General features: G+C 38.8%; 58 protein-coding genes and 2 pseudogenes (1 of these 60 running past the window's edge). 34 read left to right on the top strand and 26 right to left on the bottom strand.

Annotated features, from left to right (window positions below; all coding sequences use genetic code 11):
* From era to HJG58_RS15390, 8 genes are all read right to left on the bottom strand, one after another.
* Positions 1-220, bottom strand: partial view of a GTPase Era gene (era, locus tag HJG58_RS15425; protein WP_079381034.1) — the 5' portion only. Its footprint begins 803 nt before the window's first position; 220 of the gene's 1,023 nt are visible here — the first part of the coding sequence; the start codon lies at positions 218-220; its stop codon lies beyond the left edge, outside the window.
* A gap of 11 nt (positions 221-231) precedes the next feature.
* Positions 232-924 carry a ribonuclease III gene (gene rnc, locus HJG58_RS15420; protein ID WP_005067830.1) on the bottom strand — a complete coding sequence of 231 codons (693 nt, stop codon included), beginning with the start codon at positions 922-924 and terminating at the stop codon, positions 232-234.
* A complete protein-coding gene (locus tag HJG58_RS15415) occupies positions 896-1,270 on the bottom strand; it encodes a DUF4845 domain-containing protein (RefSeq protein ID WP_005067828.1) in 375 nt (124 codons plus the stop codon). Before HJG58_RS15415 ends, rnc begins: the two co-directional genes overlap by 29 nt.
* A 24-nt stretch (positions 1,271-1,294) precedes the next feature.
* The gene (lepB, locus tag HJG58_RS15410; RefSeq protein ID WP_130173523.1) at positions 1,295-2,122 is read right to left on the bottom strand and encodes a signal peptidase I; all 828 of its coding nucleotides are present in this window, start codon (positions 2,120-2,122) and stop codon (positions 1,295-1,297) included.
* A 75-nt stretch (positions 2,123-2,197) separates the two neighbouring features.
* A complete protein-coding gene (gene lepA / locus HJG58_RS15405; protein ID WP_002118606.1) occupies positions 2,198-4,015 on the bottom strand; it encodes a translation elongation factor 4 in 1,818 nt (605 codons plus the stop codon).
* A 183-nt stretch (positions 4,016-4,198) separates the two neighbouring features.
* The gene (locus HJG58_RS15400; protein ID WP_170249571.1) at positions 4,199-4,747 is read right to left on the bottom strand and encodes a GNAT family N-acetyltransferase; all 549 of its coding nucleotides are present in this window, start codon (positions 4,745-4,747) and stop codon (positions 4,199-4,201) included.
* A 17-nt stretch (positions 4,748-4,764) separates the two neighbouring features.
* Positions 4,765-5,220: an acyl-CoA thioesterase gene (locus HJG58_RS15395; protein WP_086265445.1), complete on the bottom strand. Its 456-nt coding sequence runs from the start codon at positions 5,218-5,220 to the stop codon at positions 4,765-4,767.
* Positions 5,221-5,342: 122 nt separating this feature from the next.
* Positions 5,343-6,719 carry a Do family serine endopeptidase gene (locus HJG58_RS15390; protein WP_171545314.1) on the bottom strand — a complete coding sequence of 459 codons (1,377 nt, stop codon included), beginning with the start codon at positions 6,717-6,719 and terminating at the stop codon, positions 5,343-5,345.
* A gap of 231 nt (positions 6,720-6,950) precedes the next feature.
* Between HJG58_RS15390 and nadB the strand changes: the two genes are divergently transcribed.
* Positions 6,951-8,594, top strand: coding sequence for an L-aspartate oxidase (gene nadB / locus HJG58_RS15385; protein ID WP_170249569.1), 1,644 nt, complete (start codon positions 6,951-6,953; stop codon positions 8,592-8,594).
* Between the two features lie 57 nt (positions 8,595-8,651).
* Here the strand turns inward: nadB and HJG58_RS15380 are convergent, their stop codons facing one another.
* The 4 genes from HJG58_RS15380 to pabC form a co-directional block, all read right to left on the bottom strand.
* Positions 8,652-9,068, bottom strand: a complete 417-nt coding sequence (locus HJG58_RS15380; protein WP_000842533.1) for a PaaI family thioesterase — start codon at positions 9,066-9,068, stop codon at positions 8,652-8,654.
* 138 nt (positions 9,069-9,206) lie between these two features.
* A complete protein-coding gene (gene tmk / locus HJG58_RS15375; protein WP_170249568.1) occupies positions 9,207-9,806 on the bottom strand; it encodes a dTMP kinase in 600 nt (199 codons plus the stop codon).
* A 9-nt stretch (positions 9,807-9,815) separates the two neighbouring features.
* Entirely contained in the window at positions 9,816-10,886 is a 1,071-nt protein-coding gene (gene mltG, locus HJG58_RS15370) for an endolytic transglycosylase MltG (RefSeq protein WP_170249567.1), read from the bottom strand.
* Between the two features lies 1 nt (position 10,887).
* Positions 10,888-11,700, bottom strand: coding sequence for an aminodeoxychorismate lyase (gene pabC, locus HJG58_RS15365; protein WP_060464847.1), 813 nt, complete (start codon positions 11,698-11,700; stop codon positions 10,888-10,890).
* Positions 11,701-11,963: 263 nt separating this feature from the next.
* Between pabC and HJG58_RS15360 the strand changes: the two genes are divergently transcribed.
* The 6 genes from HJG58_RS15360 (at position 11,964) to HJG58_RS15335 (ending at position 17,473) form a co-directional block, all read left to right on the top strand.
* Positions 11,964-12,971: a sulfate ABC transporter substrate-binding protein gene (locus HJG58_RS15360; RefSeq protein ID WP_170249566.1), complete on the top strand. Its 1,008-nt coding sequence runs from the start codon at positions 11,964-11,966 to the stop codon at positions 12,969-12,971.
* A 30-nt stretch (positions 12,972-13,001) separates the two neighbouring features.
* Positions 13,002-13,610: an RBBP9/YdeN family alpha/beta hydrolase gene (locus HJG58_RS15355; protein WP_170249565.1), complete on the top strand. Its 609-nt coding sequence runs from the start codon at positions 13,002-13,004 to the stop codon at positions 13,608-13,610.
* Between the two features lie 80 nt (positions 13,611-13,690).
* Positions 13,691-14,524 (top strand): sulfate ABC transporter permease subunit CysT, encoded by an 834-nt coding sequence (cysT, locus tag HJG58_RS15350; RefSeq protein WP_034679088.1) that lies wholly within the window; start codon positions 13,691-13,693, stop codon positions 14,522-14,524.
* Positions 14,521-15,405 carry a sulfate ABC transporter permease subunit CysW gene (gene cysW / locus HJG58_RS15345; RefSeq protein WP_170249564.1) on the top strand — a complete coding sequence of 295 codons (885 nt, stop codon included), beginning with the start codon at positions 14,521-14,523 and terminating at the stop codon, positions 15,403-15,405. Before cysT ends, cysW begins: the two co-directional genes overlap by 4 nt.
* Positions 15,406-15,416: 11 nt before the next feature.
* The gene (locus tag HJG58_RS15340; RefSeq protein WP_170249563.1) at positions 15,417-16,478 is read left to right on the top strand and encodes a sulfate/molybdate ABC transporter ATP-binding protein; all 1,062 of its coding nucleotides are present in this window, start codon (positions 15,417-15,419) and stop codon (positions 16,476-16,478) included.
* 71 nt (positions 16,479-16,549) lie between these two features.
* Positions 16,550-17,473, top strand: coding sequence for a CysB family HTH-type transcriptional regulator (locus tag HJG58_RS15335; RefSeq protein WP_002118601.1), 924 nt, complete (start codon positions 16,550-16,552; stop codon positions 17,471-17,473).
* An 87-nt stretch (positions 17,474-17,560) separates the two neighbouring features.
* Here HJG58_RS15335 and carO read toward each other — a convergent pair whose 3' ends face one another.
* Positions 17,561-18,310, bottom strand: a complete 750-nt coding sequence (carO, locus tag HJG58_RS15330) for an ornithine uptake porin CarO type 1 (protein WP_086265453.1) — start codon at positions 18,308-18,310, stop codon at positions 17,561-17,563.
* 295 nt (positions 18,311-18,605) lie between these two features.
* On the opposite strand from carO, the gene dapD reads away from it, so the two are divergent.
* The 8 genes and pseudogenes from dapD to HJG58_RS15290 all read left to right on the top strand — a co-directional run bounded on the left by dapD (position 18,606) and on the right by HJG58_RS15290 (position 23,140).
* Positions 18,606-19,427, top strand: coding sequence for a 2,3,4,5-tetrahydropyridine-2,6-dicarboxylate N-succinyltransferase (dapD, locus tag HJG58_RS15325; protein ID WP_170249562.1), 822 nt, complete (start codon positions 18,606-18,608; stop codon positions 19,425-19,427).
* 98 nt (positions 19,428-19,525) lie between these two features.
* On the top strand, positions 19,526-20,236 hold the full coding sequence (gene queE, locus HJG58_RS15320) for a 7-carboxy-7-deazaguanine synthase QueE (protein WP_170249561.1): 711 nt from the start codon (positions 19,526-19,528) through the stop codon (positions 20,234-20,236).
* Between the two features lie 40 nt (positions 20,237-20,276).
* The gene (gene queC / locus HJG58_RS15315; RefSeq protein WP_002118843.1) at positions 20,277-20,945 is read left to right on the top strand and encodes a 7-cyano-7-deazaguanine synthase QueC; all 669 of its coding nucleotides are present in this window, start codon (positions 20,277-20,279) and stop codon (positions 20,943-20,945) included.
* A gap of 16 nt (positions 20,946-20,961) precedes the next feature.
* Positions 20,962-21,378: a hypothetical protein gene (locus tag HJG58_RS15310; RefSeq protein ID WP_002118993.1), complete on the top strand. Its 417-nt coding sequence runs from the start codon at positions 20,962-20,964 to the stop codon at positions 21,376-21,378.
* A 56-nt stretch (positions 21,379-21,434) separates the two neighbouring features.
* A pseudogene (locus tag HJG58_RS15305) lies at positions 21,435-21,599 on the top strand (Dph6-related ATP pyrophosphatase); the annotation flags it as partial.
* Between the two features lie 17 nt (positions 21,600-21,616).
* On the top strand, positions 21,617-22,078 hold the full coding sequence (locus tag HJG58_RS15300; protein ID WP_017480568.1) for a peroxiredoxin: 462 nt from the start codon (positions 21,617-21,619) through the stop codon (positions 22,076-22,078).
* A gap of 118 nt (positions 22,079-22,196) precedes the next feature.
* Complete coding sequence (locus HJG58_RS15295; RefSeq protein WP_170249560.1) at positions 22,197-22,766, top strand: CAP domain-containing protein; 570 nt, start codon at positions 22,197-22,199, stop codon at positions 22,764-22,766.
* Between the two features lie 11 nt (positions 22,767-22,777).
* Entirely contained in the window at positions 22,778-23,140 is a 363-nt protein-coding gene (locus tag HJG58_RS15290; RefSeq protein ID WP_170249559.1) for a glyoxalase superfamily protein, read from the top strand.
* Between the two features lie 11 nt (positions 23,141-23,151).
* On the opposite strand, the gene HJG58_RS15285 is transcribed toward HJG58_RS15290, so the two are convergent.
* Positions 23,152-23,727 (bottom strand): nicotinate-nicotinamide nucleotide adenylyltransferase, encoded by a 576-nt coding sequence (locus HJG58_RS15285; RefSeq protein WP_002119001.1) that lies wholly within the window; start codon positions 23,725-23,727, stop codon positions 23,152-23,154.
* A gap of 109 nt (positions 23,728-23,836) precedes the next feature.
* Between HJG58_RS15285 and HJG58_RS15280 the strand changes: the two genes are divergently transcribed.
* Entirely contained in the window at positions 23,837-24,637 is an 801-nt protein-coding gene (locus HJG58_RS15280; protein WP_170249558.1) for an enoyl-CoA hydratase, read from the top strand.
* Here the strand turns inward: HJG58_RS15280 and HJG58_RS15275 are convergent.
* The 4 genes from HJG58_RS15275 to purL all read right to left on the bottom strand — a co-directional run bounded on the left by HJG58_RS15275 (position 24,630) and on the right by purL (position 30,506).
* Positions 24,630-24,950 (bottom strand): YqfO family protein, encoded by a 321-nt coding sequence (locus HJG58_RS15275; RefSeq protein WP_086265458.1) that lies wholly within the window; start codon positions 24,948-24,950, stop codon positions 24,630-24,632. The two genes, HJG58_RS15280 and HJG58_RS15275, sit on opposite strands and share 8 nt — an antisense overlap.
* A 68-nt stretch (positions 24,951-25,018) precedes the next feature.
* On the bottom strand, positions 25,019-25,144 hold the full coding sequence (locus HJG58_RS19135) for a KGW motif small protein (RefSeq protein ID WP_002118600.1): 126 nt from the start codon (positions 25,142-25,144) through the stop codon (positions 25,019-25,021).
* A 209-nt stretch (positions 25,145-25,353) separates the two neighbouring features.
* On the bottom strand, positions 25,354-26,595 hold the full coding sequence (locus HJG58_RS15270; RefSeq protein WP_216076591.1) for a multidrug effflux MFS transporter: 1,242 nt from the start codon (positions 26,593-26,595) through the stop codon (positions 25,354-25,356).
* A gap of 77 nt (positions 26,596-26,672) precedes the next feature.
* Positions 26,673-30,506, bottom strand: a complete 3,834-nt coding sequence (purL, locus tag HJG58_RS15265; RefSeq protein WP_170249557.1) for a phosphoribosylformylglycinamidine synthase — start codon at positions 30,504-30,506, stop codon at positions 26,673-26,675.
* A gap of 309 nt (positions 30,507-30,815) precedes the next feature.
* Here purL and HJG58_RS15260 point away from each other — a divergent pair, with 309 nt between their 5' ends.
* The 10 genes from HJG58_RS15260 (at position 30,816) to pal (ending at position 40,471) form a co-directional block, all read left to right on the top strand.
* Positions 30,816-32,156: a deoxyguanosinetriphosphate triphosphohydrolase gene (locus HJG58_RS15260; protein WP_014207388.1), complete on the top strand. Its 1,341-nt coding sequence runs from the start codon at positions 30,816-30,818 to the stop codon at positions 32,154-32,156.
* A 93-nt stretch (positions 32,157-32,249) separates the two neighbouring features.
* Positions 32,250-32,849, top strand: a complete 600-nt coding sequence (gene ruvA, locus HJG58_RS15255; protein WP_170249556.1) for a Holliday junction branch migration protein RuvA — start codon at positions 32,250-32,252, stop codon at positions 32,847-32,849.
* A gap of 7 nt (positions 32,850-32,856) precedes the next feature.
* On the top strand, positions 32,857-33,861 hold the full coding sequence (gene ruvB, locus HJG58_RS15250) for a Holliday junction branch migration DNA helicase RuvB (RefSeq protein WP_002052424.1): 1,005 nt from the start codon (positions 32,857-32,859) through the stop codon (positions 33,859-33,861).
* Between the two features lie 203 nt (positions 33,862-34,064).
* Positions 34,065-35,399: a M20 family metallopeptidase gene (locus tag HJG58_RS15245; RefSeq protein ID WP_170249555.1), complete on the top strand. Its 1,335-nt coding sequence runs from the start codon at positions 34,065-34,067 to the stop codon at positions 35,397-35,399.
* A 213-nt stretch (positions 35,400-35,612) separates the two neighbouring features.
* On the top strand, positions 35,613-36,020 hold the full coding sequence (ybgC, locus tag HJG58_RS15240; protein WP_004699892.1) for a tol-pal system-associated acyl-CoA thioesterase: 408 nt from the start codon (positions 35,613-35,615) through the stop codon (positions 36,018-36,020).
* A 24-nt stretch (positions 36,021-36,044) separates the two neighbouring features.
* The gene (gene tolQ / locus HJG58_RS15235; protein WP_016140259.1) at positions 36,045-36,743 is read left to right on the top strand and encodes a protein TolQ; all 699 of its coding nucleotides are present in this window, start codon (positions 36,045-36,047) and stop codon (positions 36,741-36,743) included.
* On the top strand, positions 36,743-37,195 hold the full coding sequence (gene tolR / locus HJG58_RS15230; RefSeq protein ID WP_170249554.1) for a protein TolR: 453 nt from the start codon (positions 36,743-36,745) through the stop codon (positions 37,193-37,195). The genes tolQ and tolR overlap by 1 nt, the downstream gene beginning before the upstream one ends.
* 3 nt (positions 37,196-37,198) lie before the next feature.
* Complete coding sequence (gene tolA, locus HJG58_RS15225; RefSeq protein WP_170249553.1) at positions 37,199-38,509, top strand: cell envelope integrity protein TolA; 1,311 nt, start codon at positions 37,199-37,201, stop codon at positions 38,507-38,509.
* Between the two features lie 93 nt (positions 38,510-38,602).
* The gene (gene tolB, locus HJG58_RS15220; protein WP_170249552.1) at positions 38,603-39,883 is read left to right on the top strand and encodes a Tol-Pal system beta propeller repeat protein TolB; all 1,281 of its coding nucleotides are present in this window, start codon (positions 38,603-38,605) and stop codon (positions 39,881-39,883) included.
* A 27-nt stretch (positions 39,884-39,910) separates the two neighbouring features.
* Positions 39,911-40,471: a peptidoglycan-associated lipoprotein Pal gene (gene pal / locus HJG58_RS15215; protein WP_002118513.1), complete on the top strand. Its 561-nt coding sequence runs from the start codon at positions 39,911-39,913 to the stop codon at positions 40,469-40,471.
* A 50-nt stretch (positions 40,472-40,521) separates the two neighbouring features.
* On the opposite strand, the gene HJG58_RS15210 is transcribed toward pal, so the two are convergent.
* Positions 40,522-40,707 (bottom strand): NF038105 family protein, encoded by a 186-nt coding sequence (locus tag HJG58_RS15210; RefSeq protein ID WP_002118730.1) that lies wholly within the window; start codon positions 40,705-40,707, stop codon positions 40,522-40,524.
* 184 nt (positions 40,708-40,891) lie between these two features.
* On the opposite strand from HJG58_RS15210, the gene HJG58_RS15205 reads away from it, so the two are divergent.
* The 5 genes from HJG58_RS15205 to HJG58_RS15185 all read left to right on the top strand — a co-directional run bounded on the left by HJG58_RS15205 (position 40,892) and on the right by HJG58_RS15185 (position 44,162).
* Complete coding sequence (locus HJG58_RS15205) at positions 40,892-41,863, top strand: class 1 fructose-bisphosphatase (protein ID WP_170249551.1); 972 nt, start codon at positions 40,892-40,894, stop codon at positions 41,861-41,863.
* A gap of 59 nt (positions 41,864-41,922) precedes the next feature.
* The gene (locus tag HJG58_RS15200) at positions 41,923-42,699 is read left to right on the top strand and encodes a TrmH family RNA methyltransferase (RefSeq protein WP_170249550.1); all 777 of its coding nucleotides are present in this window, start codon (positions 41,923-41,925) and stop codon (positions 42,697-42,699) included.
* Between the two features lie 159 nt (positions 42,700-42,858).
* Positions 42,859-43,473, top strand: a complete 615-nt coding sequence (locus HJG58_RS15195) for an RNA polymerase sigma factor (RefSeq protein WP_086265467.1) — start codon at positions 42,859-42,861, stop codon at positions 43,471-43,473.
* On the top strand, positions 43,463-43,783 hold the full coding sequence (locus tag HJG58_RS15190; RefSeq protein ID WP_002118556.1) for a hypothetical protein: 321 nt from the start codon (positions 43,463-43,465) through the stop codon (positions 43,781-43,783). The genes HJG58_RS15195 and HJG58_RS15190 overlap by 11 nt, the downstream gene beginning before the upstream one ends.
* Complete coding sequence (locus HJG58_RS15185) at positions 43,773-44,162, top strand: DUF3106 domain-containing protein (protein ID WP_170249549.1); 390 nt, start codon at positions 43,773-43,775, stop codon at positions 44,160-44,162. Before HJG58_RS15190 ends, HJG58_RS15185 begins: the two co-directional genes overlap by 11 nt.
* Before the next feature lie 103 nt (positions 44,163-44,265).
* Here HJG58_RS15185 and HJG58_RS15180 read toward each other — a convergent pair whose 3' ends face one another.
* The 4 genes from HJG58_RS15180 to cxpE form a co-directional block, all read right to left on the bottom strand.
* A complete protein-coding gene (locus HJG58_RS15180) occupies positions 44,266-46,683 on the bottom strand; it encodes a CSLREA domain-containing protein (protein WP_170249548.1) in 2,418 nt (805 codons plus the stop codon).
* Positions 46,684-46,697: 14 nt separating this feature from the next.
* A complete protein-coding gene (gene rbtA / locus HJG58_RS15175) occupies positions 46,698-48,548 on the bottom strand; it encodes a rhombotarget A (RefSeq protein WP_170249547.1) in 1,851 nt (616 codons plus the stop codon).
* Between the two features lie 335 nt (positions 48,549-48,883).
* Positions 48,884-49,582, bottom strand: coding sequence for a DnaA regulatory inactivator Hda (gene hda / locus HJG58_RS15170; RefSeq protein ID WP_086265471.1), 699 nt, complete (start codon positions 49,580-49,582; stop codon positions 48,884-48,886).
* 20 nt (positions 49,583-49,602) lie between these two features.
* Entirely contained in the window at positions 49,603-50,796 is a 1,194-nt protein-coding gene (cxpE, locus tag HJG58_RS15165) for a chloramphenicol efflux transporter CxpE (protein ID WP_086265472.1), read from the bottom strand.
* 135 nt (positions 50,797-50,931) lie between these two features.
* On the opposite strand from cxpE, the gene purM reads away from it, so the two are divergent.
* Both purM and purN read left to right on the top strand, forming a co-directional pair.
* Positions 50,932-52,002 carry a phosphoribosylformylglycinamidine cyclo-ligase gene (purM, locus tag HJG58_RS15160; RefSeq protein ID WP_170249546.1) on the top strand — a complete coding sequence of 357 codons (1,071 nt, stop codon included), beginning with the start codon at positions 50,932-50,934 and terminating at the stop codon, positions 52,000-52,002.
* Positions 51,999-52,628: a phosphoribosylglycinamide formyltransferase gene (gene purN, locus HJG58_RS15155; protein WP_170249545.1), complete on the top strand. Its 630-nt coding sequence runs from the start codon at positions 51,999-52,001 to the stop codon at positions 52,626-52,628. The genes purM and purN overlap by 4 nt, the downstream gene beginning before the upstream one ends.
* A 76-nt stretch (positions 52,629-52,704) precedes the next feature.
* On the opposite strand, the gene HJG58_RS15150 is transcribed toward purN, so the two are convergent.
* Both HJG58_RS15150 and sppA read right to left on the bottom strand, forming a co-directional pair.
* The gene (locus tag HJG58_RS15150) at positions 52,705-53,505 is read right to left on the bottom strand and encodes an alpha/beta fold hydrolase (RefSeq protein WP_170249544.1); all 801 of its coding nucleotides are present in this window, start codon (positions 53,503-53,505) and stop codon (positions 52,705-52,707) included.
* 19 nt (positions 53,506-53,524) lie between these two features.
* On the bottom strand, positions 53,525-54,541 hold the full coding sequence (gene sppA, locus HJG58_RS15145; protein WP_170249543.1) for a signal peptide peptidase SppA: 1,017 nt from the start codon (positions 54,539-54,541) through the stop codon (positions 53,525-53,527).
* A gap of 133 nt (positions 54,542-54,674) precedes the next feature.
* On the opposite strand from sppA, the gene HJG58_RS15140 reads away from it, so the two are divergent.
* Positions 54,675-55,658 (top strand): lysophospholipid acyltransferase family protein, encoded by a 984-nt coding sequence (locus HJG58_RS15140; protein ID WP_170249542.1) that lies wholly within the window; start codon positions 54,675-54,677, stop codon positions 55,656-55,658.
* On the opposite strand, the pseudogene HJG58_RS15135 reads toward HJG58_RS15140, so the two are convergent.
* A pseudogene (locus HJG58_RS15135) lies at positions 55,611-57,593 on the bottom strand (DNA internalization-related competence protein ComEC/Rec2); the annotation flags it as partial. The gene HJG58_RS15140 and the pseudogene HJG58_RS15135 overlap by 48 nt on opposite strands.
* Between the last annotated feature and the right edge of the window lie 78 nt (positions 57,594-57,671).

Below are 57,671 nucleotides of genomic sequence, written 5' to 3'. Positions count from 1 at the left end.
GACGTGTTGTTTGAGGTTTACGCGAAGTAATAGAGAGCTTTTGACCCAATAAATGGTTCATGAGGGTAGATTTACCCACATTTGGACGTCCCACAATCGCCACAAATCCGCTCTTAAAATCCGAAGGGATTGTTACGCCTTTGGAACTAAAAAATTGATCAATCAGATTATTAGGATCTTGGTTTTCATTTGAATCTGGATTGATTTGATCAGAATGCATCGACATGCAGGTTATTGCTCCAATAACTTTAAAATTTCCGCCGCTGCTGCCTGCTCGGCAAAACGACGACTTGAACCCTCACCATAAATCTTCGGTAAACCATCTACCACACATTCCACTTTAAAGTGCTGATGAGGTGCATCACCCTGAATATCTACAACCTCGTAAACAGGGAGAGGTTTTTTACGTGCTTGTAGATACTCTTGTAAACGTGATTTCGGATCTTTGAGTTGATCCGTAGGTTCTATATGGTCTAAATAGGGTATGTACCATTTTAGCACAATATCTTTAAGTAAGTTGAGATCACCACTATCAAGATAAATTGCACCAATAATCGCTTCTACCGTATCTGCTAATATTGACTCACGATGATGACCACCAGATTTCAACTCGCCTGTACTTAATATTAAACACCGACTAAGTTGCAAATCTGTTGCAATCTTACCTAATGCTTCTTGACGAACTAAGGTCGCACGCATACGCGTGAGACGACCTTCATTTTCATTTGGATAGGCATGATATAGATAATTAGCGATTATCATGCCTAATAATGAATCGCCGAGAAACTCTAAGCGCTCGTAATTGTATTTGTGACTCACCGAACGATGAGTCAAAGCTAACTGTAACAATTCAAGCTGCTTAAATTGATATCCGATTCGACTCAGTAAGCGAGGATCACTTAGTTTGAACTGATGTTTTATCAAAACTCTTCTCAAATGTTAAAACTAAATCAATATTGAATAAGAAAGGTTTTCTTACTTCATATTTCTTTTTGACCGTTAGACCTGACTGATTAAACACTTGAGCGATCTCTTTAAAGTGGAGATCACGAATATTGTTCATTTCGAGTCGCTGATCCATTTGTGTTACAAACTTTTGTGGTGTGATCTCAGAAGAGCTTTCTTGTAAAAGCTCTTCTATCTGATTATTAATCAGCCGATCATCCCAATATGCTGGCCAAACTGCAAGTACAGCTTTTACTGCAATCGCAAATATAACCACCCCAAATAAAATTGCTAAATACGAAGTACCCTGTTGTGCCTTACGCATTTCTTTTTTTCCTAATGGTTGTTTTTAATCTATTTTTCCATTTCGGCTAAAGTTAGGAAGGTGTAAACCCGGTTCTTTATGCATCCACACGTAGAATGCTCGTCCTGTTAAGTTTTCTTCAGGAACGAACCCCCAGAAACGACTGTCTGCACTTTGATCGCGGTTATCCCCCATTGCAAAGTAATGTCCTTTTGGTACAGTCACTTCCCAATATAAACCGTCTTGGTTCGCATATTTACCATTTTCAACATAGTTGATAAACGGTGCTTGGCGCGCCACATTTACGCCTTCAAGCTCACGCATCGTAAAGGTATGCTCACCAATCGTCTCTTTATGATAAATAGACGTTGGCGTATCCATCACATCTTTTTCACGACTGAACTGTGTTAATACTTTCGGTACTTTTTGCCCATTAATAATTAATTGCCCATGGTCATAAACAATATGATCGCCAGGTAAACCGATTACACGTTTAATATAGCTAATAGTCGGTTGAGGTGGATAACGGAATACAATTACATCACCACGCTTCGGTTCACCTACGTCAATAATTTTCTTATTAACGATAGGTAAACGTACACCATAATCAAATTTATTCACCAGAATAAAATCACCAGTTTCTAAAGTTGGCACCATAGAGTCCGATGGAATATTAAATGGTTCATAAAGAAATGAACGGAGTATAAGTACTACAGCTAAAACCGGCCAAAAGTCATAGGCCCATGTAATGACAAAATTTTCGTTCCCGCGTCCTTTATTTGCACGCTGTTTTAATACAAGTTTATCTAACAACCACACTGCAAATAGAATCAGCGTAACTGGAACAAGAATTAAATTAAAATCAAAATCCACATGACCTCACTCGCAGCCTCGCTGCTTGTATTACAGTGGGGAAAGGAAATTGTTCACTTCCCCCACCCTCATTTCTTATCTTTCTACTTTCAATACAGCCAAGAACGCTTCTTGTGGAATTTCAACACTTCCCACTTGTTTCATACGTTTCTTACCTTCTTTTTGTTTAGAAAGTAGTTTTTTCTTACGCGAAACGTCACCACCATAACATTTTGCCAATACGTTTTTACGCATCGCTTTTACGGTAGAACGGGCAATAATTTGCGCACCAATTGCTGCCTGAATAGCAACATCGAACATTTGGCGAGGAATTAAGTCTTTCATTTTCTCAACCAATGCAATACCACGATGGCGTGCATCATTACGGTGACAAATCATAGCCAAGGCATCAACCTTTTCGCTATTAATTAACACATCAACCTTAACTAAAGCTGAACTTTCAAAACGTACAAAGTTATAGTCTAAAGATGCAAAGCCACGAGAGCATGACTTTAATCTGTCAAAGAAATCCATAACGACTTCAGCCATCGGGATTTCAAATGTAATAGAAACTTGGTTACCCAAGAATTTCATATCTTTTTGTACACCACGACGTTCGATACATAGTGTCATTACGTTCCCTAAATATTCTTGAGGAACAAGGATATGACACTCCGCAATTGGTTCACGTAAATCTTCTACAGTCGATCCATCTGGCATTTTTGATGGACTATCGATGTAAATCGTTTCGCCTTTCTTGGTTAATGCTTCATAAATTACAGTAGGTGCAGAACTGATGAGATCAAGATCGTACTCACGTTCTAAACGCTCTTGTACAATTTCCATATGTAGCATGCCTAAGAAGCCACAACGGAAACCAAAGCCTAAAGCATCTGAACTTTCTGGTTCAAAGAATAAAGCCGAATCATTAATCTGTAATTTTTGTAATGCTTCACGGAATGGTTCAAAGTCACTGGCATCAATCGGGAAAAGACCAGCATATACTTGTGGTTTAACCTTTTTGAAACCTGGTAAAGTTGCAACGTCTGGTGTAGAAGCAAGAGTAATTGTGTCACCTACTGGCGCACCAAAAATATCTTTAATACCAGCAATAACAAAACCTACTTCACCAGCTTCAAGAATATCTGTTTCAGTATGCTTAGGATTAAATACACCTACAGACGTGACCGGATGAGTTTGTCCTGTCGATTTAACCAACATTTTGTCGCCCTTGCGGATACGACCTTGTTTAATACGAACAAGAGAAACTACGCCTAAGTAGTTATCAAACCATGAGTCGATAATTAATGCTTGTAATGGTGCTTCACGATCACCTTCTGGCGCCGGAATAACATCGACTAAACGCTCGAGTACACCTTCAACACCTAAACCAGTTTTTGCTGAACAGGTTGGTGCATCTGTCGCTTCAATCCCGATAATTTCTTCAATTTCATGAATTACACGTTCAGGTTCAGCCTGTGGTAAATCAATTTTATTTAGAATAGGAAGAACTTCTAGACCTTGTTCAATTGCTGTATAACAGTTTGCAACTGATTGAGCTTCAACACCTTGTGCTGCATCTACAACCAATAGTGCACCTTCACACGCAGCTAATGAACGAGAAACTTCATAGGAGAAGTCAACGTGCCCAGGCGTATCAATAAAGTTAAGTTGGTATTCCTGACCATTTGGATGGGTGTAGTACAGCGTGACAGAAGCGGCTTTAATGGTAATCCCACGTTCACGCTCAAGCTCCATTGAGTCTAAGACTTGGGCTTGCATTTCACGATCTTGTAGACCGCCACACATCTGAATAAAACGGTCAGCCAATGTAGACTTACCATGGTCAATGTGGGCAATAATCGAGAAATTTCGTATATTTTTGATATCGACGGATTTTTTAGCTTGCGCCATGGGTTACCTTGAGAAAATATAGAGTGCTATGTAGCTTGCTTTAATACACAGCCAAAGCGGTTAAATAAATTGCGTGACATTATAACAGATTGCCGATATGAAAAAGATATAAATTCTTTCTTTTAAAAAAGCTTTTTAAACTTCTCAATATAACAAACTATTTATCTTTGAAGAGTCTTTAAATCAGAACAGTTTTAACTCGAACTTAAGTAAGCTTGCAGATAAATTATTGCCAGTTTCATTAGCTATATCCCCAATCAATTCAAATCCGAGTTTCTGCACGACTTGTTGAGATCTAATGTTCTGTTCAAATATTTCAGCCCAAACATATTTTATTTGTTTTTGGAATAATCTGCCTTGTTTCAAATACTGGATGAGCCCTACAAGAGCCTCTTGCATATATCCCTTACCCCATGCATTAGGATGAAGCTCATAACCAATAACAACCGCAAAATCATCACCAATTTGTTTGATAGTATTTACACCACATGTTCCCAACATAGTTCCATCTTTTTTAAGACAAATAGCATGCCTAAAACCTAGCTGTTGATTCCATTTTTTATGCATTTTTTCAATTAAAGCCTCAGCTTCTTCCAATAAAGTAAAGGCTTCTAAATCATAAAATTCGAGTACGCTTGAATTTGAAAATAATTCAAAGATAAAATTTTTATCAGTTTCTGTAAGGTCACTTAAGATTAATCGATCTGTTTCTATAGAAAATAAATACTCCAAATTCCAGCCTCTCTTTTTTACTTGCGATCATACGAAACGGTAAAATCGTAAGGATTTATGCTTGAGTCAAGCGGCTTGTATGCATGGGTAAAAGTTGGCGACATTCGTTTTGGACGTCCAGTAGCAATTTCAATACATGCCCATTTGGTATTCCCAACAAATAATACGGCCTGATCTGATGGACGAAAAAACACATACTGGCGGAACGAATAAAGTGCATTAATGTCATCTAACCATGTACGTAATACGATTTGTTCGCCTTCAAATGCAGCTTTACGATATTGCACATGATGCTCAACCGCGACCATTGCATGTTTTAACTCAAGATACTTAGTTACCCCTACTCCCAAAGTTTCAACATGGGCAGCAGCTACATCTTGCATCCATTGAACATACATCACATTATTTACATGTCCCAACGCATCAATGTGATGTGGCTGTACCTGAATATGTAAATCAAAAATACTACTCACAAATGAACACTCTTATTTATTAACCTTAAAACTGAAATAAGTGTAGGTAGATATCGCTAAACGCTCAAGATAAATAACAAAAACCACCCATTTCCAGGGTGGCTTATTGATTGGGTTGAGGACTATTGAATACGTAAACCAAGCATCGCGCGCTGTCCCTGACGAATAATAGCAACACGTGCTACGGTATTTTTCGGCAAGTTAGAAACAACTTTTGCAAAATCCTGACTATTTAAAATTTGGTTATTATTGACTTGAGTAATCACATCACCTGGAATGATATTCGACAATGATGCTAAACCGCCACGGCGAACATCTTGTACATAAATCCCCCCTTTCACGCTCAACGCATTTTTTTCCGGTTCAGCTAGATCACGAATACTCATGCCTAAAACTGGCCCTTTAGATGCAGCACCTTGTGCACCAGTAGCAGGTGTTTCATCTGGCGCAGTCGTTAAAGTCGCTGAAATATTGCGTGTTTTATCATCACGTAATACTTCAAACTGAACGGTTTGATTTGGCTGTACTTTGTTTAATGCATAGAGTAAATCACTCGTACGAAGTACAGGCGCACCATTTAATTTTAAAATGACATCTCCAGCTCTTAGCCCTGCTTTTTGTGCAGGTGAGTTCGGAGAAATTTGAGTAATTAAAGCACCTTCAGGTTTTGGTAACTTATAGGCATCAGCAAGGTTTCGATCAATATCTTGCATCATCACCCCAAGATAAGAACGCGTTACTTTACCTTTTGTTTTGAGCTGGTCCGCAACATCCATTGCTACATCAATCGGAATAGAGAAAGACAAGCCCATATAGCCGCCAGTACCACTAAATATTCGTGAATTTACCCCGACCACTTCACCATTTTGATTAAATAATGGACCACCAGAGTTACCTGGGTTTAAAGCCACGTCAGTTTGAATAAACGGCACCGAGGTTTCACCACTCATGTTCCGAGATTTTGCACTGACAATACCTGCCGAAGCTGAGTAGTCAAAGCCAAACGGCGAACCAATAGCTAAAACAGGTTCTCCGACACGTAAACGATCAACATTTCCTACTCGTAAAGCTGGATAGTTAGTTCCATTTACCTTTAACAAAGCAACGTCTGTACGCTCATCACTACCCACTACGGTTGCATCAATTTCACGGCGGTCATTTAGAGTGATGCTGATACGAGAGGCATTTTCAATCACATGGTGGTTTGTGAGTAAATAGCCATCTTTACTAATAAAGAATGCACTTCCGTAAGCTGTCTTTTCTTGTGGACCTCGTTGCTGTGGAATGATGACCTGATTGCCAAAGAAACGTTTTAAAATTTCAGGAACTTGCTGCTGCAACAGTTCATCCTGAGTCATTTTTTTTACGACATTCACACTCACAACTGCTGGACTAACTTGTTCAACGAGGTTTGAAAAATCAACAGCAGCATTTGCTTGAACAGCAGCAACTGTAAATACCGCTGCATACATTCCTTGTTGTAAATAGCGAGATTTCATTCGGTGCTCACCCACAATTTGGTCTACGAGAATAAGAATAAAACTGTTGTATCACAACGCTTTGGGGTTGTGCGTAACAATATGTTTATTTGTAATACATCATCACAAGGATTATTTTACGCATTGCAACTTTTTAAGCCAATTGCAATTTTTCTCTGAGTTAGAGCGCTTAAGCTCTTGCCTTTTTAGGTAAAAAGGGGTGTCATTAGCGGACGTTTTAAATTGATGCGAATGGACATGCCTAATTTACAGACAATTCACCACTTTGACGTGATTATTGTGGGCAGCGGCGGCGCTGGTTTAAGTCTGGCTTTATCGTTACCAAATCATTTTAATATTGCAGTTTTAGCCAAAGCTGCTCTAACCGAAGCAAGTACCTTTTATGCTCAAGGTGGCGTTGCTGCTGTTCTTGATGAGACTGACTCTATTCAACAGCATATTAATGACACTATGATTGCAGGCGCTCATTTATGTGAAATGGACGCGGTACAACATACCGTAGAAGGTGGTCGCCCTTCTGTTGATTTTCTTTTAAAACAAGGCGTGCAATTTACCTTAGATGAAGATGAGCAACTTCACTTAACTCGCGAAGGTGGTCACTCGCAGCGTCGCATTATCCATTCTGCTGATGCAACAGGCAAAGCCATTTCAACCACTTTAGTTGAGCGTGCCAAAGAACGTAAAAATATTACTATTTTTGAAAATTATATTGCGATTGACTTAATCACCTCGCATAAATTAGGCCATACCGACCAAGCGAATCGCGCTATTGGTTTATATACATTAGATGAAAATACTGAAAAGGTTCATACCTTCCTTGCACCATTCACCGCACTGGCTTGCGGCGGTGCGATGAAAGCTTATCTGTACACATCTAATCCAGATATTGCCACAGGTGATGGTATTGCAATGGCTTTCCGTGCAGGTTGCCGCGTTGCCAATATGGAATTTAATCAGTTCCACCCAACTTGTCTGTATCATCCTCAAGCACGCTCATTTTTAATTACCGAAGCTATGCGTGGTGAAGGTGCTTATTTGCGCTTACCTGATGGCGAACGTTTTATGTTGCGTTTTGATGATCGTGCAGAACTAGCTCCTCGCGATATTGTGGCACGTACAATTGACCACGAAATCAAACGTCTCGGTATTCGCCATGTATGGTTAGACATTACCCATAAATCACCTGAATTTATTAAAGAGCACTTCCCTACACTTTATGCACGATTGCTTGAGTTAGGCATCGACATTACCAAAGACATGATTCCAGTGGTGCCAGCAGCTCACTATACATGTGGTGGTGTTGTGGTTGACTCAAATAGCCAGACGGATATTGAAGGTCTCTATGCGATTGGTGAAACATCTTATACAGGCTTACATGGTGCAAACCGTATGGCAAGTAACTCATTACTTGAGTGCTTCGTTTACGGTATGAGTGCGGCAAAAGACATCGAAAATAAATTTGATGAAAACTTCAAATTACCTGAAGTACCAACTTGGGATGACTCACAAGTAACCAACCCTGATGAAGATGTTGTGATTTTACAAAACTGGGATGAGTTACGTTCAACCATGTGGAACTACGTTGGTATTGTCAGAACCACAAAACGTTTAGAACGTGCGTTACACCGTATTGAAATGTTAAAGCGTGAAATCACTGAATATTATCAAGACTACCGTGTTAGCAAAAACCTGATTGAGCTGCGTAACCTTGTTTTAGTATCTGAAATGATTGTTCGCTGTGCTATGCAACGTAAAGAATCACGTGGTCTACATTACACGCTCGATTATCCGGAAACTTCGAACGAGATTCGTAAAACGGTTTTAACTCCTCCAAATTTTGCAGTAGAACAGCCGTTGGTTAATACTGATATTTAAGGTGCCCTTCTACAGAAAAAGCACAGCTCTGGCTGTGCTTTTTATTTGGTTTAATATTTATGCTCTAGGTGGAATTGAATAAGTCGCAGTCACATGCGCCACAGGTTCATCCAGACCGACCGAATAAATCCAGACCTCTCCGACAACCAAGCTCTTTCCGACTTTCATGAGTTTACATTCACTACGTAAGTCTTGATCACCTGCAGGTTTTCTTAAAAAATTAATATTAAAGTTGGTCGTCACAGCTAAACCAACAATACCAATCTCACCTAATATCGCAATATATAAAGCAAAGTCTGCCAAAGTCATCATGGTTGGGCCAGATATAGTACCACCAGGGCGTTGATGCCTTTGATCGACATGATAGTAAACAACTGCAGCTTTGGGAGTGACTGATTCAATTGTGCAATGTTCAAGACTTGGTGGAAATTCCTTTTCAAGAAATGCCACGATTTCTTCTTTTGAACTTTTCATCCTTGTTATTCTTCAATCTATAAATCATATTTAAGATAGCATAAGAAAATTACAGATATTTTCTATGACGATTTAAATCAGAATTAACATCATTTTTCACCACTCCTATATTTTTATAAGAGTGGCTCATCCAATTGCTTACCGTAAATATTGCAAAGCCTGCTCAAACACCTGATCAGGACTTTGTGTTGCATCTATTCGCTTAATCCGTTCCGGTTCAGCTTTCCACAAGGTTTCATAACCTTCACGAACCTTAGTAAAGAAGCTTAACTTTTCTTGTTCAAAACGGTCTAAAGCTCCGCGTTCACGTGCACGGTTCATACCAAGTTCAATCGGTGCATCTAACCAGAAAGTCACCTCCGGCATGCGTGAAACGAAGTTCTGATTTAAAAGCTGTAATTTATCTTGGCTTAAACCGCGACCAGAACATTGATAGGCAAAACTCGCATCGGTAAAGCGATCACTTAATACAATTTTATTAGCTTCTAAAGCAGGCAAAATAACCTGTTGTAAGTGTTGAGCACGTGCTGCATAAATGAGTAATAACTCAGTATCATGACTCATATTTTCATCATGATTCACAGCCAAAAGCATCGAACGAATTTGTTCAGCTAACGGTGTACCCCCCGGCTCTCGAGTTAAAACAACTCGTTTGCCTTGCTCTTCAAAATGCTGATGAATTTTTCGAATGAGTGTAGTTTTACCTACCCCTTCCGTGCCTTCAAAGCTGATAAACATCTCTTTTCCTTATTTCTTCGATCTCAACACGGATAAATAATCCTGCACAGCTTGATTATGTGCTTGCAAGCTTGCCGTAAATTTATGTCCACCATTACCAGTCGCAACAAAATAGATGTTATTTGAATCATCTGGATGTAATGCTGCTTCAATTGCCTTTTGGCTTGGCAAAGCAATTGGAGTTGGCGGTAAACCATTAATAGTATAAGTATTATATGGTGTTGGAGTACGGAGGTCTTCTCGGGTAATGTTGCCTTTATAGTTATTACCCATTCCATAAATAACAGTTGGATCCGTTTGTAAACGCATACCAAGTTTTAAACGGCGGACAAAAACTCCAGAAACTTGTGTAAGTTCACTGTCTAAACTCGTTTCTTTCTCAACAATAGAAGCCATAATTAATGCTTCATATTTATCTTTATACGGTAAATTCGGCGCGCGATTTGCCCAAGCTGTATCTAAGGCTTTCATTTGACGATGATATAAATCGGTCAGAATTTTCTTATCAGTCTCGCCTTTGGCAAAGAAATAAGTATTCGGCGCGAACAAGCCCTCTGGATGATCGTAAGGAATCCCAAGCGCTTTCATAAGCTGATCATTAGGTAAATCCAATATTGTATTTTTTACATTTTTATCATTTTTTAATGCAGTAATAAGCTGCTTAAAAGTTGTACCTTCAATCACCAAAACACGGTTCATCTGAGCATTATCAGCATCAGACAACATCTCTAACACTTGTCTTACGCTCATCCCTTGTTCAATTTCATACACACCAGCTTTCATGCTGTCATGAATCATAAACTTCTGATAAAGCTTTAAGACGATAGGAAAGCTAACTTTGTCCTCTTTTGCCAAACGATCAATAAAACCAGAATAAGTTTCCCCAGATGTAATAGATAACATCTGTTTTTTTCCTTCGATAGGATAAGCCTTAAACAAACTTGACCATAAAATCGCAAACGTAAAGATTAAAACAATAAAAAGGCTAATTAGAACCAATCGCTTAGAAAATTTTGGAGCTTGTTTTTTGTTATTTTTCTTGGCGTTTTTTGCTTTCGCATTCACAGGTGGCTTCGGCATATTAATGAATCTGATTTAAGTTAAGGATATGAAATAAATCTATGCATGCCTGTGTATCTAGCATTTTCTCGCCTAAATGAGTAACCACTCGCATAGGGTTTAAAGCATTACAAAAGAATAGACTTTGTATTTCAGATACTTCATCTAATTCAATCACACGTACTTCACAGGCAATACCATGGTGCTGCATACGCGCCAGAATTTCTGCCCGCATTACACCGTGGACGCCATTATAACGAAGTTCAGGAGTAATCCATCTATCATTTAAACGAATAAAACAATTACTACTGACCCCTTCAACAATATAACCTTGTACATCAGTAACTAATGCTTCAGCCCACCCGAGTTGATCTGCTTCTTTTTTTAGCAATACTTGTTCAAGGCGATTTAAAGATTTAAGTCCGACCAAGCTCGGCATAGTTAAACCTAGGGCCTGATTTAAAACACCACACTGGATAGAATCAGGCACAAACGGCTCTAAAGCTTTTGGATAAAACCAGATATAAATATCAGCCTCATGTTTTGGCAAGCTATAACCACGGTCGCCTTCCCCACGACTAATCACAATTTTTAAAGTGCCGTTGAGTACGAGGTTTTGCTTTTGCAGTTGCTGTAAACTCAGTTCAATTAATTCAAAATTTACAGTCAAAGACAGTTTTTGACATGCAAGTTTTAGACGTTGCCAGTGCCTTTCTTTAAGCTCAATTTGGTTTTGAAAAACACGAATTGTAGTAAAGCATCCATCACCATAATGAAAGGCTCGATCTAATAAAGGAATAGTCTCAACGGGTTGCCCATTTTTAAAACACCACATGTTTGTTCCATCCTTTACTAAAAGCCGCACAACAATACACCACCTTTCATTTAAATAATAAATGACTGATTTTAAAAAATTATACCGATTTCGTATCTAGTTTTGAAACTCGTTATATATCAAGATTTAAGAATAGTTTATCTATTTTTAATATTTCTATTTTTTTCATATTAAATTCGTTTTTTATTATTTTTTTAGAATAAAGACTAGCGCTATTCTGCGTTCAAGTTTTGAACATTTCATATTTTTTGAGGATTTATCTCATGCGTTTTTCTCAATTAAAAGTCGGGGTTATCGCTGCACTTGTTTCTGTTTCATCATTTGCAGCCCAAGAGTTTTTAAATGTTTCTTACGATCCTACTCGTGAGCTATATACAGATTTCAACAAACAGTTCGGTACTTACTGGAAAAAACGCACTGGTCAAGATATTGAGTTTAAGCAATCACACGGCGGTTCTGGTAAACAGGCTCGTGCAGTTATCGATGGTTTAAATGCAGATGTGGTGACATTAGCACTTGCAGCAGACATTGATGAAATTGCTGAAAAAGCAAAGTTACTTCCAACAAACTGGCAGAAAAAACTGCCACAAAACTCAACGCCATATACATCAACCATTGTGTTTTTGGTGCGTAAAGGCAACCCAAAGCAAATTAAAGACTGGGCTGATTTAATCAAACCAGGCATAGAAATCATTACACCAAACCCGAAAACCTCTGGTGGTGCTCGTTGGAACTATCTTGCAGCTTGGGCTTGGGCAAAACATCAACCAGGCGGCAATGACGCGAAAGCACAAGAATACGTTCGCCAAATTTATAAACACACTAAAGTTCTAGACTCTGGTGCTCGCGGTGCGACGACTACTTTCGCTGAGCGAGGCATTGGTGATGTATTACTGGCTTGGGAAAATGAAGCTCATTTAGCTATTCGTGAACAGCCCGGCAAATTTGAAATTATTACTCCGTCTCTTTCAATCTTAGCTGAACCTCCAGTTGCAATTGTGGAGAAGAATGCAGCTAAAAAAGGCAACTTAACCATTGCTAAAGGTTATCTCAACTATTTGTACTCACCTGCTGGTCAAGAAATTGCAGCACGTAACTTCTACCGTCCGCGTAACGCAGCTGTTCTTAAAAAATACAGCAATGTATTTAAGCCATTGAAGCTTGTAACAATCGATAAAGAGTTTGGTGGTTGGACAAAAGTACAAAAACAACACTTTGATAATGGTGGTGTTTTCGATCAAATTGTGAAAATCAATAGTGCAGAGAAGTGATTCTTTGCACTAAAAGTAAGGAGAACAGACATGATTCAAACTGTAATTGTTCCGGGTGTAGGTGGCAGTGAACATCAGCATTGGCAATCTTGGTTGCAGCGTCAACTCGTGTCTAGTTCTCGTGTTGAGCAAAAAAACTGGGATAGACCTGTATTAAGTGAATGGGTTGAGCAATTCGTTAAAACAGTTCACGCAGCTCAAGCTCCTGTTCAAATTGTTGCACATAGTTTCGGATGCTTAACGAGTGTAGCTGCTTTAGCTGAGCATCCAGAATTAAAAAGCCAAGTTAAGAAACTAATTTTAGTCGCTCCAGCGAATCCAGCACGCTTTGGGGAAGCAGGGTTTGCTCGCCATAGCTTGACCGACTACAAAGATTATTTTCATCAATTAAAAATTGATGTACCTGCAACGCTACTCATTAGTGAAAATGATCCATGGCTCGGCTTTTTTGATGCATTACAACTTGCAAAATCATGGAAGTTAAATCCCGTTAATCTTGGAGAAGTGGGCCATATTAATGTTGCCTCAGGTTTTGGGCCATTTCCAGATTTGCTGAATTATTTGATTCCAGAAAATTCGATGTGTAGTCACTCATCTATCGACCCGGTAAAAACACATTTCTCTTTGAAATTTGCTTAATACCAATCTTTATACCGCACTGTTTATCTTTATTTATTCGCTTACTGGTTTCAGAAGGCTTTTCTCTTTGAGGAAATATCATGTCGCAGCGATCCCGAGTGCTGCCTGGGTTTGGTCTATCTTTGGGCTTCACCCTCGCCTATGTTTCTTTTATTGTGCTTATTCCATTAGCCGCAGTCTTTATCAAATCATTTGGAATCGGATGGGACGGATTATGGGAAATTTTAACGTCTGAGCGTATTTTGAAATCGCTTCAACTCAGCTTTAGTTCAGCTTTAATCGCAGCATTTATTAATGTTGTGTTTGGTCTGCTTTTGGCTTGGTGTCTTGTTCGTTACAACTTCCCTGGAAAGCGTCTAGTTGATGCATTGGTCGATTTACCTTTTGCGCTTCCGACCGCAGTTGCAGGTATTGCACTGACTTCACTCTATGCACCTACTGGTTGGTTAGGTCAATATCTTGAACCACTTGGTATTCAGGTCGCATATAGCCCAATCGGTATTACGTTGGCATTGGTCTTTATTGGTATTCCATTTATTGTTCGAACCGTTCAGCCGGTACTCAGCGATATTGAAACCGAACTTGAGGAAGCAGCTTCAGCACTTGGTGCAAATCGCTGGCAGACGATTACTAAAATTATTTTACCGATATTACTACCAGCTTTGTTCACAGGTTTTGCTTTAGCATTTGCCCGCGGTGTGGGTGAATATGGTTCAGTTATTTTTATTGCGGGTAACCAGCCGTTTAAAACAGAAATTGCTCCACTCATGATCATTTCACGTCTTGAAGAATATGATTATGCAGGCGCAACAACGATTGCTGCGGTCATGTTAGTTCTCTCTTTCATCATTTTATTTGCCATTAATTTACTTCAAGCGTGGGCAAACCGTCGTACAGGGAGAAATGTCACATGAACCTACATACTGACAGCAATGCGCTTGCGCTTAAATTGCAATCACGAGATGCGACACGTGAACCAACTTGGGTACGTTACACACTCATTACCGTGGCTCTGATTTTTTTCTTAAGCTGCTTGATGTTGCCACTCATTCTGGTTTTTGTAGAAGCATTTAAACAGGGACTTGAAGTCTATGTTCAAGCGTTGATTGATCCAGACACGCTATCGGCAGTGAAATTGACCTTATTAACCGCAGCAATTGCTGTTCCGATTAACGTGATATTTGGTGTTGGCGCTGCATGGGCTGTCTCTAAGTTCCAGTTTAGAGGTAAGGCGATTTTAACAACCATCATTGATATGCCTTTTTCGGTTTCACCCGTTATTGCCGGTTTAATGATTGTATTGATTTTTGGTGCGCAAGGCTGGTTTGGCGGATGGTTAATGGAACATGACATCAAAGTTTTATATGCCGTACCCGCAATTGTTTTAGCCACTATTTTTATTACTGTTCCATTTGTTGCACGTGAGTTAATTCCACTCATGGAGGCTCAAGGAACTGAAGAAGAAGAAGCAGCGATTGTACTCGGTGCATCAGGATGGCAAACCTTTTGGAAGGTCACTCTACCAAACATTAAATGGGGTTTAATTTACGGCGTGATTCTATGTAATGCCCGTGCAATGGGTGAGTTTGGCGCAGTATCTGTAGTTTCTGGCCACATCCGTGGTGAAACCAATACCCTGCCACTTCATGTCGAAATTTTATATAACGAGTACACCTTCAGCGCAGCCTTTGCCGTGTCCTCACTGCTTGCCTTCTTAGCTCTTTTAACACTGATTTTAAAAACTTGGTTAGAGCTACATCAAGATAAACCAGAACCGCATTCAACTGATTCGTAAGGAATGAAATCATGAGTATTCAAGTTAAAAATATTGAAAAACACTTTGGTGCATTCCATGCGCTTAAAAATATTTCCCTAGATTTTCCAGAGGGTGAACTGGTTGCGCTGCTCGGACCATCTGGTTGTGGTAAGACGACGTTACTCCGTATTATTGCAGGTCTAGAATCAGCTGATGGCGGTCAGGTTTTACTTGAAGGCGAAGATGCGACCAATGTACATGTGCGTGAGCGTCAAGTTGGTTTTGTATTCCAGCATTATGCTTTATTCCGCCATATGACCGTATTTGACAATATTGCCTTTGGTTTACGTGTTCGACCTCGTGCAACCCGTCCTTCGGAAGCTGAAATTAAAAAACGTGTCACTCGGTTACTTGATCTAGTCCAACTGGGCTTTTTAGCAGACCGCTACCCTGCTCAGCTTTCAGGCGGACAACGTCAGCGTATTGCTTTAGCACGGGCTTTGGCTGTAGAACCTCGTGTGTTACTACTCGATGAACCATTTGGTGCGCTAGATGCTAAAGTCCGTAAAGAGTTACGCCGCTGGTTACGCAACTTACATGATGAATTGCATATCACTTCAATTTTCGTAACTCACGATCAGGAAGAAGCACTTGAGGTTGCAGACCAGATTATTGTCATGAATAAAGGTAATGTTGAGCAAATCGGTTCACCTCGTGAAGTTTATGAAAAACCTGCAACGCCATTTGTGTTTGATTTCTTGGGTCAGGCAAATCGATTTGAAGGTGAACATACGGAAGGTATCATCCGTATCGGTAATGACCGTATTCAATTACCAACAGCAGTTGAAGCACCTCAAGGAAAAGTGATTGCTTTTGCTCGTCCAGATGAGTTACATATTCACTCGCAACCGCAAGCGAATACCATTGAAGCGACTTTTGTACGTGAAATCTGGATTGCTGGGAAAGTAGTAGCTGAATTACAAGATCGTAATGGACATTTAATCGAAATTGCTCTGAGCAGTGAAGCTGCAAAATTACATGCATTTAAACCTAATCAAACTGTTTGGGTGAGCGCATCTCAATTGCACTTATTTGCAGACCAAGTTGCTTAAGAAATATATTTGGTGAGGAAATATCTTGCGGATCTTTAGACGCTCCTCACCTCTTTTGAGGAAAAGTGTAAATGAACTTTCAACAATTAAGAATTATCCGAGAAACAGTACGCCAAAACTTTAACTTGACGGAAGCATCGGCTGCACTCTACACATCTCAATCAGGTGTAAGTAAGCACATTAAAGATTTAGAAGATGAATTAGGTGTTCAACTTTTCGTTCGTAAAGGTAAACGCCTTTTAGGTTTAACAGAACCGGGCCAGTCACTTCTTAGCATTGTTGAACGCATGTTAGTGGATGCTGAAAATATTAAACGACTTGCCGAAGATTTTAATAAGGTTGACGAAGGAACATTAACGATCGCAACTACGCATACTCAAGCGCGTTATGTATTGCCTCCAATCGTTAATCAATTTAAGAAATTATTCCCAAAAGTACATTTAATTTTACAACAAGCTAGCCCTGTCGAAATTTCAGAAATGCTTTTACAAGGTGAAGCGGATATTGGTATTGCAACAGAGTCTTTAACGACTGAAGAAAATCTGGCTAGTATTCCTTACTACCAATGGCAACACAGTATTATTACCCCACAAAATCATCCTTTAGTGCAGGCGGACAAGATCACTCTAGAACTTTTAGCTGAATATCCACTCATTACATACCATGGTGGTTTTACAGGTCGATCTAAAATTGATAAAGCGTTTGAAGAAGCTCACCTAGATGCAGATATCGTAATGTCAGCTCTTGATGCCGATGTTATTAAAACCTATGTAGAACTCGGCATGGGTGTCGGGATTGTCAATGACGTAGCTTATGACACAGAACGTGATTATCGTTTAAAGCAAACCAAAACTGATATTTTTGGTGTTAATACCACTTGGATTGCAGTTCGCAAAGGTCATCTATTACGCGGTTATGGTTACGAATTTATTTCTTTATGCTCACCTGATGCGGATATTAAAGCGCTTAAGAAAATTGCTTATCCAGATGAATAAAGATTAAAAATAAATAAAAGCGCTTTTTAGCGCTTTTATTTTATTAAGTACAAAAAACGAGCCGTAGCTCGTTTTTTGTTTTGGATCTTACCAGTAGAAGTTCACACCAACTTTACCAACTGGTAACCATTTATATTTATCATCATTACGGATTTCATTTTCTTCCTTATCTACCGCATCTTGAGCAGACGTTGGATTACCATTTACAGGAGCAAGGTTATATTGAGTTAACTGAACTTTTGGATTACCAGTGTAGTAGGCACCTACTTCACCAAATACGCCCCAATTTTTATTAATTTTTGGAGCAAAACCAAAACCTACATAAGGAGCAATATTATTTTCATAATTCATCTTGCCTCTTACGCCACCTTCTTGACCAGCAACTGCTTGTTGATAGTTTTTACCATCAATTGACAATGTCTCACCATTACCAATACGTTTAGCTAAGTCATAATCATTATCTAGATAAGCAGCACCTGCAGCTACATATAAGCCTTGAGCCCATGGATTAGAACTAGCACCCCATGGACGAATTTCAGCATTTAAATAGATATTGTTGTTGTCCATATCTAGGTCATATTTAGTACCATTTACAGATACATCATCTGTCCATGAAATATCGCCACCGTTATAACCCAAAGCTAAACCTACATATGGATTTGCTTGCCATAATAAAGCACCACCGTAACCAGTTGTGCCTACCTCAGCACGCACCCCCACAGGAAGTAATTGTTTTTGATCAAATGCGTAGCTGTCATGAACAACGGCTTCATCTGCCATTGCAGCACCAGCAGCAAATAAAGCTGTTGTTGTTACTAAAACACGTAATGCTTTCATAGTTTTCTCCTCAAAAAGGCTCTGTTTTTAATTTATTCATCTTGTGACTGAAATCATAATAATGACAGCTTAGATTCTTTTTTATACAAAAAATGCTAGATTTCTGTTATTTTTTGATACAAATTGAGTTAAATTTTTATTTTCAAATCATTTTTGTGTAAAAAACACTTGATTATCTAATAAGCTTATTTCGATTTACCTCATTTATATCATCAATCAAACGTAACACGTTTTTTGAAAGATTCTTGTCACAAATTAGTGTAAAATCTTTAAAATTTTTTATGGAAGGAAGATCATGTCTCAGCTTTCTACAATCATTGAGCAAGCATTTGAAGACCGCGCAAATTTTACTGCAGCAGATTGTTCAAGCGAAATTCGCCAAGCTGTTGAAGAAGCAATTGCTGGTTTAGATAACGGTACACTTCGAGTTGCTGAAAAAATCAATGGTGAATGGATTGTTCATCAATGGTTAAAAAAAGCTGTTTTATTATCATTTAAACTTAATGACAATAAACCAATCGAGTCATGTGATCTTCGTTTCTATGACAAAGTTGAAACTAAATTCTCTGGTTGGACTGAAGAGCAATTTAAAGCTGCAGGTGTTCGTGTTGTTCCTCCTGCTGTAGCACGTCGTGGTAGCTTCCAAGCTAAAAACGTGGTGTTAATGCCATCTTATGTCAACATTGGCGCTTATGTAGATGAAGGCACCATGGTTGATACATGGGCAACTGTAGGTTCATGTGCTCAAATCGGTAAAAATGTTCACTTGTCTGGTGGTGTAGGTATTGGTGGTGTTTTAGAACCATTACAAGCTAACCCAACTATTATTGAAGACAACTGCTTTATCGGTGCACGTTCAGAAATCGTTGAAGGCGTTATCGTTGAAGAAGGCTCAGTCATTTCAATGGGCGTTTTCATTGGTCAATCAACTAAAATTTATGACCGTGAAACTGGCGAAATCCATTATGGTCGTGTACCAGCAGGTTCAGTTGTAGTTGCAGGTAGCTTGCCATCTAAATGTGGTACTTACAGCTTATATGCTGCAATTATCGTGAAAAAAGTTGATGCGCAAACACGTTCAAAAACAAGTTTGAACGATTTGTTACGCGCTGACTAATTTGTTATAACTCTCCTGCGGAGCTTTAATCGCTCCTCATCTCTACGATCAAACTGATCGTAGAGATTTTATTTTTTATATAGTGTGGTATTTCTAGAATGGCTTCCTTACGTTCCTCTGCAATTCCTGTCTCAGACCCTGCGTCCGGTTTACGCATTACCGAGATTTTTTACTCGTTGCAGGGTGAAGCAAATGCCTCTGGCCTACCGACTGTATTTATTCGTCTAACAGGCTGTCCATTACGTTGTAGCTATTGCGATACCACCTATTCCTTTGAAGGTGGCGAACGTTTTTCACTTGAACATATCATTGAAACAGCTACACAATTTCAAACACCTTATATTTGTGTAACAGGTGGTGAACCTCTTGCTCAGCCAAACTGTTTGATTTTATTACAACGTTTATGTGAAGCAGGTTTTGACGTTTCTCTAGAAACCAGTGGCGCTCTTGATGTGTCAAAAGTAGACCCTCGTGTCTCTAGAGTTCTGGATTTGAAAACACCAACTTCTGGTGAAGAACATCGCAATCTCATCAGTAATCTTGACCATTTAACACCACGTGACCAAATCAAATTTGTGATTTGTAATCGTGAAGACTATGAATGGTCAAAGCAACAAGTTGAAAAATATCAATTGCAAACCAAAGTCAGTACCGTTTGGTTCTCCCCTGCCTTTGCAGTTGAAAAAGGTGCTGTAGGCCTGCCACGTCTAGCACGTGATCTGGCACAGTGGATACTTGATGATAAATTACCTGTTCGTTTCCAACTTCAGTTACATAAACTGCTTTGGAACGATGAATCAGGTCGTTAATCACTCAATAAAATAAATCATTCCGAATATGGAGAAAAATATGCGCTCTCGTGCCATTGTTTTACTTTCAGGCGGCTTAGACTCAACCACTTGCCTAGCTTGGGCACAAGCGCGCTATGAATGTATTGCTATTAGTTTTATGTATGGCCAACGCTCAACCACTGAACTTGATGCTGCAAAAGCATTAGCTCAGCGTTCAGGTGTTGAACATCGTGTAATTAATATTGATCTAGCAAATTTAGGCGGATCAGCACTTACAGATCACAACATTGCAGTACCAGAACAGTTACAAGAAGGTATTCCTGTAACTTATGTACCAGCGCGTAACACTATTTTCCTCTCATATGCTCTAGCAGCAGCCGAAGTATTTAATGCTGAAGCTATTGTTATTGGTATCAATGCCGTTGATTATTCAGGATATCCTGATTGTCGCCCTGAATTTATTGATGCTTTTGCGAATATGGCCCGTTTAGCCACTAAAGCTGGCGTAGAAGGAAAACCACTTAAGTTTGAAACACCCCTGTTACATTTATCCAAAGCGAATATCATACGTTTAGGGATTGAACATGGCGTAGACTATAGTCAAACGGTATCTTGCTACCAAGCAGATGCTCAAGGACGTGCGTGTGGTAAATGTGACAGTTGCCGTTTGCGTAAAGAAGGCTTTATCGATGCTGGTGTTACCGATCCAACACGCTATATACCGTAATAAGTAGGTAAAATTTATGAAGTTGTTAAAATCAAATCTTATTCTTTCATCTTTATTCTCAGCAGCTGCACTTATGGCTGGTTCAGTTCAAGCAGCTGAAAACCCAGTTCAAGCGGCATATAAAAGCACTAACGTTAAAGGTGCATTAGTTAACGTTTGTAAAGAACAAACTGCTAAAGGCGGCAAGTTAAGTTCATCTGAAGTTAGCAAATTCTGTAGCTGCCAAGTTGAAGCACAAGGTAAAGTGACTGAAGCACAAAAATGGGAAATCCAAAGCGCAATCAATGCGAAGAAAAGCCCAAGTTCTCTAGGATTTGTACAACAACAAAACCGCGATCTTAAAGCATGTTTCGGTCCTCAGTTAACAACTAAGCTTGAAAAGTTAACTGAAGATGCAATGAAGGCAGCTCAACAACAAGCTCCTAAAAAATAAGATTTTAATGTTCCAAATTAAGCCTGCATTTTTGCAGGCTTTTTTATAGTTTTGTTAAAGAGCTTGAGAACCGTGGCATTGATCCATGTGGTGAGGGCGGTGAATTTCATACGACTGTGATTGATGGGCCAATTTTTAACAAAGCAATCCCTGTAAGAAAACTCAATATTGTTTATCATGAGGAATACGCTTTTTTACCACTTGAATTAGATCAAATTTAACTTTTAAAGGATAAGAAATGTCTGAGAATATTCAACTGCCAAATCAGGTGTTCCCTACTACACACGGCGAAGTGAACTTGGCCGAAGTCGAAAATGAATGGTTAATCATTTACTTCTACCCTAAAGACTCAACACCAGGCTGTACAACACAAGCAGTTGGTTTTTCTTGTTTGAAAGATCAATTTGAAGCTTTAGGTGCCCGTATTTTCGGTATTTCACGTGACTCGGTAAAAGCCCATCAAAATTTTACAGAGAAGCAAGCACTTACTATTGATCTGATCAGTGATAAAGAAGAAACTCTTTGTCATCACTTTGATGTGATTAAAGAAAAGAATATGTATGGTAAAAAAGTCATGGGGATTGAACGTTCTACTTTTATTTTCCATAACAAAACTTTAGTTAAAAGCTATCGCAAAGTTAAAGCAGCTGGGCATGCAGAGCAAGTTCTAGAAGACTTAAAAGCCCTACAAACAGCTTAATAAACTTAAGAAACAAAAAGCGGGCATAATGCTCGTTTTTTGTATATCAACAAATTACTTACTCCTTTACTTTGGCGTATGATAAAGACATTAGAATAATTCACGCTAAGGTATTTACATGAGTGTGCTCAAAGTTTGTAATTTACTGTCTAGTGGTCTTGTTATTTCTGCATGCTCTGTTAGTTCATCCAGTATGCCGCCCTCAATTACATCATCTACCACACAAGTTGAAACTCCATCTATAAGAATAAGTTGCCAAGATTTACAAAACCCCGCCTATCAACAAGCTGTACTTAAAATAATTAATCAGATTCGCCAGCAATCACGCCAATGTGGACAACAACATTTCTCTGCAACCAGACCACTAAGTTGGAGTAATAATTTATATAAAGGTGCACTTTCTCATAGTGAAGATATGGCAACACACAACTTTCTCGGACATGTTGGCTCCACGGGGCTAGATTTAAAATCACGTTTGAAACTTTATAATACACTCGGTAAAGCCAACGGTGAAAATGTAGCGAGTGGACAAAAAACTTTAGATGAAGTGATGTCTAGATGGCTATCGAGTCCCTTACATTGTAGTAACCTAATGAACCCTAAATTTACAACTTACGCAATTGCTTGTGCTTCCGATCAATCTGTAAAACAAAAGAGCTATTGGACTCAACAATTTGGTACACGTTAAAAGGAAAAAAGATGCAATCAGATTCGATCACCCCTATTTTAAGAATTTTTGATGTTGGGTTAGCTCAATCATTTTATCTTGAGTTTTTAGGTTTTCAGCTTGATTGGCAACACCAATTTGAAGACAACTTTCCGTTATATTTACAAATTTCTAAAGATGATTGTGTTATTCATTTATCCGAGCATTTTGGAGATGCAAGTCCTCATAGTGCGATCCGTATTTATTGGGAACATATTTATGAGTTGCATAGTGAACTAAGCAAAAAAGATTATAGATTTTCTAAGCCTCAGATTGAAAAAACAGATTGGGAGACACTTGAACTCAGTATCACTGATCCTTTTTCAAACCGAATCATCTTTTGGGCAGATGCTTAATTTATATGCACTTACTCAAAATCATCTAAATTAGAGCGATCATCTTCTTCAAAGCGTTGTTGCAACTGTTGATAAGTGCGTGTTTTTTTAAATTCATCCAAAAATTGAATAGTTCCTACAGGGAAAAACTCTGTTTGGATTTCACCACGATAATAAGCTTCACGCATTGGCGTTGCCGAAATAGAGTCCTTTAAACTATCAAGTTCAACCATAATCCACTCAGGAAATAGTCGCAAATAATAGGAAGACTCATCCTTAAAGTGTCCAATCAAACCAACTTTTGAGTTCGGTTCAATTACGCCATTCACTAAAGATTTGACTTGTTTTACCCATTTTTCGTCATTATAAACATCTACTACATGTACAAAACGAATGCGTTTTTGTTCTTCTAATGAGAAATTTGACAAGATCATTTGCTCACGCTCTACTGCTAAGAATGGATTTTTAATATTACGTTCCATTTGAGCAGAGCCTAATGCCAAAACGACATAGTGGCTTTGTTGTAAGGCAATTTCAATTGTCTGCATATGAGCCAAATGAAATGGTTGAAAACGCCCTATAAAAACGAGATAGTCAAATTTATACATAATTAGATTTTCACTTTTTATGAACTCACCAGTTACTCGCATTAGAAAGAATATGCGCCATAATGAGAACCTAAAAATTAACAACGTGGTTTAAAGCAAGGATAGTACGATGACACTTAGCTGTATTCAACAACCTCATCAACATTTACACGCAAATTTAGAAGGTGGCGTACTCACCTTAGCCATAAATCGTCCAGAAGCAAAAAATGCGCTGTATGGCGAACTTTATTTATGGATTGCTAAAGCACTTGATGAAGCTGACCAAGACAAAGATGTACGAGTAATCGTTCTTCGTGGCGTAGAGCAAGATTTTACCGCTGGGAATGACATGAAAGATTTTATGGGTTTTGTACAAAATCCTAATGCTGGTCCGGCAGGTCAAGTTCCTCCATTTGTACTCCTTAAATCTGCTGCTAGATTATCGAAGCCGCTTATTATTGCAGTAAAAGGTGTGGCAATTGGTATTGGTGTTACGATTTTATTACACGCAGATTTAGTTTTTGCTGACAACACTGCTCTTTTCCAAATTCCATTTGTTAGTCTTGGTCTTTCACCAGAAGGTGGTGCAAGCCAACTATTGATTAAACAAGCGGGTTATCACAAAGCAGTTGAACTTCTATTTACAGCGAAAAAATTTAATGCAGAAACCGCCGTCCAAGCAGGTTTAGTGAATGAAGTTGTTGAAGATGCTTATGCATCGGCTCAGGCAACTGCTCAACATTTAGCAGCTTTACCACTTGCATCCTTAAAACAAACAAAAGCATTGATGAAACATGATTTAGATCAAATTATTGAATGTATTGATCATGAAGCTGAAATCTTTATGCAGCGCGTTCAATCTCCAGAAATGCTAGAAGCTGTACAAGCATTTATGCAAAAACGTAAACCAGATTTCTCACAGTTTAATTAAAATCAATTTCTATGATTTGAATAAACTCAAAGGCAGGCTCTTCATAAGGATGGCTTGCCTTTAATGCTTTTGCTACGGTCTTGGCATTTTCTTCAATTACAATTGTTTCTACACGCCATTCTTCAACTTGTTCGAGTTCACCCAGCTCTCCGATATAAGGATCTGCACCTTTGACTGGTTTAAATTGTCCTGTTCCTTTCACCTGCCATGCACAGTGTTCATAATTACCGATACCACCTGCACCAGCAGAAAATATAGCTTGTTTTGTCGACTCAAGATGTGACTCAGGTACGTAATAAATCAGCTTTAACATAAGTAGAATGACTCGAAACTAGTAAACTAGCTTTAAATCATACCTTTAAAAAAGCTTCTAAATCAAAGTCAGCTCATCATTACCAAATAATTTGCTCCAATAAAGAGGATTTGAATGGCAAGCGCCAAGCCAAACAAGCGCCAGCCCTTATCTTTGGTATACATTGTTCTTATGTGATACTTATTTTTCATCATTTTGATCTCCGATTTTTATCGTTGTTACAGAGAAAGCAAAAATTGATCCAATCTTGAACAAACTATAAAGTGTTAAATAGCCGAATGTCTATAGGCTTATAATTTTTCTAAAATGCTTAAAAGAGCTACACTCATTTATATGTAGCTCTTACTCTGAACAAAATTTTAAAATTCAGTGTACTAACTGCATCTTTATAAGTTTAAGCATTCTATTTCTTTAAATATCTGTTTTCATATATTGTCATCATAAATGCTAAACCACATAAAATTGCGAAGCCGCCAGTCATGGGAATTAATGTGCCGTTATATAGCTGCCCAATAATGGAAGCGAGAATAAGTGACAAAACAGAGGATGCTGCACCAATAATGGAAGCGAGAATAAGTGACAAAACAGAGGATGCTGCACCAATAATGGCCGAAGCCATACCAGCAACATGCCCCATTGGTTCCATTGCAATCGCGTTTAAATTACCAAATAAAGTTCCAAATAATAAAAATAAAATGCAGGCATAAAGCATAAACATCCAGAATGACACAGCCACGCCTAAAAGTTGAACTCCTAAGAAAACCAAAGAAATTAGGCACAAACCTAGAAAACCATAAATACAGATTGGACGCATACCAAACTTCATGACAATTTTAGAATTTGTAAATGAAGCGACGCCCATCACACCTGCAAGCACAGCAAAATAAGCACTAAACTCTTGCCCTGTTTTACCAAACTGCTGCATAAAAATTTGCTGAGAAGTACCTAAGTAACCAATGAATCCACCAAAGCAAAAACCTGCACATAGCAAATAGCTCATGGTGGTTTTGTTACTCACTACTTCTTTAAAACCTTCCTGAAATGCTTGTAGGCGCATAGGTAAACGATTTTCGGGAAGTAATGTCTCTTCCAAACGTAAAGCGACCCATGCCCCGACAACTGTGGCATAGACCATATATAAAACAAAGATCTCACGCCAACCAAAGAAATGGATAATGAGCTGCCCCAAACTTGGTGCAATTGCTGGGGCAACCATAAACACCATCATGATTAAAGACATGATGCGGGCCATTTGAGCTCCGCTGTATTTATCTCTAACAATTGAAATAGAAGCCACATAAGGACCTGATACTCCAACCCCCTGAATGAAACGTCCAACTAGAAACCATTCAAAACTTTGTGTGGTAAAGCACAACAAACTTCCCAAAAAGTAAATAACAATTCCTGTGAATAAAATACGTTTACGGCCAATCGCATCGGATAGAGGGCCTGCAATGAGTTGCCCAATTGTCATACCAGAGAAGATACCAATAATGACCCACTGTGTCTGATTATTATTTTTTAAGTCAAAAACTCGTCCGATTTCCCCCAAAGCAGGTAAGACTGCATCTATCGAAAAAGAAACAATAGACATGAGCAATGCCATCAGCAATGCGAACTCGCGGAAATGGATTTTTGATTTCATTTTTCTTCTCTACTATTTATTAATATTGTACTACATACAAATAAGCCACCTTACGGTGGCTTATTTCAATTTTTCTATTAACCAATAAACTTACGTGCGTTACGGAACATACGTAACCATGCACCATCTTCAGTCCACTCTTCTGGACTCCAAGAGTGTTGAATTGCACGGAAAGTACGCTCTGGGTGTGGCATCATAATCGTTGCACGACCATCTTTAGACGTTACACCAGTAATCGCTTCTGGCGAACCATTCGGGTTCAATGGATAATGTTGAGTCGGATTACCGTGGCTATCAACATAACGCAATGCAACTTGGTTAGATGCGTTCAAGCTTGCAATGTTAGCTTCACTTGCAACAGCACGACCTTCACCATGCGCAACAGCAATCGGTAAAATCGAACCTTCCATACCATCAAGTAATACAGAAACTGATTTTTCAACACGAACATTTACGCTACGAGCTTCAAAAACTTCTGACATATTGCGGTGGAAGCGTGGCCAGTGTTCAGCACCTGGAATAAGCGGCGCCAATTGTGACAACATTTGGCAACCATTACAGATACCTAAGCTGAACGTACCTTCACGGTGGAAGAATTGCTCAAACTGATCACGTAATTTCGCATTGAATAAAACTGATTTTGCCCAGCCACCGCCAGCACCCATTACGTCACCGTAAGAGAAACCACCACAAGTCACCAAGCCTTCAAAATCACTTAAGCTAACGCGACCAGCAAGTAAATCGCTCATGTGCACGTCAACAGTATTGAAACCAACCTTATCAAAGGCTGCCGCCATCTCAATATGACCATTTACACCTTGCTCACGCAAGATCGCCATATTAGGACGACGTGTGTTAATGAACGGTGCTTCAATAGGTTCATTCAAGTCAAATGTTGGTTTAGCAATTAAGCCTTGATGTGATTTATCTGCAATTAAAGCAAATTCTTGGTCAGCAGTTTCTACGTTATCACGTAAACGTTGGATCTGATGAGATACTTCAGACCAAGCTTGCTGTAACTCTGCGCGCTCTAAAGTCAAACCGTTTACAGATAATTGATCTGTGTTGTTTACACGACCAACTACAGCAATTGCATCTTTTAAGCTAGAAGCAGCAACTTCTGCTTGTAAAGCTTCCCAATCAGCTGCTTTGATTTGAAGAACTGCACCAATTTCTTCAGCAAACAAACTTGCTGGAGTTTGGTCTTCTAATGCAACACCTAAACGTGCAGCAAACATCATTTCAGCAACAGTTGCGAGTAAACCACCATCACCAATGTCATGGTAAGCTTGAATTAAACCACGGTTGTTCCAATCTTGAATTAATGCGAAGAACGCTTTGAAATCATCAAAACTATCAACGTCTGGAGTGATTGAGCCGATTGCTTTATATACTTGCGCAAGAATCGAACCACCTAAACGGAACTGGCCTTTAGATAAATCAATACGTACAAGTACTGAATCTTCTAAATTCTTAAGTTCAGGTGTTAAAGTTTTACGAACATCTGTTACTGGAGCAAATGCAGTAATTACACCAGTCATTGGAGATGTTACAGCTTTGTCTTCGCCGTTTTCGTTCCAAGTGGTACGCATTGAAAGTGAGTCTTTACCTACAGGAATTGCAATTCCTAAAGCAGGACACATTTCCATACCAATCGCTTTCACACCTTCAAACAACGCTTGGTCTTCACCTTTTTGACCAGCAGCAGCCATCCAGTTTGCAGAAAGTTTGATATCACTAATTTGTTCAATGTTTGCACATGCAATATTAGTAATTGCTTCAGCAACTGCCAAACGAGCAGACGCTGCTGGATTTAACAATGCAACTGGTGGACGTTCGCCCATCGCCATTGCTTCACCAGTGAAGCCTTGTAAGCTTGTCGTCGTTACTGCTGCATCTGCAACAGGAATCTGCCAACGACCAACCATTTGATCACGTGCAACCATACCTGTAATTGAGCGGTCACCAATGGTGATCAAGAATGACTTAGAAGCAACTGTAGGATTTTTCAATACACGGAAAATCGCATCTTTCAAATCAACTTTTGAAGCGTCAAACTCGTTACCTTTACGCTCAATTGTTTCATAAGAACGTTGCATACGCGGTGTACCACCAAGCATTACTTGCATTGGGATATCAACTGCATTGTTCTGGAACAATGGATCTTCAACAGTTAAGTGACGAGCTTCTGTCGCTTCACCTAACACAGCAAATGGACAACGTTCACGTGCACAGATTGCTTCGAACTGTTCTAATGATTCTGGACGAATTGCGAGAACATAACGCTCTTGTGCTTCATTTGACCAGATTTCCATTGGGCTCATGCCCGGCTCTAATGAAGGAATTTTACGAAGATTAAGAACTGCACCTAACTCATGGTCATTCACAAGTTCAGGCATAGCATTTGATAGACCACCCGCACCAACGTCATGTACAGAAACAATTGGGTTGAAGTCTTCTAAACGCCAGCACGTATCAATCACTTCTTGACAACGGCGTTCCATTTCTGGGTTTTCACGTTGTACAGATGCGAAATCAAGGCTTTCACCCATTGTACCGCTATCTACAGAAGATGCTGCACCACCACCAAGACCGATTAACATTGCAGGGCCACCCAATACAATGAGCAAGTCACCCGGTTGAATCGCATCTTTTTCTACATGGTCAGGACGAATGTTACCGTAACCACCAGCAATCATGATTGGCTTATGGAAGCCCTTCACTTCACCATTTACATTTTGTTCGAAAGTACGGAAATAACCATTTAAGGCAGGACGGCCGAATTCATTGTTAAATGCCGCGCCACCTAATGGACCTTCAATCATGATTTGTAATGGCGATGCCATACGTGAAGGTTTACCGTAGTTTTCTTCCCAAGGTTGTTCAAAACCAGGAATATTTAAGTTAGAAACTGTAAAGCCTGTTAAACCAGCTTTTGGTTTACCACCACGACCAGTTGCACCTTCATCACGGATTTCACCGCCTGAACCAGTTGCAGCACCAGCAAATGGAGAAATTGCTGTTGGGTGGTTATGAGTTTCAACCTTCATTAAAATATGAGCTGCTTGGCTCTTATATTTATAAACAAAGTGACCGTTTTCATCCGCTTTTGGATAAAAACGCATCGTGTCATAACCCACAATTACAGAAGCATTATCTTTGTATGCAGATAAAACGTCAGTTGGTGATTCTTTGTAAGTGTTTTTAATCATCTGGAACAATGATAATGGTTGTTTTTCACCATCAATTGTCCATTCAGAACCGAAGATTTTATGACGACAGTGTTCAGAGTTCGCCTGTGCAAACATCATCAATTCGATATCATTTGGATTACGACCAAGCTTACCGAATGCTTCTGTTAAATAATCAATTTCTTGTTCAGAAAGCGCAAAACCGAACTCATTGTTCGCTTTAACCAAAGCTTCTTTGCCTTGACCCAAGATATCAATTGAATTTAATGGTTTTGGAGCTGTTTCTGAGAATAATGCTTTTGCATCTTCAATTTGAGCAAAAACTGTTTCTGTCATACGGTCATGAAGTACTTGTTTAACTTCATTAGTAATTTCAGTAACACCTTTTAACGTGAATAAAAGACCACGTTCTAAACGGTGTACTGGTGTATTACAGTTTTTGAAAATATCAGTTGCTTTAGAAGACCAAGGTGAAATAGTACCCACACGTGGTGTAACTAAAATCTGAATCTCATCACTTGCAGATTGACGAAGTTCAAAAGACTCACCGTCATTTAATAATTGCAAAGCAGATTGATGTTGCTGCTCGTTGAGCGCTTGATCAAACAAATAGACCCATTGGCTGTCAAAAGATTGAACAGAACTAATTGACGATAAACGTGTTAATAGTTGAGCTTTCTTAAAAGAAGAATGTGCTGCTGCACCGGCCACGATAAACATGTTGATTTTGGCTCCACGGGCAGGTCTTGTGAACCTTACCGCAATGTGACTTTAGAGAGAGCGCATATTCTACTGCTTCTTGCTAAAATCAGCTAGATGTAGAATCAGTATTCTGTAACCTAATTCTGCAAGAAGTGATTTGTTTTTTGTTCAAAATCATTTTTTTAGTCATTCTTGCTAAAAATAAATTGTTGCATGTTTATTCAATAACATAATAAAACCCGAACTAAGACAAACTATGTCGCACCAAGCTAGTGCTTTTAAGTTTTTTTTGGCATGATCAGGTTTTATAGTTTTGAATAATGATAAATGGAACAAATGCGTTGGTTAGAGCTGCTTTCCGCAGTTCGTTTAGGTAGCAAAAAAAGTAGTACAGAACTGGCTCGTAGCCCATTCCATAAAGATTATGACCGCATTATATTTTCTCAAAGTTTTCGTCAGTTAAACCGTAAGACGCAAGTTCACCCTCTAGCACAGCATGATGGCATTCATACCCGCTTAACTCACTCCCTTGAGGTTTCCTGCATTGGTCGCTCAATGGGCATGCTTGCCGCAGAAAAAATAAAAGATGAATTACCAGTGTGGATTTCACCTGCCGATGTCGGGGCAATTATTCAAGCAGCTTGTCTGGCCCACGATATAGGTAATCCCCCTTTCGGACATGCGGGTGAATATGCAATTCGCGAATGGTTCGATGATGCCTCACATGATGATTTTTTGAAAAAACTCAGTCCTGAAGAAGAAGCTGACGTTCGTCAGTTTGAAGGTAATGCTCAAGGATTACGTCTATTAAGTCGCATTGACTATCATCCAAATGATGGCGGTATGCGCTTAACTTATGCAACTTTAGGTGCTTATCTAAAATATCCATGGCTTTCAAAAACAATTGCTTCGCAGGGTGACCGCCCTTCCCATCAAAGAGCAAAGTTTGGTTGTTATCAGTCTGAAAAAGAAATTTTAAAACAGATTGCGGAACAGCTCGGGCTGATTCAACTCGGGGAATATCATTATTGTCGTCACCCACTCACCTATCTACTAGAAGCTGCCGATGACATTTGCTATGCATTAATTGATTTAGAAGATGGCATTGTCTTAAATATGCTGAGTTACCAAGAAGTTGAACCAATATTCCTAAATCTTATTGCCGACTATGGTCAACCTGAAGAGTTGTCTCATCCAAATAGTACATGGCAACAAAAGATCTCGGCATTACGTGGCCGAGTCATGAAACGTCTTGTTGATGAAGTCACTACGGCTTTTGCCAAAAATCACTATGAAATCATTACAGGTCAGCTTAAAGGCAATCTTTTGCAATATTGTTCTCCAGATATTGCAATTGGTATCGAAACTGCCAAGAATCTGGCACGTGATAAAATTTTTGAGCACCCACAAAAGTCTGGTTTAGAAATTATTGCGCATCAAAGTTTGCAAACGATTTTGGATGCATTTGTTCCACTTACAACACCACATAAATCTTTAAGCTTTAAAGAACAACGTTTAATGTCTATCCTTAATCTATATGGTGCTAGCTTTAGCAATAATCACTACAGCAATATCATGCAAGTCCTCGATATTATTAGTAAGTTCTCAGATCATCAGGCTTATAGCTTGGCGCAAGAGTTGCAAGGTAATAAAATTGGCTTGTTTTAAGCTGGCTTGATATAGAAAGAAATAAAACCAGTGTCGTTTTCAATTCATTTTAGAACGACCAGATTTACAGTTACGAATAAGTGAAATTACGCTATGATCGGATGTTTAATTGGCGAAGTGTTTGCCTTAGAAGCCCCTACTGTCTTACTGAATGTAAATGGTGTGGGCTATGAAATTGATACGCCACTTTCAACATTTTGCCAATTACAAAAGGGCCAGAAAGTTACGTTATGGACGCATTTGGTTGTCCGTGAAGATGCACAGCAGCTCTACGGTTTTAGCGATGCTCAAGAAAAAACAATTTTCCGTACCTTATTAAAAGTAAACGGTGTCGGTCCAAAAATGGCATTGGGTATTTTATCGACGCTAAGTGTTGAGTTATTAGTTCAAACCATTGAACATGATGATATTAATACGCTAGTCAAAGTTCCGGGTGTTGGCAAAAAAACAGCTGAACGTTTAATGATCGAACTCCGTGATCGCTTCAAAACATTGGCTCAAGGCACGTCAACTACGGCGACCATGCCTCAAATTCAATTTGCTGCAAACTCTCCTGTTGCAGAAGCAGAAGCTGCTTTGCAATCTTTAGGTTATAAGCCACTTGAAGCACAAAAAGCTGTTGCTGCGGTTAAAGCCGATTACACAGAATCAGCCGATATTATTCGTGCTGCTCTTAAATCCATGATGAAGTAAAACACTTATGCAAGACCGTCTAATCAGTGGAACAGAAAAACCAGAGGATCATTTTGATCGGGCTATTCGACCAACTTCTCTTGCTGACTATATTGGGCAACCGGTCGTACGCGAGCAAATGGAAATTTTCATTGGTGCTGCTCGTGGCCGTGGCGAAGCACTCGACCATACGCTGATTTTTGGTCCGCCGGGTTTAGGTAAAACCACACTTGCTAATATTATTGCCCGAGAAATGGGTGGTAACCTCAAATCTACTTCAGGACCGGTATTAGAACGTGCGGGTGATTTAGCAGCAATGCTGACTAACCTTGAAGAAGGCGATGTTTTGTTTATTGATGAGATTCATCGTCTTTCTCCAGTGATTGAAGAAATTCTGTATCCAGCTATGGAAGACTACCAATTAGATATCATGATTGGTGAAGGCCCTGCTGCTCGTTCAATTAAACTCGATTTGCCACCTTTTACACTCGTCGCTGCCACCACACGTGCAGGCTTGTTGACCTCACCACTACGTGATCGCTTCGGTATTGTGCAACGTCTTGAGTTTTACTCTGTAGAAGACTTGACTCACATTGTGTCGCGCTCTGCAAACTTAATGGATGTACCCATTACAGTTGAAGGCGCAGAAGAAGTAGCTCGTCGATCACGCGGAACACCTCGTATCGCTAACCGTTTATTACGACGTGTTCGTGACTATGCACAAGTGAAAGGCACAGGCGAAGTGACCCATGAAATGGCGCAGCGTGCGCTTGATATGCTTAATGTTGATAAAGCTGGCTTAGATACCCTAGACCGACGTTATTTGAGCATGCTACTCGAACGTTTTGATGGCGGTCCTGCTGGAGTTGAAGCGCTTGCAGCAGCGATGGCTGAAGACAGCGGTACGCTTGAAGATGTGATTGAACCTTATTTAATTCAACAGGGTTATGTCATGCGTACCGCACGAGGTCGGATTGCAACCAATCAATCTTATTTACAGTTTGGAATGACACCACCTGAGCCTAAAAACTAATCAAAGGAAGAGAATTTTCTCTTCCTTTTTTAATTTAATCTCTCTATCTAATGAAATAATAATCGTCTTATCAATAAATTAGCCACTCCATACCTTTTAAGTCTATTTTTATACCTTATTGATTTTTTAATATTTTAAAAAACTGCATTATAAGAAATGTAGATATCAAATCTTATGAACAATAATATTTTTAGGATAAGGACATGTACAAAAAAACCGCTTTAATTTTTCCACTTGCTCTAATGAGTCAACTGAGCCTAGCAGATTGGGTAAAAGATGCTGCACAACAAAATGAAAATCAGGTGATTCAATTAAGACAACATATTCACGAGCATCCTGAACTCGGCAACATGGAATTTAAAACATCAGCACTGGTTCAAAAAGAATTGAAGTCTTATGGCATTCAAGTCAAAACAGGTTATGCAAAAACAGGGGTTATTGGCATTTTAAAAGGTAATAAACCCGGCCCTATTATCGCGCTTAGAGCAGATATGGATGCGCTACCTATGGAAGAAAAAAGCGGAGTTCCCTTTTCTAGTAAACAAAAAGCAATTTATCAAGGTAAAGAAACTTATGTGATGCATGCCTGTGGACATGATGCACACACAGCAATGCTATTAGGCGCAGCAAAAATTCTAGCTGCGAATAAAGATAAAATATCGGGTACCGTTGTCTTTGTTTTTCAACCCGCTGAAGAAGGTGGAGCAGATATAGACAACTTTAAGCAGAGTGATCAAATCGGCTCAAGAAAAATGATCACAGACGGTGCATTTAAAGATTATAAACCCGAAGCTATTTTTGGAATACATGTCATATCTGGTATGCAAAGTGGGCACCTTTATTATAAAGATGGTGCCATTTTAAATAGCGCAGATCACTTGCGTATTCAGGTTAACGGTAAGCAGGTTCACGGCTCGACCCCATGGTTAGGCAGAGATCCAATTTATGCATCTGCACAAATGATTAATAATTTACAGAGTCTTATTAGCCGAAGAACCGACCTCACCCAAGGCATGGGCGTAGTCACTATCGGTAATATTCAAGGTGGTACGGCAGGAAATGTAATTCCGGAACAAGTCAATATGATCGGAACCATTCGCTCTAACAACGAACAGATACGAGCAAATATCTTAAAAAGTTTACCCACCATGATAGAGCATAACGCTCAAGCCAACGACGTGACTGCCAAAGTTGAAATTGCTCCTTATGCTCCAGTAACCATGAACGACAAAGCGCTCACTCAGTTTATTCAGCCAACCCTAGCCAAAGTTGTTGGCGATTCAAAACTCCATGTTTTAGATCATAATGCAAGCGCTAGTGAAGATTTTGCCTATTATGGCAAGTTAATGCCCTCATTTTTTGTTTTCTTAGGGGCAACACCAGAAAATCAGGACTTAACTCAGGCGGCACCAAATCATAGTCCTTATTTTATTGTAGATAATAAGGCCTTAAAAACAGGGACCGAGCTACATGTAAGATTCGTATTAGATTATCCGAATATATCAAAACAAGTTCAAACTTCATGGAAGCCCTCTTAACTTAAAAAGCTTGCTAGCTATAAGATATAGCGTTTTTAGATTAGAAACACAGCAACCGCAATTGAAAGGTTGTGCCATAGGACTTAGTATGCAATCTGCTAAACTGCCCCGTATTTAAAAGCAGATGTATGGCTGTTGAATAGAACCAATGTTTTATTCGAAGCCATATTTTAAATATAAAGCTCTATAGTGAACTAAAAACGGAATACTCTCATGGCGAATCATTTTGAATTCAACATTCGTGTTTATATTGAAGATACGGACGCAGGTGGTATTGTTTACCATGCCAACCATATTCGCTATATGGAACGTACCCGTACTGAATGGCTCCGTGCTTCTGGCGTTGATCATTACTGGCATCAAAAAGACTACAACTTTGTCGTACACAAAATTGACGTAAAATACATGCGTCCTATTTTAATGGATGATTTAATTACTGTTACAGCACGTGTAGTTTCATGTAAAGCTGCGTCATTTGTGTTGCAACAAAATATTTATCGTGGTGAAATCTTGCTTGCTTCTGGCGAGGTTGAGTTGGCATGTTTAAGTAAAGAACTTGTAGCTCGTCGTCTTCCAGAAGAAATACGTGATCTTATTCGTAAAGAATTGGAACAAGACTAAAAAAACAACCGGCATATGTAACCTATGGCAACAAACATTGAATCAACCCTGCATATTTCTGACCTTATTTTACAAGCAAGTCCAGTCGTTCAGTTGGTCATGCTAATTTTATTGTTAGCATCGATCTTTAGTTGGTATCTGATTGCCAAGTTACATATGAGTTATAAAAAAGCACATCAAGACGATGAACATTTCCAAAAAATGTTCTGGTCTGGTGCTGAACTCAATACGCTTTACAACAATGCTCAACTCAACTCAAAGCGTTCAGGGCTTGAAGATATTTTTTATCAAGGGTTGAGCGAGTTTTTTAAACTCAAAAAACGTCAAGCTCCTGTCTCTCAAACAATTGAAGGCACGGAGCGTATTTTACGCGTAGGTTTGAGCCGTGATCAAAGCCATTTAGAATATGGTTTAGGGACTTTAGCAAGTATTGGTTCTGTGGCCCCGTACATCGGTCTATTCGGTACTGTTTGGGGTATTATGAATGCCTTTATCGGTTTAGCTGCGGTTGATCAGGTAACTCTAGCAACTGTTGCACCGGGTATTGCCGAAGCACTTATTGCAACTGCAATTGGTTTGTTTGCCGCAATTCCTGCTGTATTAGCTTTTAACCATTTCACTGCTAAAAGTGAAAGTGTTTATTCTGATCGCGCTTTATTTGCTGAAGAGATGATTGCTTTATTGCAACGTCAATCTGTGGGTTCATCACAGGAAGATGCATAATGGCAATTCAGCGTTCAGGGCGCTTTGAGCGCATAAAAAAACCATTAAAAAGTGATATGAACGTCGTACCTTATATTGACGTTATGCTTGTGCTTTTGGTTATTTTTATGGTAACTGCCCCTATGATTACCAGTGGTATCAAGGTTGATTTACCTCAAGCAAATAACCATCCAATTGAATCAAAAGATATGCCAGCCATGGTAACAATTGGCAAAGATGGCAATATTTATCTTCAGTATGAAGAGTACAAAGATGATGAACCATTATCTCGTGAAAAGCTTGAAGAAGTTTTAAGCAATGCTCAAAAACAAGCCGAACAAGAAAACAAACAACTCACAGTTTTAGTCAATGGTGATAAGTCTCGTCCTTATGGAGAAGTCGTATCATTAATGGCAAGTTTACAAGAAGCAGGCTTAACTCAAGTTGGCCTTCTGACAGAGCCTTTAAAATAAGCTATGAACAAAAATCAAAAGCCGCCCTTTAAACAAAATGCGATTGCATTGAGCTTTACACTCGGAGTTCATGCAATTGCCATTGTTGGCTTGCTTTTTTTAGGCTTGAGTAAACCACCTGAACAGCCAAAAAAGCTAACGACTATTTTAGTTAAGCCAGAAGATTTACCTCCTCCTTTAGCCAAAGAAATTGAACAAGAGACTACAGCTACAAATGAAGCAAAAGAGGTATTAGCCCCTATTGTGGATGAAACGCTTCCTCAAAATCTTCCAGTTGCGCCTCCTCCTCCAACAGCTCAACAACTTGCTGCTCAAAAGCAAAAGGCCGAACAGGCCCAGCAAGCCAAGTTAGCTGAGCAAAAGCGTAAAGCTGAAGAAGCTGCGAAAGCGAAACAAGCAGCAGAACAGCAACGCATAGAGGAAACTCAAAAACAGCAGGCTGAAGCTAAACGCCAAGCTGAGGCTAAAGCAAAATCAGAAGCCGAACAAAAACGTAAGGCTGAACAAAATGCAAAAGCTGCTGAAGACGCTAAACGTAAAGCTGAGGCTGATGCAAAATTAAAACGTGAAACTCAAAAGGCTGAAAAAGCTAAACTTCAAGCACAACAAGAAGCTAAGCGAAAAGCCGAAGCTGATGCTAAAGCTAAGCAACAAAAAGCTGCTGACGAGGCTAAACGCAAAGCTGAAGCTAAAGCTAAACAGCAAAAAGCTAATGATGATGCTAAACGTAAAGCTGAAGCCGATGCAAAAGCCAAACAGCAAAAAGCCAATGACGATGCTAAACGTAAAGCTGAGGCCGATGCAAAAGCCAAACAGCAAAAAGCTGCTGACGAGGCTAAACGCAAAGCAGAAGCTGACGCTAAAGCTAAGCAACAAAAAGCTGAAGACGCTAAACGCAAAGCTGAAGCAGATGCTAAAGCCAAGCAGCAAAAAGCTGCTGATGAGGCTAAACGTAAAGCAGAAGCGGAGGCTGAAGCAAAAGCTGCATCTGCTCAAAAAGCAAAAGAAGAGGCAGCTCAGAAGAAAGCTGAAGCTAAAAAGGTTGCTTCTTCAGCTAGACGCGATTTTGAGCAAAAAATTCGACGCTCTTGGGATGTCCCAACTGGCAGTAGTGGTAAAACAGTTGGTGTTCGCTTCACTCTCTCCGATTCAGGAAGCGTTAATTCTATTGTTATCACGCGTTCAAGCGGTGACGATGCTTTAGACGCAAGTATTAAAGCTGCAATTCAAGCCGCAGCGCCATATCCTATGCCATCAGATCCAGATGCAAGACGTGAAGCAAGAAGTGTTAGTTCTACATTTAGAGCGCAATAATTTTGAAAGAGTTACATGCTTTAAATAGTTTAAGGCATGTAACTATGCTACAAAATCAACAGTCACAAAAATACCTGCTATGACTTTAAACTTATGAATACGAGCCGCAAACACCTGCTATCTTTAGCACTGATCACAGCCTTAAGCCCTATTGCCTCTACAACTGCTTTTGCCCAGTTATATCTGGAAATTGCCAAAGCACCAGATCAGGCCCCCAAAATTGCTATTGTCCCGTTTAGCAATGACAATGGGCTCTATCCTATTGTTGAAACAGACTTAAACCGTTCTGGGCGCTTTACAAGCTCATCTAAAAACTTACCTGCCAATGCTGCAATCAATCAGATTCAAGCTTCTGACTGGCAAACTGCAGGTATTCCATATGTAGTGACGGGTCAAATTAAACAAACTGCGACAGGCTTTGAAGTTCACTACCAACTCTATGATGTACAAAAGCAACAATACATTCTAAATGAACTTTTAAATGTACCAGCTACACGCATACGTCAAGCTGGCCATATGGTAAGTGATGCTATTTTCCAAGCGCTTACTGGCATTCCTGGCGACTTTAGTGGCCGTATTGCTTATGTCCTAAGAAATCCTACAACACCTGCCGAGCGTTATACCCTACAAATTGCAGATACGGATGGTGAACAACCAAAGACTGTTTTATCGTCTCGTGATCCAATTCTTTCTCCGGCATGGACACCGGATGCTAAAAAAATTGCTTATGTTTCTTTTGAAACTAAACGTCCAGCAATTTATTTACAGGATTTATCAACTGGAACACGTGAAGTTCTTACCAGTTTCAGAGGACTAAACGGCGCACCAAGTTTCTCACCAGATGGCCAATCAATGCTTTTTACAGCATCTATGAATGGCAACCCTGAAATCTATCAAATGGATTTATCAACTCGCCAAGTCAAACGTATGACAAATGACTCGGCAATTGATACCGAAGCACGTTATACACCAGATGGAAAATCCTTTATTTTCACTTCTGACCGTGGTGGCTCTGCCCAAATTTATCGTTATACCTTTGCTGATGGCTCAGTAAAGCGTTTAACATTTAAAGGGTCATTTAATGCACGTGGAACTCTAAGTGCAGATGGCAAAAAGATTGCACTTGTTCATCGCCCAAGTGGCAGCAGTTATAAAGTTGCAATTCAAGACATTAATACTGGCATCACCAATATTCTTACCCCAACTAGTTTAGATGAATCACCAAGTTTCTCACCAAATGGGCAAATGGTGGTCTACGCAACTCGTGAAGGCAACCGTGGCTTGTTGTCTATTATGTCTACTGATGGACGTTTCCGTATGAATTTACCAAGCGAACAAGGTGAAGTACGTGAACCAGCCTGGGCACCAAAATAACTTTTAATTCCATTGACGGAGATGATCATGAAATCAATCAAATATTTAGCTCTACCCTTTCTTAGCGTAGCACTCGTAATGACAGGCTGTGCTAGCCGTAAACCTGCAGCGACTACCACGACTGGTACAAATCCAAGTACGGTAAACACTTCTGGTTTAAGTGAAGATGCTGCATTAAATGCTCAAAATTTGGCAGGTGCTTCATCTAAAGGTGTAACTGAAGCAAATAAAGCGGCTTTGGCTAAACGCGTTGTTCACTTTGATTATGACAGCAGCGATTTATCTACTGAAGACTACCAAACACTTCAAGCTCATGCTCAGTTCCTTATCGCAAATGCAAATTCAAAAGTTGCATTAACGGGCCATACAGATGAACGTGGTACACGTGAATACAACATGGCTTTAGGTGAGCGTCGTGCTAAAGCTGTACAAAGCTATTTAATTACCAATGGTGTAAACCCACAGCAACTTGAAGCTGTAAGTTATGGTAAAGAAGCTCCTGTTAATGCGGGACATGATGAATCAGCGTGGAAAGAAAATCGCCGCGTTGAGATTAATTACGAAGCAGTCCCTCCTTTATTAAAATAAGGGATATGCATAAAAAAACGCTCATAATAATATGAGCGTTTTTTTATTACTTAAGAAGATTTCTTTTCTTCTTCAGGATGTTGCATGGACTCAATCAAATCATGCTTATTAAAATCTTTATATTCAGGTTTTGCTTCATAATCTTTCCAAGCTTCCTGAACATTTTCTTTCGAAATTTCATCTAGATTGATTGGTTCACCTGCCGTGGGGGTCGCATCAAACTTCTTTGTTGTCATTTCGATTCTCCTAAAAATATACAATCCTTTGTAATGCAATCAACATACCATTTTAATTGGGTCTTGTAAGCATAAATCCAACACAAATAAAGTAAGATAATTTTTATTTTGTGACATTCTCATCTAGAATATGCCACGTATTTATCTGACTCATTTTGATGCTTGAAGCACAGGAGCGTTTTTTATGTCCAACCTCACTTTGTCCCAATTTTTACAACAACAAAAAGGGAATCTAACACCTGAGTTGGCTCAAGTCATCGATACTATTGCCACGACCTGTAAAACAATCGACCAAGCATTACAAAAAGGTGCTCTGGCTGGTATTTTAGGTAGTGCTGGTAATGAAAATGTTCAGGGTGAAACACAGAAAAAACTTGATGTGATTTCTAATGACTACTTAATTGATGCTTTAAAAGTACACCCACACGTAGGTGGTCTTGCTTCGGAAGAACTTGATGAGTTCACACCTGCACAAGAAAATGGTAAATACCTCGTTTTATTTGACCCATTAGACGGCTCAAGTAATATTGATATCAATATGTGTGTAGGCACGATTTTCTCTATTTTGCCTGCAAAAAATGCAGTAACACAAGCAAACGATTTCATGCAAGCGGGTACACAGCAAGTTGCTGCTGGTTATGTACTTTATGGCCCATCAACTATGATGGCGTTGACTGTAGGAAATGGCGTAGCATTCTTTACTTTAGATCCAGAAACTCAAACCTTCTTGCTTACTAATGAGAATGTACAAGTTCCAGCAGACACTCAAGAATTCGCTATTAACGCATCCAACCAGCGTCATTGGGAACAACCCGTAAAACAATATATTAATGAATTACTCGCAGGCAAGACATCTGTTCGTGAAAAAGATTTTAATATGCGCTGGGTAGCATGTATGGTGGGTGATATTCACCGTATTTTATGTCGTAGTGGTATTTTCCTTTACCCATATGACTTAAAAGATCCGAAAAAAGCAGGTCGTTTACGTTTAATGTATGAAGCAAACCCAATGAGTATGCTCATTGAACAAGCTGGTGGTGCTTCAACTACAGGTCGTGTTCGTATTTTAGACATTGAACCAACCGAGCTTCACCAACGTGTTCCTGTAATCATTGGTTCTAAAAATGAAGTTGAACGCGTAACAAGCTACCACTAATAATTTTAATTACTTAGGGCATCATAGTATGATGGTGCCCTTTTGTTGGATATTTTCTTATGGCGGTTATTTTTTTAGAATCAAAAGACAATGCAAAAATCAAACATTTGCGTGGATTAATCGAACTCAGTAACGCCCGAAAAAAGCACCAACAAACAGTTCTTGAAGGTACGCATCTTTGCTTGGCTTGGTTGCAACAGCAAAAAAAGATTTTTTCTTTATTTACTACAGAACAAGCATTAGAACACGAAGATTTAAAGAAAATAACAGAGCTACATCGAGGCCATATCTTTGTTATTAGCGAAGTTTTATATAGAGATTTAAGCACATTAGGCACAAGCTTACCTTGTTTAGCGATTATTGATCTACCTAAAACTGCCTCAACCATCGACTATAAAGTAGATACCTTAATTCTTGAAAATATTCAGGATCCAGGTAACGTAGGTACGCTGCTACGTTCAGCAGCAGCAGCAAATATTAAACAAATTATTTGCACACAAGGCTCTGCCTCACTTTGGTCTCCACGAGTTTTAAGAGCAGGTATGGGCGCTCATTTTAGCTTACATTGTTTTGAAAACTTCCAGCTGACAGATATCCTTCCGAAATTTCAAATCCCGGTTTTTGTTACTAGCTCTCATCGCTCAACCAGTCTTTATTCAAAAGACCTTTCTAAACCGTGTGTGTGGATTTTAGGAAATGAAGGACAAGGTGCTAGTGATTATGCATTAGATCACGCACAATCAGTGACTATTCCTCAACCGGGTGGACAAGAGTCATTAAACGTGGCAATTGCAGGATCTATTTGTTTTTTTGAGATGGTCCGCCAGCGCCAATAAAACGTTAATTTATTTTACATCGCACATATTTGTGAAAAAAATCAATTACACTAGTAAAAAATAACCGATTGTTGTCAACCTCCCACCTCTTTTCAACGTTATATAAGAGATATATTGAAGATAAGGTGGGTATGTCCAATGACAGGATTTTCCATCTCCATGGATTTAGCACCGAAAAAGTCTCGATCGGAAACATCTAGTGCTCATGCCAGCACGGCTGAGCAACGCCTGAAAGTTTTCATGCAAGATGTTACTGGTCGTGCTTTGGTAATGATGGAGAGTGCTACCCAAGGTCAACAAGGTATTGCGATGGATTTGGTTCAAGAAGCATTTATTGCTTTACACAAATCTTACGCCGATAAAAGTACTGAAGAATGGTATCCCCTGTTTTACACTATTTTGAATAACAAACTTCAGGATTGGCGCCGCAAAGAATCTCGTAGAGCAAACCCATTTTCATTCTTCAAAAAAGTTAGTCTGGATAATGACGACGACGAAGTTATCGATGTAGTTGATGAAAAAGCCATTAATCCTGCAGATTTTCTCGATCAAGCGGTAACCATAGAGGAAATTCGGGAAGCGATTGAAAAACTACCTGTTCGTCAACAACAGGCATTTATGTTACGTGCGTGGGAAGGGTTTGACACCCATACAACAGCTCAGATCATGAACTGTACCGAAGGTAGTGTGAAAACCCATTATCACCGAGCAATTCAGGGACTTAGAGAATACTTGGCACATTTAAATCCCTTGGGAGGTTCTGATGAATCATGATGATTTCACTAAAAAGGTGACATCCAAACTTGATAGTTTGGCAGATCACCATAAAAATAAAACAGTGGTCATGAATCATGTGCTTGACCATATTCAACAAAAACCAGCCTCTTATTATAGTGTCTGGAAAATGACTGGTTTCGCACTTGCCGCAGCAATTACAGGTTTTGTAATTCTGCCTAACTCAGTCGAGATTGTGGATAAGCCACAAAATCAAGTGATCGTAAATCCTAAATTATCTCCACAAATGGTGGAAGATTTAGAGATGTTAATGGTGTTGGGTGAGGATAAAGTACAACATGGCAGCTAAAAAATTAGCGCTTATCCTGTGTTCATTAAGTTTCTTGCAGACAAGTTTTGCAGGTTTTGAACGCTTTTGGATTTTTTCTAAAGATGCCAATGCACAAGTCGATGACACATGGGATGCCCTTTCCGAAGAAGAGCAACGTGCAGTCATTAAGCGTTACCAGAGTTTAAAAGAGCTACCAGCGAATCAAAGCACGAACTTACAGCAACGTATGGACTGGTTTATTCAACTACCTGAAGCTGAAAAACAAAAAATGCGTGAAGCATGGCAAAAAATGAGTACGCAAGAGCGAAAAGACTTACGTCAGCGGATGCTTAAAGCGAATGGTGAAGAAAGAACAGCAATTCGTGAAGAATACATGAATAAGTATTTGGAACACTAATTTGTTATTTAGCTAGCAAAAATAAGACACTAATCGCTCAATTATTTTGATTTCATTTCTTATAAAAAAGCCTCCAATTGGAGGCCTTTTTTATTCTTTATGTTTATTTACGGTAGCGTCTATAAGCTGCTAAACCAAGTAAGGATGCTAAAGACAAAATTCCTAAGCTACCACCGCCGCCTCCACTATTACCACCTCCAGCAGTAGTATTACTACTCACTAAACTGATAGTACCAGCATTTGAAATTTTATTATCAGCATCATATACGTAATAAGTTAATGTATCATTGAAGTTATTAAAACTATTTTTAGCTTGAATATAAATATTACCACCATAACAAGTATTATCCTTATCTTCACCTGGGCAAGGGCCTTCTCTGTCTGCCTTCACGACCGTAAAAATTCCATCTTTTGAGCTTTTACTTGGCAAATAGATAGGCAAGTCTGCAAACTGGGGTTTATTAGGCTTTGTAATAAGTGTATTAGCTGGACCATCTCCATCATCATTTGCATATTTAAGTAAGTTTAATGGAATGATTTCATTTGCTAAATACTGAAATACAACTTTACTATCACTTGCTACAGGTGCAACATTATCAAATCGTGCTTCTAAAAGACCAGATGATTGAATAGAACCATCTTTACTACTAACCGTATATTTACAATAATTGTAATCACCAGCTTGGGTAGTAATATCATCCGACCGATAGAATATAATTTGTTGTAAAGCACTATTCCATTCACAAAAAAGTTTATCGTCTTTTTTCGTGCTTGTAACTTTGTCGTCTATCAATCCTGTTCCAACAGATTCAAGATTAATATTATAGTCCGTACTATTAAAAAACTTTAGAAGATGACTACTATCTTCATTTGGCAAAGGCAAACCATTTGCCTTCAAATCAATATAGATCGCTCGATATTTTGCATTGGCCTTAGTTTGATCAAGAAGATTTTTATAATTTGCCAAATCTATTTTTAAGACATTCCACAAATATGAATAAAGTGGATTAGTGAGATTTTTTTCTACAGTATCATATTGGGTTTGATATCCCTCAAGTAAAGCGGTAAGAGATGTATTACCTAAACCTCTTAAATCACCAGCAGTTAACTTCATTACCTCTACTGAACCTATATCACAGCTATTACGAGCAATGTTATCGGGCTGATAATATAGTTTATTAGTTGGGAGTCGAGCTAAACCACGTTGATCTATATCAGCGCATATAGCTTTACCCTCAGGGTCTACATCTATTAAATCTTCTTTTCCAGTAGCTACCAATGGAAAATAAAGTGGTAAAAAACCAGTTACTGCTGTAGCTTTTTCATGGCGCTCAAGTAAAGAGTTAAATGGAACACCTGAAATATCAATTGTCTTATTAGCTGACGAAAGTACCTCTGTTGGTAAATCACATTTATCAGTATTATTACTTAAATTGAGTGCATTAAAAGATAATCTAAGACCCGTGTTTTTTAAATCTGCTGCTGAACCTGCTAAATATCGACAAGCATAACCAACTGGATTGTATCCAATTATATTAAAATTTAACTCTTTCCCACCTAAACTATCATATAGGAAAGTTGTATTTGCGTTATTTTCAACAATAGTATTATTTTGTAGTTTTAAACTACTTCCACCACTTAAAATAGTTGATGGATTTGTTGTATTACCAGGAATCGCATCTCCTGTAAATTTTAAAATAACCCCATTTACAGTGCTGGCAATATTTTGAGCAATTGTATTAATTGTAAAAGTAGCTTTCGGCTCGCCACAAAATTCAAATGTACTCGCAGAATTGCTTGAACCATTCTTGATAATACTTGAGGATGTAAGAGTAACCTCTCGTTTAGCATACTCAGTACCATTTTTACAACTCATAGCTAACACGCTACCAGTACTTGCTTGATTGCCTTGCAAGAGGGAATGCGTTATTGATAAATTTACTCCACTACCACCAAGAAAAACAGCTCCACCTTTTGGAGCTTGAGAGTTTAAAATTTGAGAATTTAATAATGTAACATTACCACCCGCATAAATAGCTCCACCTTGATTTAAAGCTATACCATTTTCTAAAATAATATTTTGCAAAAATAATGCTTTTTGATTTTCTGCTGTGTTAAATATACGCGACTTACCCGCAGCATTAATACGTGTTTTAAGTTCTGGTAGAGCAGGATAGTCATTTGTTAAAACATTTTTTTCTGACCAGATTTTATCCTCTTCACGTTCACCATAGCCATAAATAGAAATATTAGCATTGGGCACCAATTCTTTATTTAAAGTATAAGTTCCAGCTTTTAACTGAATTACCTGATCAGTATCAAGGCTAAATACAGTACATCCATAAGCGGATTTACGAGTTTCTGCGACTTTAATGGCTTCTCTTAATGAACATGCGTTCGTATTTTCACCATCTTCATCAGCAAAAGTTGTAACCTCAATTCTTTTATTTGTGGTGTCAGCAAAAAGTGGCATATTTGCAAGCACAGCTAATGCTAATAATGCCTTTTTATAATTTTTCATAGTCTCATCCCTGATTATGGCTTGAAACGGCGTAAAGCAATTAAACCGAATAAACTTAAAATAAAGGCTCCACCAACACTACCTCCACCACCTGTACTCACAGATTTGTCTTCAATTCCAGATAAAGGATCCTGAACAATTCTTGTCGGGATAGTGATATATTGAAACTCTACGCCTTCATTAAATCGAGACACACTCGTAACAACCTGAATGCTAAAAATATCCGCACCATGCCAGTTCCCATTTGGTGTATAAATTACATTTCCATTTTGATCTAAAGTTATACTGCCTTTAGAAACTGGGGTATCTGTACTTTGTTTAATTCTAAGGCATCCTGGTTGCCATTCTTCTCCATCAGCCCGCTCTCCGAATAAACGTTTGCATGTAGCCGGAGTCACTAGATCTGCTTCACTTAGAGAACCAAGAATATTAAATTTTGCAACTTGTCCATATCTAATATCTTGACCTACTGAGGATATCTCAGTATCTAAAATATATTCAATCGCTCCAAGATCACATAACTCATCATAACCACTACGTTTTTTTCCACGCTGATCAATAATTTCACAACTTGCTAAACCAACTGAAGTTCCATCACTATATAAACGACCTTTATTAATAATGAGGGAATCAGCTAAAGTATTATAACTCTCTAACAATCGAGGCTTGAAAAAGCCAAGAAAGCTATCTTTAGGGGTATTAAAAGGACAAAATAAGCCTTCTTTCGCTGTTACATCACATATCCCCTCATCTGTGCTACCTGCTATTAATTTTTCATTAGCGGGATAAAGAATATTAGGAAGCTTTGAAGTCGCATTCCGGTTACATTCTGCGGTAACCAAATTACTTTGTATAATTGCTTTATCAGCAGTACTCGCCTGACAGTTGACCGTATTCCCAACTAAAACACTATTTGAAATAGATGCATTACCTTGTGAAGCATCTAGAAATAATCCTTTGTCATTTTTAATCATCGTAATGTTATTAACAAACATCCCATCTTGAACATTTGCAATAAAACCCACTTTATTATGAAAAAAAGTACTGTTACTCAGGCCGGTAGAACGCTGGCTTAAATACCCCCCAGTACTCTCATCATCAAATTTATTTGCACTGAAGAAAAGTGATCCAGCTGCAGAACTAACTTCATTGTCTCGAATCACAGACTGCGTGATCAAATACAAAGGCTGCTCACTATAAATTACCCCACCTTCTGTTGCTTTATTATTTTGAATAAGAGTATTAGTAATAGTGACGAAACCGTAAGTCTGGCCACTTTTCGTGACCAATCCTCTATTATAAATCGCTCCCCCTTGAGCTGCGTATCCATCAATTAAACGAGAGTTTTGGATTTTCAATATTTCATGATTATCAATCAACCCACCAGTAACAGCTTTAAATTTTAAACCCGCACCTTGTAAATTAAGATCAGTTAGCGAAACCGAAATTGATGCTTTTTCAATACTCTCATCATCAATTTTAAATAACCGATCTGTACCAATCATTTTTATTGTAGCGTTATGCGAACCTGGTTGATCAGTATCAACTAACGTAGAATCATTTTTCGCAGTAGTAATTGTCAGAGGGGCTGTAATCTTTATTTGTTCTTTAAGTGCATACTCTTTATCTCTTTGCAAAATAATATTGTTTGAGTCACCACTAGTACAGCCACGATAACCATCTTTTACAGACGCAACAACCTTAGAATCACTTGAATTAAGTCTATTTAAAAGTTCAACAGCCTCACGTAATGAACAGACCGTGTTGTCGACGTCTTCATCATTTGTAGTTGTGACTTGAATATCGGCAGAATAAGCGTGTCCAGCAGCAGCCAATAAAGCAAAAGCAATGCTCCGTTTGAGCATACCCATCTCCTTACATCTTTTTTCATTTTTCTTTGTCAATATTGCAAAATATCCGCTTTTGCAATCGCATCCTTTGTGCGTACTTTGTCACAGCAAGTAGAATTTCTCAAGACATTTTGGTCGGTCTGTCGAGTCATTTTTGAACTAGATTACAAAAAGCTTCGTAGATCTAAAAAAGTTTTTTTAAATACAAAAAAGTGGCGTATTAAAAAATTAAAAGAAAATTTAGAAGATACAAATATAACTATTATGAAATGAAAAAACTTATGTAGGGAAAGCCATTTTTCATTGTATGAGTCTAATTTAAGCAAAACAGCAAACTTAAGTTAGAAAGTCTACTGTTGATACTCATCAATCAAAGCGTAAATTTGCCTTAAAGTTGCATTAGAAAGTTTTGTTTTTTCACCTTTAAGCAATTTTTCTAATTGAGCAACTGTTTGTAATAAAAGAGAAGCTTGATGAGGACCATGCAATAATAAGTAGTCAACAATTTGTTGATCAAAGTGGATACCACGTCTAGCCATTACAGATGTCACCAAGGCATAGCGGTCTGCATATAAACTTCCACTCGGCACTTTTACACTAACGGCTTGTGTAAGTCGTGATTGTAGATCTGGTAATTCCAGCTTTAATTCGATCGGGGCTACACGCGAAGAAAATATCAGTTGTCCTTCATGATTATTCATTAAATGAAAAACAGCTTTTTGCCAGTGAGGCACACCACTAATCGATTCAATATCATCCAAAGCAACAAGATCATAATGTTCTAAAGAGGTAATTGCCTCAATAGGTGCATCAAGCAGTTCAAGCAAAGATACTTTGATAGCAGACTTACCTATTTCTAAATAAGAATCACAAATTGCGGAAAGCAAATGGCTCTTGCCCGTTCCTGCTCCACCGTAGATATAGAATCTACTCACCAGACCAGCATGTAGTTGCCGCACGGCATCGACTACATGCCCCCAACCCGGTCCCGAAAAATCACTGATTCGGGCATCAAGTTGAGGTTCTATATCCAGTTGGAGTTGACGCATATATTGAATTAACCTTGAAATTATTTCTGGTTAGGGGATTTTAGTTCATCTGTATCTTGCTGTGTTTTAACTTCAAGATCAAGCTTAGTGCTTTCAGTTTCCACATGAATTTGCTCAATATCGCCATGTTGGATTACTAATGTAGAAGGGGGCGCATAAAGTGAGCTTCTTTCATAGTTCTCTCTTAAATGCTTTAACAACACTACAATAACGGCAGCAACAGGCAATGCAATTAACATTCCCAAGAAACCTGCAAGCTGTGCACCTGCCAATACTGCAAAAACAACTGCTACAGGAGATAAACCAATTTTATCTCCCAGTAGGAATGGCTGTAGGATATAGCCTTCTACAGCTTGGCCAACCATAAAAACTACACCAACGAGTAATAAATGCACCCAATCTAAGCCGAACTGAAACAAGCTGGCGATAACAGCTGCAATAATACCTACTCCAAATCCTAAATAAGGAATAATACTGGCAAGCCCAGCCACCATACCAATAATCAGGCCAACTTCTAAACCAATGAGCTGCAAACCAACCGCATATACTATGCCGAGTAATAGCATGACCAGAAACTGACCTTTAACAAATGCTCCTAAAACACTATGACATTCGCCAACGATTTGTAAGGTAGTAGCTTCATATGGACGTGGGATAAGACGACGTAAGTTTTGTAACATACGCTCCCAATCGAGCAAGAAATAGAAAGCAATAATTGGAATTAAAACAACTGTTCCACCAATCTGAATAAAATTCAGACCAGATTGAGCTAGTTTTAATAATACTGCCTGAATGCTGTCTGCACTATAGTTTGTCTGGACATATTCCATGACAGCTTTAGACAACTGCTCTGTATCAATTTCCATTTGCTGGACATTAAATGTCGAAGATACCCAAGGTAGAAAGGTAGCATTAATCCAATGGATACCGGCTGGAATGCTATCTCGGGCATAAACTAATTGTTTCCAGATAAGTGGAACCAAATACCAAAGTGCAATAGTTAAAGTTATGCCTATTCCAACGAATACCAAGCTAATTGCTAACCAGCGAGGCAATTTCATTTTTACCAGAACATCAACAAGTGGACTGAATAAATAAGCCAGGAAAAAAGCACCGATAAAAGGAATGACTACAGGCTTGAGCAAGTACAACACCCATACCAGCAATACAATACCTGCGAGTAAAAAAATACGGCGCAGTATACGATCTTGCATAAAATCTAGCCTTTTTTGATTTAATCGTTATAAATGGAAAAATATTTTTATTAAAGATAGCATTTTCGAGCATAAATAACATAAGAGTTTCGTATATTCAGGTTATAATCTGCCGCCAATGCGGAGACTTCATTTATGAGCAACTCAACTTCTACCCCAAATACCGGTTTAAGCTACAAAGATGCGGGTGTCGACATTGAAGCGGGCGACGCACTGGTCGATCGTATCAAGTCAGTCGCTAAACGTACAAGTCGTCCTGAAGTAATGGGCGGTCTTGGTGGCTTTGGTGCACTATGCAAAATTCCTAAAGGTTATGAAGAACCTGTTTTAGTTTCTGGAACCGATGGTGTAGGAACTAAATTACGTTTGGCACTTAATCTCAATCGTCATGACACAATCGGCCAAGACCTTGTGGCTATGTGTGTAAATGACCTTTTAGTTTGTGGTGCAGAACCATTATTCTTCCTAGATTACTATGCGACTGGTCACTTAAATGTTGACGTTGCTGCAAATGTTGTTACTGGTATTGGTAAAGGTTGTGAGCTTGCAGGTTGCGCACTTGTAGGTGGTGAAACCGCAGAAATGCCAGGCATGTACGAAGGTGAAGATTACGATCTTGCTGGTTTTGCTGTTGGTGTTGTTGAGCAAAGCAAAATTATTGATGGCTCTAAAGTAAAGTCTGGTGACGTACTTATTGGTGTTGCATCAAGTGGTGCTCACTCTAATGGTTACTCATTACTACGTAAAATTTTAGACGTTAAAAACGTTGATTTAACTCAAACAATTGATGGTCGTCCTCTTGCTGATGTCGCAATGGAACCAACTCGTATTTATGTAAAACCAGTTCTTGAACTCTGCAAACAAGTTGATGTTCATGCTATGGCGCACATTACTGGTGGTGGTTTACCAGGTAACTTACCTCGTGTATTGCCAAATGGTGCTCAAGCGGTTATTGATGAATCTTCTTGGGAATGGCCTGAATTGTTCCAACTTCTACAACGCGAAGGCAATGTAGAACGCTTTGAAATGTACCGTACGTTTAACTGTGGCGTAGGTATGGTTATTGCTGTTGATGCAAATGATGCTGAAAAAGCAATTGAAGTGCTTAATGCTCAAGGCGAAAAAGCTTGGAAAATTGGACAAATCCAAGAAAATGCCGAGTCAGTGGAAGGTGCAGACGAAAAAATCCGTGTGATCTTTGCATGATAAAAATTGCTGTTCTAGTCTCTGGGAACGGCAGTAATTTACAAGCCTTGATAGATGCAAATCTATCAGGGCAAATTGTAGGTGTACTGTCTAATAAAGCAGATGCTTATGCCTTAGAGCGTGCTGAAAAAGCTAATATTGCTACCGCTGTTATCTCCCATAAAGACTTTCCAACTCGTGAAGTGTTTGATGAAGCAATGCATCAGCAACTCTTAGCTTGGGAAGTAGATGTGGTTATTTTAGCTGGCTTCATGCGCATTTTAACTCCTACCTTTGTCAACAAATGGCAAGGGAAAATGCTAAACATACATCCCTCGCTTCTACCTGCTTACAAAGGTGTGAATACTCATCAACGTGTTTTAAACACAGGTGACCGTTTACATGGTTGTACCGTGCACTTTGTAACTGCTGAACTGGATTCTGGTCAATCTATTGCCCAGTCAGCTATTTCAGTTAAAGAACATGATACTGTCGACTCATTGGCAGATCGAGTGCACACACTTGAGCACTTTATCTACCCACAAGTTGCAGAGTGGCTGTGTAACGGTCAACTTACATGGAAAGATGGACAAGCCTACTTCCGTAATCAAGTTCTAAAAGACCCTATTCGTTTTGCAAGCTGGTAAAATATTTTACTAACAAACAAAAATAAAAAAGGACATGCTAGCATGTCCTTTTTTATTCACTTAAAAATCAATTTAGTTAATGGCTGATCAATTTCTTTATAGAATTTACTGTATCGATAGGATGTTCTAGAGGAAACATATGCCCCCCCTCAACCACAGTAAATGGAATTCCCATTTTTCGCTTTGCCATTTGAGGAAAGCCTCTTTTTAAGAAATCACTCTCTTTCCCTACAACTAAATGCACAGGCATCTTAGGTTTTGGCATAGGTAGCCACCACCAAGAAGGATTCTTACGGAAAATTGCAACTTCATCTTCACGAGAAATCGTTAAAGTTACTCCACCACGAACTGAATCTTCTTTCAAAGCATAATCAATATAAGCTTGGAAACAATCTTCATCAAAATTTTTATAGAATCCCTTAGGACGCAGTAATTCAGCCGCTTGCTCTCTCGATTCCCAATGTTCACGACGACGTGCAGATAAACCTGCTGGTGTCATCACATCAACCAATTTAGGGCGAAATAATTTTGCCATATGAAAAGCAAACGAATATCGCCCTAAAATCAGAGGCGGATCTAACATAATCACTTGAGAGAAAAGTTCAGGACGTCGAAAAGATGCCATCAATGTTAGAACGGAACCAAGAGAATGACCGAGCCCAATAACTTTACGTCCTTTCGCTTGACGCACAATACTATCAATAACCTGATCAACCAAAGCAGGCCAATGATTCGTCACAGGATAGCGCTTATCAGGACCAATCAAGGGAACATAAATGACGTCATATTCCCCTTTCAATTGGTCAAACAATTTTTGATACACTTTTGATGGTACGCCATTGGCATGAGCAAAGTGTATAACTGGTTTTGTTGACATACCGCTATCCTAAACAGATTTATTGTAATTTTGCGCTTTGACGAGTCTGCACTTCTTGAGCAATAGATTCACTTACCCCTTGCCCGATTTGTGCACCCATACGACCCAAAATAGATTCTAGTGGGTTACGCTCAATTGTGTAGTCAACTTTATTATCAAGATTTAGTTCTCGCATCAAGCTCGTAATATTACCTGAACGGTCAGCAACACCTAATTGAATTGCTTGATCGCCAGTCCAGAATAAACCAGAAAAAATAGCTGGATCATTCGATTTCAAGCGCTTGCCACGCCCTTCTTTAACTGCAGCGATAAAGTGAGTATGAACATTATCAAGAACAGATTGAATATGCTGCTTTTGAGCAGGATCAATCGGTTTTGTCATACTTAAAATGTCTTTATTCGTTCCTGCTGTTAAAGTGCGGTCTTCAATACCGAGCTTTTGAGCTAAACCAGTAATCCCATAGTTAGGCATGATGACACCAATTGAACCCACTAAACTTGATGGATTGACAATAATCTCATCCGCAGCAGAAGCAATATAGTACGCACCCGATGCACCCATATCACCAATAACGGCATAGACTTTCTTATCAGGATGTTGTTTTTTCAAATATCGAATTTCCTGCCAGATTTCATCAGACTGAACTGGAGAACCGCCAGGTGAGTTAATATTTAGTGCAACAGCTTTACTATTTGAGGCCTCAAAAGCGCGTTTGAGTGCTTTATTCGTATCTTCACTATTCACAGCTTGATTGCTTGAAGCATCAATCGTTCCAACAATATCCACCACTGCTAAATGGGCACTACTGCTACTTACTGCTGATCCATCTTTGCTGGTTGAACAGCCTTTGCCCATCAATACAATAATGAACAGTAAATAAATAAAAGTTAATGTTTTAAAGAAGATACCCCAACGGCGACTACGGCGTTGCTCTTCTACTGAAGCAAGTACAGCCTTCTCCAGAATTTGCCATTCTGGTCCATTTTGTTTAGGGATTATAGGTTCATTTTGTGGTTTTGGTGGCCAATCGGACATAAAATTCCAATCCAAATCAATCTAAAATGATGTCATTATATACGTTGATTTGATAAAAACTGTCTAAATAATATGATTTCATTTATAATATTTTTATCTTTTTTTACTTGTTGCCTCCTTTTTACCGCGATAGATGACCAAACTAGATGTAAAAAGCATGAACTATTATTTACTCAAAACTTTTAGCCGCCAACCAATTCAATTTGGACGTTTTATTGCCCGCATGTTGGCAGGATTAGTCAATACTTTAAAAATTACTAGAACCTCAAAGAGTATTGAACTTAACTTACAAATCGCACTTCCTCATTTAACGCCACAACAACGCATAGACATTACACAACAAGCTATTCGTAACGAGTTAACCTCATATTTTGAATTTTTAAGTATCTGGGGCTCATCAAATAGTAAGAATATTTCAAGAATTCATCATATTGAAGGTGAACATTACTTTCATGAAGCACTAGCGGCAAAAAAAGGTGTGGTTTTAATTGTTCCTCATTTTGGCACATGGGAAATCATGAATGCATGGTGTGCCCAGTTCACCTCAATGACAATTTTATATAAACCTGTAAAAAATGTAGATGCAGACCGTTTTGTTCGAGAAGCACGTAGTCGTGAACAAGCTAACTTGGTTCCTACTGATGAAACTGGTGTTCGACAAATTTTTAAAGCATTAAAACAAGGTGAAACCACTGTAATTTTACCTGACCATACACCAAATGTTGGTGGTGACATGATTAATTATTTTGGTGTTCCACTTGCCTCAAGTAATTTAAGTGCCAAGCTTATCCAGAAAACAAAAGCTAAAGCTTTATTCCTTTATGCAATTCGTAATGAAAATGATGGTTTTACGATGCATATCGAGCCTATGGATGAGAAGATTTATGAAGGTACAGCAGATGACGGAACGTATGTCATCCATCAAGCAATTGAACAACTAATTCATCAATATCCAGAGCACTACCACTGGAGCTATAAACGTTTTAAAGCAAATCCAGCTTTAGATAATATTTATAATATAGATCCGACTGAAGCACTTCAAATTGTAGATAAGCTTAAAGCAGAAGCGTCACAAATTCCTGTGAAGCCAAGTACGTTCGAAACGTCGAGTATATAAAACTATCTCATGATTGCGAGATACAAAGCTTAATGTTCCTTGTTCAACTGTACTTTTAAACGGAATATTAAGTGCTTGTACTCTCGCTAACACTTCTTTACTTGGATGACCGTATCGATTATTAAAGCCAGTAGAGGCAACAACAAGCTTTGGTTTTAGAGTCGCTAAAAAGTCATAAGCCGAACTATGTTTACTCCCATGATGACCTAATACCAGAACATCTACCTTTAAATCAGGATATTCTTTCATGAGTTGATATTCTGCTTCCCACCCTGCGTCGCCCATGATTAAATAATTTTGATAGCCATTTATCTGTTTTAAATGAATATAAACCACACAAGAATATTGATTTTGATTAGAAGGAACTAAGTTTAAATCATTTTCTTTAGGCCAAAGGATTTCAATATCTAACTGTGGATATTGCCATTTTTGCCCTTGATGGCAATAAGTAAATGGCTCTTTAATTTGCTCTGTCCATCGTTCATTTGATATGACTTGTTTAATAGGAAAAGCCTGAGCGATAGAAGGAAATGCTCCGCTATGATCTTGATCGAGATGAGACAGTACGACGTGATCCAGTTGTTTAATTCCCTTTTGACGTAAATATGGAATCACGACATTTTGACCAATACTAAAGGCTTTCTCATCATAAGACCCACCCGTATCGATGAGCCATGTCTGCTGCGGGTGTTGCAAGAAAATAGCTTGTCCCTGTCCCACATCTATAATATTTAATTGAATTTGCTGGGATGACTTATCTGGAATGATCAAGGGTAAACAACATATAAGACTCCAAGATTTCGGTAAAACACCACGCGGTAAAAATAAAATAATAATTGCACAGCTAAGACACAACAAAGCAAGTGGTGTCAGGCTAAAACCTTGCAACGGTAGAGATAACTTCTCTAAAAAACTAAAACATGTCAGCACTATACTGAGCAAAATATCGTTAATCTGAAAGAGTGCACTTCCAATTGAATTAAAAATAAGCCACACACAAGCAGCAAAAATATTCAAAGGAACAATAACTCCTCCTAGCAAAGGAACTGCAATAATATTTGTAAAAGGGGCAACCCATGAAATTTGTTGAAAGAAAATCAGCATTAAGGGACATAGGGCGATAAATATTTTGCCCTGAGATTCAATGAGGGTTTTGCTTAAAAGAATTATTCTAGATAGCAGACTCACTGAAGCAAGATCTGGAGTCTGTACTATGGTTTGATAAATGCGTAATAAAATAAAGCAAGAACCATAAGAGAGCCAAAAACCTGCCGATAAAACACTAAATGGATCGAAAAGCAAAAGTAGACTTGCACTGAAAACCAAGAGCGAAAATGGCTTAACAGGTAGTTTTACCAACAATAAAAAGGCAAATAAAAATACTGAAAGTAAAGTTCTTAAAGCTGGAATTTCAAAGCCTACAAAAGCTGTATAAATCAAAACACCGAAACATAATGGAAACATAGCCCAAATTTGTTTAGGTTGATACAAATAAAGCTGCGGATAATATCGTCGTACTAATTGATGTAATCCCCAAGCCAACATGATGGCAAAAATGAGTACATGAGGCCCTGAAATAGCCAACAAATGAGAGATTCCTAATTCCTTAAATTGATTTTTAATCTCATCATTTAAGAGACTTTCGTCCCCTGTTAATAAAGCTAATAACAGTCCTTTATTTTGCAAAGGAGATTGTTTTAACATTAATCTAAATGTTAGGCGCAACTTTTCTACATTTAACTTTTGTCTGTTAAAGAATTTTTGTTGTTCTTTTAAATGCTGTTGATAACCTAACTGATAAACTTCATTAGAGCTTAAAGGCTCAATATGCTGAACACTAAAACCAGACATTATATTTCGTTGAATGAACCATTGTTCTTGGTCGAAAACACCGGCCACTGCGTAACTATGAGCAGGTTTGGTTTTGCCATAAATTGAGCCTGTAAATTATTTTGTGTAAGTTCCATTTTTTATAAATGATCTTTTAATCGATCATCGAACTGAATCGTAAAC

The organism is Acinetobacter geminorum (assembly GCF_013009345.1).
GTDB lineage: Bacteria > Pseudomonadota > Gammaproteobacteria > Pseudomonadales > Moraxellaceae > Acinetobacter > Acinetobacter geminorum.
Note: the sequence above shows the minus strand (reverse complement) of the source record. Positions and strands in the feature narration are given on the sequence as shown.

What these genes read in the sequence shown, in the direction of transcription:
- HJG58_RS15335 (WP_002118601.1), top strand. Translation starts at nt 16,550, where the DNA reads ATGAACTTTCAACAATTAAGAATTATCCGAGAAACAGTACGCCAAAAC.
- HJG58_RS15205 (WP_170249551.1), top strand. Translation starts at nt 40,892, where the DNA reads ATGTCCAACCTCACTTTGTCCCAATTTTTACAACAACAAAAAGGGAAT.
- nadB (WP_170249569.1), top strand. Translation starts at nt 6,951, where the DNA reads ATGGACATGCCTAATTTACAGACAATTCACCACTTTGACGTGATTATT.
- HJG58_RS15260 (WP_014207388.1), top strand. Translation starts at nt 30,816, where the DNA reads ATGGAACAAATGCGTTGGTTAGAGCTGCTTTCCGCAGTTCGTTTAGGT.
- mltG (WP_170249567.1), bottom strand. Translation starts at nt 10,886, where the DNA reads ATGCCGAAGCCACCTGTGAATGCGAAAGCAAAAAACGCCAAGAAAAAT.
- pal (WP_002118513.1), top strand. Translation starts at nt 39,911, where the DNA reads ATGAAATCAATCAAATATTTAGCTCTACCCTTTCTTAGCGTAGCACTC.
- queE (WP_170249561.1), top strand. Translation starts at nt 19,526, where the DNA reads ATGGCTTCCTTACGTTCCTCTGCAATTCCTGTCTCAGACCCTGCGTCC.
- HJG58_RS15280 (WP_170249558.1), top strand. Translation starts at nt 23,837, where the DNA reads ATGACACTTAGCTGTATTCAACAACCTCATCAACATTTACACGCAAAT.
- HJG58_RS15285 (WP_002119001.1), bottom strand. Translation starts at nt 23,727, where the DNA reads ATGTATAAATTTGACTATCTCGTTTTTATAGGGCGTTTTCAACCATTT.
- carO (WP_086265453.1), bottom strand. Translation starts at nt 18,310, where the DNA reads ATGAAAGCATTACGTGTTTTAGTAACAACAACAGCTTTATTTGCTGCT.
- HJG58_RS15185 (WP_170249549.1), top strand. Translation starts at nt 43,773, where the DNA reads ATGGCAGCTAAAAAATTAGCGCTTATCCTGTGTTCATTAAGTTTCTTG.
- HJG58_RS15150 (WP_170249544.1), bottom strand. Translation starts at nt 53,505, where the DNA reads ATGTCAACAAAACCAGTTATACACTTTGCTCATGCCAATGGCGTACCA.
- HJG58_RS15275 (WP_086265458.1), bottom strand. Translation starts at nt 24,950, where the DNA reads ATGTTAAAGCTGATTTATTACGTACCTGAGTCACATCTTGAGTCGACA.
- sppA (WP_170249543.1), bottom strand. Translation starts at nt 54,541, where the DNA reads ATGTCCGATTGGCCACCAAAACCACAAAATGAACCTATAATCCCTAAA.
- HJG58_RS15195 (WP_086265467.1), top strand. Translation starts at nt 42,859, where the DNA reads ATGGATTTAGCACCGAAAAAGTCTCGATCGGAAACATCTAGTGCTCAT.
- cysT (WP_034679088.1), top strand. Translation starts at nt 13,691, where the DNA reads ATGTCGCAGCGATCCCGAGTGCTGCCTGGGTTTGGTCTATCTTTGGGC.
- HJG58_RS15245 (WP_170249555.1), top strand. Translation starts at nt 34,065, where the DNA reads ATGTACAAAAAAACCGCTTTAATTTTTCCACTTGCTCTAATGAGTCAA.
- tolR (WP_170249554.1), top strand. Translation starts at nt 36,743, where the DNA reads ATGGCAATTCAGCGTTCAGGGCGCTTTGAGCGCATAAAAAAACCATTA.
- pabC (WP_060464847.1), bottom strand. Translation starts at nt 11,700, where the DNA reads ATGTGGTGTTTTAAAAATGGGCAACCCGTTGAGACTATTCCTTTATTA.
- HJG58_RS15190 (WP_002118556.1), top strand. Translation starts at nt 43,463, where the DNA reads ATGAATCATGATGATTTCACTAAAAAGGTGACATCCAAACTTGATAGT.
- HJG58_RS15210 (WP_002118730.1), bottom strand. Translation starts at nt 40,707, where the DNA reads ATGACAACAAAGAAGTTTGATGCGACCCCCACGGCAGGTGAACCAATC.
- HJG58_RS15295 (WP_170249560.1), top strand. Translation starts at nt 22,197, where the DNA reads ATGAGTGTGCTCAAAGTTTGTAATTTACTGTCTAGTGGTCTTGTTATT.
- tolA (WP_170249553.1), top strand. Translation starts at nt 37,199, where the DNA reads ATGAACAAAAATCAAAAGCCGCCCTTTAAACAAAATGCGATTGCATTG.
- lepA (WP_002118606.1), bottom strand. Translation starts at nt 4,015, where the DNA reads ATGGCGCAAGCTAAAAAATCCGTCGATATCAAAAATATACGAAATTTC.
- cxpE (WP_086265472.1), bottom strand. Translation starts at nt 50,796, where the DNA reads ATGCAAGATCGTATACTGCGCCGTATTTTTTTACTCGCAGGTATTGTA.
- HJG58_RS15140 (WP_170249542.1), top strand. Translation starts at nt 54,675, where the DNA reads ATGACCAAACTAGATGTAAAAAGCATGAACTATTATTTACTCAAAACT.
- hda (WP_086265471.1), bottom strand. Translation starts at nt 49,582, where the DNA reads ATGCGTCAACTCCAACTGGATATAGAACCTCAACTTGATGCCCGAATC.
- HJG58_RS19135 (WP_002118600.1), bottom strand. Translation starts at nt 25,144, where the DNA reads ATGATGAAAAATAAGTATCACATAAGAACAATGTATACCAAAGATAAG.
- cysW (WP_170249564.1), top strand. Translation starts at nt 14,521, where the DNA reads ATGAACCTACATACTGACAGCAATGCGCTTGCGCTTAAATTGCAATCA.
- HJG58_RS15180 (WP_170249548.1), bottom strand. Translation starts at nt 46,683, where the DNA reads ATGAAAAATTATAAAAAGGCATTATTAGCATTAGCTGTGCTTGCAAAT.
- tmk (WP_170249568.1), bottom strand. Translation starts at nt 9,806, where the DNA reads ATGTTTATCAGCTTTGAAGGCACGGAAGGGGTAGGTAAAACTACACTC.
- queC (WP_002118843.1), top strand. Translation starts at nt 20,277, where the DNA reads ATGCGCTCTCGTGCCATTGTTTTACTTTCAGGCGGCTTAGACTCAACC.
- purL (WP_170249557.1), bottom strand. Translation starts at nt 30,506, where the DNA reads ATGTTTATCGTGGCCGGTGCAGCAGCACATTCTTCTTTTAAGAAAGCT.
- ybgC (WP_004699892.1), top strand. Translation starts at nt 35,613, where the DNA reads ATGGCGAATCATTTTGAATTCAACATTCGTGTTTATATTGAAGATACG.
- rbtA (WP_170249547.1), bottom strand. Translation starts at nt 48,548, where the DNA reads ATGCTCAAACGGAGCATTGCTTTTGCTTTATTGGCTGCTGCTGGACAC.
- HJG58_RS15415 (WP_005067828.1), bottom strand. Translation starts at nt 1,270, where the DNA reads ATGCGTAAGGCACAACAGGGTACTTCGTATTTAGCAATTTTATTTGGG.
- HJG58_RS15390 (WP_171545314.1), bottom strand. Translation starts at nt 6,719, where the DNA reads ATGAAATCTCGCTATTTACAACAAGGAATGTATGCAGCGGTATTTACA.
- HJG58_RS15310 (WP_002118993.1), top strand. Translation starts at nt 20,962, where the DNA reads ATGAAGTTGTTAAAATCAAATCTTATTCTTTCATCTTTATTCTCAGCA.
- purN (WP_170249545.1), top strand. Translation starts at nt 51,999, where the DNA reads ATGATAAAAATTGCTGTTCTAGTCTCTGGGAACGGCAGTAATTTACAA.
- dapD (WP_170249562.1), top strand. Translation starts at nt 18,606, where the DNA reads ATGTCTCAGCTTTCTACAATCATTGAGCAAGCATTTGAAGACCGCGCA.
- HJG58_RS15355 (WP_170249565.1), top strand. Translation starts at nt 13,002, where the DNA reads ATGATTCAAACTGTAATTGTTCCGGGTGTAGGTGGCAGTGAACATCAG.
- HJG58_RS15270 (WP_216076591.1), bottom strand. Translation starts at nt 26,595, where the DNA reads ATGAAATCAAAAATCCATTTCCGCGAGTTCGCATTGCTGATGGCATTG.
- HJG58_RS15380 (WP_000842533.1), bottom strand. Translation starts at nt 9,068, where the DNA reads ATGAAAAGTTCAAAAGAAGAAATCGTGGCATTTCTTGAAAAGGAATTT.
- tolQ (WP_016140259.1), top strand. Translation starts at nt 36,045, where the DNA reads ATGGCAACAAACATTGAATCAACCCTGCATATTTCTGACCTTATTTTA.
- ruvB (WP_002052424.1), top strand. Translation starts at nt 32,857, where the DNA reads ATGCAAGACCGTCTAATCAGTGGAACAGAAAAACCAGAGGATCATTTT.
- ruvA (WP_170249556.1), top strand. Translation starts at nt 32,250, where the DNA reads ATGATCGGATGTTTAATTGGCGAAGTGTTTGCCTTAGAAGCCCCTACT.
- purM (WP_170249546.1), top strand. Translation starts at nt 50,932, where the DNA reads ATGAGCAACTCAACTTCTACCCCAAATACCGGTTTAAGCTACAAAGAT.
- HJG58_RS15290 (WP_170249559.1), top strand. Translation starts at nt 22,778, where the DNA reads ATGCAATCAGATTCGATCACCCCTATTTTAAGAATTTTTGATGTTGGG.
- HJG58_RS15200 (WP_170249550.1), top strand. Translation starts at nt 41,923, where the DNA reads ATGGCGGTTATTTTTTTAGAATCAAAAGACAATGCAAAAATCAAACAT.
- HJG58_RS15340 (WP_170249563.1), top strand. Translation starts at nt 15,417, where the DNA reads ATGAGTATTCAAGTTAAAAATATTGAAAAACACTTTGGTGCATTCCAT.
- tolB (WP_170249552.1), top strand. Translation starts at nt 38,603, where the DNA reads ATGAATACGAGCCGCAAACACCTGCTATCTTTAGCACTGATCACAGCC.
- HJG58_RS15360 (WP_170249566.1), top strand. Translation starts at nt 11,964, where the DNA reads ATGCGTTTTTCTCAATTAAAAGTCGGGGTTATCGCTGCACTTGTTTCT.
- HJG58_RS15300 (WP_017480568.1), top strand. Translation starts at nt 21,617, where the DNA reads ATGTCTGAGAATATTCAACTGCCAAATCAGGTGTTCCCTACTACACAC.